Below are 57,671 nucleotides of genomic sequence, written 5' to 3'. Positions count from 1 at the left end.
ATTGCCCAGTAGCGTATATCATTTGTAAAAATAATCATGAGAAAAAAAAGCAAAGAAAGTGAAAAGATTGCCCCACCAAGGTGGGTAATTCTCGGTAATAAAGCGTCCAACACTTTGCATCTCCACAGTTGGTTTACGACAAAAAATACTCGGTTGTCATTGATGGATAACCAGTTCACAATTCGATTCATAGAAAACACTCCATCTAGTAAGATTCAATACGAGACTCTGAAACTATTATCATTATAGTATCATTCTTTTAAGCTTATGTTGATAGAATGTTGATTTTTTTAAGGAGAATTAATAATCATTTAACATAATATTTGTAAATATTGACTACATTTTTTAGTAAAGTTGAAGTAACAACTTTATTAAAAAAGGGGAGTATCCAACTATGCGTATTGCTATTTTTACTGATACTTACGCACCCGAAATTAATGGTGTAGCCAAAACATTATTGAGTTTAACATCGTATTTGGAGAAGAATCAGGTTGATTTTAGAGTGTTCGCACCGGATGGTAAAACCTCTGTGCCATCAGTTCCTCAAATTGAACGATTTATGAGTTTGCCTTTTCTGTTATACCCTGAATGTCGAATTGCTCTTCCTAATCTCCTTCATATAAAACAATCATTAGACGAGTTTAACCCTACTCTCATCCACATTGCCACCCCACTTAATTTAGGTCTGTACGGTCTTCATTATGGGAAAAAACATCATATTCCTATGGTTGCGTCTTATCATACCCACTTTGATGATTATTTACATTATTATCATATCCCTTTTTTGCAAAAATGGTTTTGGATGTATATGAGCTGGTTTCATCGGCCGTTTCACAAAGTATACGTCCCGTCCGAGAGCACGAAAGCTAAATTACTTGCGATGTCGATACATGATCAAATTGAGCTTTGGGGAAGGGGAGTTAACCATATCCTTTTTAACCCAAACAAAAGAGAGAATGAAATAAGGGAAAAATACAAGATAAAACAAAAAAAGATTATATTATATGTTGGAAGAATCGCCCCTGAAAAAGATATTGATATCGTCATGAACACCTTTGAAGCATTGCCTAAACGATGTAGAGAAGATGCACACTTGCTTATTGTTGGAGATGGTCCACTATTAAAAACAATGTCGAATCATAGAAGTGAACACATAACCTTTACAGGCTTCCTAGAAGGAGAAGTATTAGCAAACGCGTATGCTTCAAGTGACCTCTTTTTATTTCCTTCATCTACTGAGACTTTTGGCAATGTTGTATTAGAAGCCATGTCATCCGGACTACCGATTATTGGAGCGAATGTAGGAGGAGTGAAGCACCTCATCACACATGGAGAAAATGGTTTTTTATGTACTGCTAGAGATGTCTGCTCCTTTGCTGAGCATACAATGCAGATGTTAGAAAATGACCAATTACGTACAAATTTTGGTGTGCGCGCACGTCAATTTGCCCTTACACAGTCTTGGGAAGAAATATTTGCCCGGCTCATTTTGAGTTATGAAGATGTAATTACTATGACGAAACAACAATTTTCAGCATGAAAGAAGAAGGTCTGCCACAACTGCAACTTATGTAAGTTGGTACCAGTGAGGCAGACCTTTTTTGTGTATTTGAATTTACTTTGGACCAGCTTGTTTTATACGGTCGCTAATGTCATTAAATTTTATGAAATTTTGTTTGAAATTAGTAGCAAGTTGTTGTGCTTTTGTATCATATGCTTTCTTGTCTTCCCATGTATTGCGTGGTTGCAGAACTTTGTCGGGCACCCCTGCGCAATGAAGTGGAATATGCAATCCAAAGACAGGGTCAGTAGTCGTTTCTACCGCTCGTAATTCTCCTGATAAAGCAGCTTGAACCATCGCTCGCGTATATTTAAGATTCATTCGTTCGCCTACTCCATAGGAACCGCCAGACCATCCGGTGTTAACAAGATATACGTCAACATTATGCTGGTCAATATTCTCTCCTAACATCTCTGCATAACGAGCTGCTGGAAGTGGTAAAAATGGTGCACCAAAACATGTTGAGAAGGTTGCCTCTGGAGATGTGATGCCACGCTCGGTACCAGCTAATTTACTCGTGTATCCAGACAAAAAGTGGTACATTGCCTGTTCTTTTGTTAGTTTGCTAATAGGCGGTAGAACTCCAAATGCATCAGCTGTAAGAAAGATGATTGTGTTGGGGTGACCTGCTATACTTGGTATTAACGCATTTGGAATGGCCTCAAGTGGATAGGCAGCTCGAGTATTTTCAGTTAGACAAGTATCATGATAATCTGCTTGACTTGTTTGTTTATCTAAAATGACATTTTCAAGAACGGTACCAAACCTAATCGCATTCCAGATTTGAGGCTCTTTCTCCTCCGTGAGATTAATGCATTTTGCATAACAACCACCTTCGATATTAAACACCCCGTTGTTTGACCAACCATGCTCATCATCACCAATTAATGACCGTTGTGGATCTGCTGAGAGCGTTGTCTTTCCTGTTCCTGATAAACCGAAAAATAAGGCTACATCACCTTCATTGCTCGTGTTGGCTGAGCAGTGCATTGAGAGGACATCTTGTTCAGGAAGTAAGTAGTTCATAATGGAGAAAATCGACTTTTTCATCTCACCTGCATATTCTGTTCCCCCTATTAATACAACACGCTCTTCAAAAGACACAATCACAAATGCCTCTGACCTGGTCCCGTCAATTGTCGGATTTGCTTTAAATGAAGGTGCTGAAATAATCGTAAAGGCTTTGTTTTCATTATCACTTCTTACTTCTGTAGGTCTAATAAATAATTGTCGAGCAAACACTTGGTGCCAAGCAAATTCGTTGATTACTTTTAAAGGCAAACGGTATAATTCGTCTGCCCCCGCATATCCATCTGAGACAAATAGTTCCTCTTTACGACCTAAATGATTGATAACTTTATGGTACAAAGAGGTGAAGACCTCTTTCTCAATAGGTTGGTTCACGCTTCCCCAGTCAATTTTGTCTGCCACAGAAGATTCCTTGACAATGAATTTGTCCTTAGGAGAACGCCCTGTATATGCGCCAGTTTCAACACTAAGTGCACCGGTTGAAGTTAAAGTCCCTTCACCGCGTATTAAAGACTTTTCGATTAGGGAAGAGATTGATAGATTAAGATAAACATTTTCTTGCTTCATTAAATTGGCTAATTCTGATTGTAGGCTTATCGTTTTCATTGTCGCAAAATCCTTTCCTTATTAAATGAATTAATTACCACTTTTAATAAAACTTGTTTATTAGTATAACACATTAAGTTTAATAGTCTATACTATTAAAATTTTTTTTAAAATGTGATACTTTTTGATCCTTAATTAAGCTTCTTGAGAGAAACCAATAGGTGCCTATACTGTCATTGGTCCTTTATTTAAGTGGCTTTGTACGTTAAGTGGAAGAATGATGTGTGTATGTACAAATGACGTTCCTATTTCTCAAGTCTGTGCATACGATGTAGGTAAAGAAAGTAAAGGAGGCGTTTGTGTTGGACCAAGTATCGATGCTTGATCTAGCTACCGTTTCTGCAGTGGTTGCAGCTCTTGTAACTGTGATCGGAAATGCTTTTGGAGTTGAGAAGCGGTATCGAGCTCTTTTAGCGATAGGTATAGCCGGTATCCTTTGGTTTATCCCGAGAGAGTGGGGGGAACAAGTCTTAATGGCTTTGATAATCGGATTAACCGCTAGTGGTGTGTATAGTCAAGTTAAACCAAGAGACAATGAAAATGAACTGATGAGGATGCAAATAAAAGAAGACGTAAAACAGGAGCTAGAACGAGAGCAAGAGCGCATGCGTCGTGAGGAATTAAAACGTAAGCTTCAAGAAGATCCTAATCGAAGAAACGATGATACCCCCTATTAGATGCGAAAGGGGGACCATGAGCATACTTTCTAAAGCAATCGCACACACTAAAATGGTAAAGGAACAATGCTATTTGTCAGGGTGCTCAAAAGTATGTTACGTATATGGTGATCCTAAGAGAGTTCCTCTTTATTATGGAACAATTTAGAAGGAACAGTTGACAGTATACGACATGTGCGATATGATATGCGTCGAACGGATACTCTTATCCTGAGTAGGCGGAGGGACAGGCCCGAAGAAGCCCAGCAACCAACACTCGTAGCCATGAGTGAAAAGGTGCTAACCTGCAAGGCATTTGCCTTGAACGATAAGAGGCTAAAGGTAAACATTCAACCCTTTTCCTCTTTGGAAAAGGGTTTTTATCGTTTATACGTCTTTACAGGTAGGTATTTCCCATTCGGTGGGGCATGAGTGCCGTCTCAAAGAAAGACACATGCTAGTAAAGTAGCAGTGTTTAAAGGAGGAAATGATTAGTATGACAGAATTAAAAAGTAGACGTTTATTTACGTCAGAATCTGTAACGGAAGGGCATCCTGACAAAATTTGTGATCAAATTTCTGATGCGATTCTTGATGCGATTTTAGCAAATGATCCAAATGCGCGTGTTGCGTGCGAAACGTCAGTTACAACAGGACTTGTATTAGTAGCAGGAGAAATTACAACAAGTACGTATGTTGATATTCCAAAAATTGTTCGGGAAACAATCAAAGGAATTGGTTATACTCGTGCGAAATATGGTTTTGACTATGAAACGTGTGCTGTGCTCACTTCAATTGATGAACAGTCAGCAGATATTGCACAAGGGGTTGACAAAGCTCTTGAAGCACGTGAAGGCCAAATGACAGATGAAGAAATCGAAGCAATTGGTGCTGGTGACCAAGGTCTTATGTTTGGGTACGCTAACAATGAAACAAAAGAGCTTATGCCTCTACCTATTTCGTTAAGTCACAAAATTGCTCGTCGTTTAACAGAAGTACGAAAAGATGAAATTCTTCCTTACCTTCGCCCTGATGGAAAAACACAGGTTACGGTTGAGTATGATGAAGATGGCAAACCTGCACGTATTGATACAATTGTTATTTCTACTCAGCATCATCCAGAAGTATCGCTTGAGCAAATTCAACGTAACTTAAAAGAATATGTAATTAATCCAGTCGTTCCACAACAATTGATTGACGAGGATACGAAATATTTTATTAATCCAACTGGTCGTTTCGTAATTGGTGGACCTCAAGGGGATGCTGGTTTAACTGGACGTAAAATCATCGTGGATACATACGGTGGTTACGCACGTCACGGTGGCGGTGCGTTCTCTGGTAAGGATGCGACGAAAGTTGATCGCTCTGGTGCATACGCTGCACGATATGTTGCGAAAAACATTGTTGCTGCCGGTCTTGCTGATAAATGTGAAGTGCAGCTCGCTTATGCTATTGGCGTTGCTCGTCCGGTATCCATCTCAATTGATACGTTTGGAACAGGGAAAGTTTCAGAAGAGTCACTTGTTACGCTAGTTCGTGACAACTTTGACCTTCGTCCAGCAGGGATTATAAAAATGCTTGACCTTCGTCGTCCGATCTACAAGCAAACAGCAGCTTACGGTCACTTCGGTCGTACAGATGTGGAATTACCATGGGAGCAAACAAATAAGGCTGCTGCTTTAAAAGAGCAAGCTGGACTATAGGAACATAGAAGAGACAGTCTCATTTTGAGACTGTCTGTTTTTTTTGTAGAGAGTTTAGCTTGGCGGGAAGAAAGAAGGGGAGAGTTCGACTAAGAAGAATGAGCTTTGGGTTTATCTAAACTTGATTTTTACAATAAATGTAATTTCGTGCCGGGAACTAATCGGATAATTGCAGCTGTATACTTGATCCTTTACAAAAGGACATGCAAATAAAGCAAGTCCTTTTGTATGGAGTGTCCCTCTTCTGGTCAAAATGTAAGTAAGAGGGGGTGAGTAAGTTGGCACAAGATGTATTATGTGAAGTAAACAACTGTGTATATTGGGCTCAGGGCAATCAGTGTGATGCAGACAGAATTTATGTAGTAAGTCATACAGGCAAAGAAGCGGAAAAACAAGAAGAGACTGACTGTAAGACATTTGAACCTCAACATTAATTAGTTATAGAAAAGAGCGACGCACTCGCTCTTTTCTATTTCTATTATTGATAATAATAATCAATGTTATTCAAAATAGGCTAAAAATATTCTATTTGCTATTGTTCTCTTTCAATACTTGCTTATAATGTTGTCCTTTTTCAACATATTCACGTCGAATACGCGCCATGTCATCAAGATCTACTTGAGTTAAGTCGCGGATAACTTTAGCGGGCCTACCAAAAGCCATAGAGTGAGCAGGAATCTTTTTTCCCGGGGGGACAAGGCTGCCTGCTCCTATAAAAGCGCCTTCCCCAATCTCAGCTCCATCTAGAACGATTGATCCCATACCAATTAAGGCTTTTTTACGAATTGTACAACTATGTAACATGACTTGGTGACCGACCGTTACATCATCTTCAATAATTAGTGGGTATTTCGGGCTTTGATGAAGCATAGATTGATCTTGAATGTTAACGCGATCACCAATAATTGTAGGAGAAACATCTCCTCGAATAACTGTTTGAAACCAAATACTCGATTTTTCTCCAATTGTAACATCTCCAGAAATAGTCACACCATCCGCAATGAAGGCGCTAGGAGCAATGGAAGGAAATTTATCTTGATATTGATAAATCATGAAGTCACATCCTTTTCGTTTAGTAATAAAATCGCTATACTTATTTTAACGTATATTTGCAGGTCATGTCCTTTTTTCAAATTGATTTGCTAAGGAGGAACGCATTATGTGGAAATGGGAAGTGGCTGATCCAAGAGGTGTCGTTGTTGTTGTTCATGGTGCAGGAGAACACCATGGAAGATATCAATGGCTAGCGCAAAAATGGAATAGTCATGGTTTAGATGTTGTAATGGGGGATCTCCCCGGTCAAGGGAAAACAAGAGGGAAACGCGGGCATATCCAATCATTTAACCAATATTTAGATTCGGTGGAGGAGTGGATTGAGGAAGCTCGAATAAAAGGGTTGCCGGTCTTCTTACTAGGACATAGTATGGGTGGACTTGTTGTCATCCGTACGCTCATGGAGCGAAATAATGCGATGATCGAGGGAGTGATCTTATCTTCACCTTGCTTAGGCTTAAGCGAGCCACCAGCAAAAACAAAAGAGCTTGCTACGAAAATAATGCATCGAATCACACCTGCATTGAGTCAGAATTCAGGAATTCGCTCTGAATTGGTAACACGTAATGAAGACATACGTGAACAATATTTAAAAGATGAGTTACGTGTCAGTAAAGTTTCAGCAAGGTGGTATCAAGAGTTATCGAAAGCAATGCGTCTGGCTCACAGGTATCCGGAAAAATTTCCGAACATACCTCTCTTTGTTTTGCAATCTGGTGAGGACTATGTAGTAAATAAATATGATGTTAGGGATTGGTTCAATCAGTTAACTTTAACAGAGAAATATTATAAAGAGTGGGATGGGCTTTACCATGAAGTGTTTAACGAACCAGAAAGAGAAGATGTTTTCCGTCATGCTGTGGGATTTGTAAATTTATTGATCCCATAGTAACTGTCGATTTGTTGTCATTGTAAGTCACCTATGATTGTGCTAAGGTTCTTATTATGAAATTGACGAGGAGGAAAGCTGTTGAACGCTCCGACAAAACCAATCCCATTGCTGATGAATATTTACAAAGAAGTGATTCCGACGGTCCACAAATATTTCGATCCGTGGAAGCAGAAAGCGGCAACAATTCCCGACTCCGAGCTCAGAGCCCAAGCACTTGATTCCCTTGAAAAAAAAGAGTTTCATTGTGAAGGGGGAGGAGTTTACGGACTTGTGGCAAAAGACCGCTTTGATGACTTGATTCAGTTTATTATTGCTTATCAAATAGCTTGTGACTACCTTGATAATCTATGTGATCGAAGTCCATCTTTAGATCCTAATGATTTCCGTTTGCTTCATCAAGCTCTCCTAGATGCACTAACGCCAGGTGCAGAGTTAAAGAATTACTATCAATATAGGGCTGAACAAGAGGATGGTGGGTATCTACATGCCTTGGTAAAAACGTGCCAAGATATTCTTGTAACGTTTCCAGCTTTCGATAAGGTAAGAGCTGGAATGTTGGAACTAAGTGGATACTACGGTGACTTACAAGTACATAAACATGTGAAAAAAGAAGACCGGATCCCAAGACTTGAAAGTTGGTTTGAACTGCACCGTCATAAAGTGCCTGACATGACTTGGTATGAGTTTTCAGCTTGTGCAGGGTCGACTCTCGGTATTTATACACTAGCAACCTATGCAACGAAATCCGATCTAACCGAAGAAACGGCCAATATTTTAAAAGAAGGGTACTATCCATGGATTCAAGGTCTCCATATTCTGTTAGATTACTTTATTGATCAAGAAGAAGATATTGCAGATGATGAATTAAATTTCTTGTTTTATTATGAAAATGAAGAGGAAATGATCGAACGTTTTCGTTTATTTGTTGAGAAATCTGAAGAATTGATCTCTAGGTTACCAGATCCGAAATTTCATAAAATGATTATTCGAGGAATTATTGCGATTTATATATCTGATGAAAAAGTACAAAAAGACAAAGAGATGAAAAAGAAGTCCAAGAAGATGATTAAGATGGGTGGTTTACCAACACTTTTATTTTATCTAAATAGTTGGATGTATCGACGTGAACGTTAAATACCAAAAACGGGTAGTGTTTTTGGTAGAAGCGGAACTGCTGCTGTTTCGAACGACAAGTAGTGGGCAACCGTCGTTTGACGCACAGCTTCTGGAGCCGTTTCCACCCTTTTAGTAGCTATCATACTTCATTGAACGCTACTTGAATTTCATTTATTCTATTCCCTCTTAGAAAATTAAAGGTCTGCCCCTAAAGGCAGACCTTTTTCACTATGTTTTATGTAGTCGTTGTTTGGTAACCATCGACGAGCAAATCTAATTTCCCAGTATCAGGACAAATTACAAGACCATGAACAGGAACGTGCTTTGGAAGAAGTGGGTGGTGTTTAATCATCCTAACGCTGTGTTGAACATTGTCTTCAACTTTGTCAAAGCCAGTTAAAAATGATTTAATGTCAACTCCTGAAAATTCAAGAGTTTCAATAGTCTTCATATCAACGCCGTTTGCTTCAGCTTTTTTTAAGACTGATGAAGCCTCTAGCCCAGTCATCCCACAGCCATGGTGCCCAACAACCATTACCTCATCAGCTTGTAATTCATAAATCCCCACTAAAATACTACGCATAATGCTTCCGAATGGATGAGAGATGACCGCTCCTGCATTTTTTATGATCTTAGCATCTCCATTTTTTACATTTAATGCTGCAGGCAGCAATTCTAATAATCGTGTATCCATACATGTTAAGATGACTACTCTTTTATTAGGAAATTTAGTTGTTTGAAACCTCTCATAGTGTTTTGACGTAACAAATTGTTCGTTATGGTCCAATATTGAACTAAGTAATGACATGAGTCATAATCTCTCCTCTTTAAATTCTTTATTTTATCTCTAAAAGGGTTTGTTCTCTCCTTACTCGAACGATATAACATGTGAGGCGTTGATGCTAACGATTTGCCAATTGCTATTCTCCCTTTTGTTGTTTCGTTTATTTTATCTTTTTTCTAGCACAACTACAAATGGGGGATGATTTGCTTGATTTATAAATTCATATTTCAGGACATGAGCATGGCGTTGATCAATTTGTTCGACAAAGGAAAGGACACTGTTCTTTTCGACTTTGCCTTCTTCGTGGCCATGGTAGATAACAAGGACAATTGTTCCGCCTTTTGGCATCATATCAAGCAATGCACTAACGGCTGCTAGAGTAGAGGTTGATTTGGTGACAATGGATTTGTCACCACCTGGCAAATATCCTAGGTTGAAAATGGCTGCTTTTAAATTGCTTATCTTATCTAGTGGGATAAAAGAACGCACTTCCTCATGACCCGAATGAATGAGAGTAACCCTTTTTTGTAGCTTTTGCTCGTTTATTAGTTTTGTCGTTGATGAGATAGCTTGCTCTTGAATATCAAAGCCATATACATGCCCAGCGTCCCCGACAAGAGTAGCTAGATAAACCGTATCATGACCGTTGCCAACGGTACAATCAACAGCAATATCCCCAGGACTTAATGCGTTTTCTAATATGAAACGTGCAAAAGGTAAGACTCCAAATACTTTCACCTTAATGACACCCTTTCTGCTGATAATACTTTCCTTGCCAACTATCACGCTTTATAAGTTCTGCTTCGATACCATTTAAAACACTCCACTTATTTATACTCCACATAGGTCCAATCATAATATCAGCAGGGCCATCCCCGGTAAGTCGGTGGATCACGATATCAGGTGGTAGGATTTCTAATTGATCGACTACAAGGCCTATATAATCATCAAGGCTCATAAATTCAAGCAATCCTTTTTCGTATTGTTTCACCATTGGAGTTTTTTTTAGAAGATGAAGTAGATGAATTTTGATACCTTGAACATTTAGTTTCGATACTTCATGGGCAGTTTCCATCATCATTTGATGATTCTCTAGTGGGAGTCCATTTATGATATGAGCACATACTCGAATCTTGTGTTTTCTTAATTTTTCAACACCTTCTTTATAACATTGATAATCGTGAGCACGATTAATCAACAGCGCTGTCCGTTCATGTACCGTTTGCAGACCAAGCTCAATCCATAAAAATGTACGCTTATTTAATTCAGCTAAATATTCAACGACATCATCAGGTAAACAATCAGGTCTAGTTGCAATAGAAAGTCCAACAACTCCATCCTGTTCTAAAATCGTTTCATAGTATTGACGTAATGTTTCAACGGATGCGTACGTGTTTGTATATGCCTGAAAATAGCCAATGTACTTTCCACTTTTCCACTTTTTGAGCATTCGTTGTTTAATTGTATGAAATTGCGTGATTAGATCATCTTTTCGATCACCAGCAAAGTCACCAGAGCCGCGCTCGCTACAAAAGGTACAACCGCCATGGGCAACATTTCCGTCACGGTTTGGACAGTCGAAACCAGCATCAAGAGGGATTTTAAACACTTTTTCACCAAATTGATCACGCAAATATTGATTCCATGAATAATACCGTTTATCTCCAAACGTTTGATTTTTCATATGGATCACCTTTCTTTTTGTACAAGGAAACGATTGTCATGAGCAACAGAAAACCATCTGTTGCTCTATATTGTAGCATGTTCGAATGTTTCGCCAAAGTATGAGTGTGAGAACTTTTGAATAAAAGGATTTCATCAAAAGCAGATCACCTAATTGGGAGTTTAGTTGGTGGACGACTTTTTGAAAAAAACGGTGCTTCTAAAACGTTGGTTTTTGGACTTGTTACCACAACAGCTTGTGCTGGGAAAAGCCTAGAAATTGAAATGCAAAGTTTGGCTCAACCGTTGCTTGACACAAGCCGTGTGAATTCATACAATACTAATAAGTTCATATGCAGACGTAGAAAAGGAATAGTAGTCATAATTGGGAACAAAAAGAGAGCTGACGGGTGGTGGAAGTCAGTCGAACAATTGGGATGAACTCGCCTTTTTAGTTTTGAAAGTGAAGGAAAGTAGCTTTCAACGGGTCACGACCGTTATTAGTGAAGAGCGAATGAAGATTGTAGAATATTCATTAATGTGGGTGGTACCGCGGGAAGTATAATAACTCTCGTCCCTAACAGTGTGTTAGGGGTGGGGGTTTTTTTGATATTAAGCGAAGCACCAATGGTCTCACTTATTAACCGGACCATTCGCCATTTGAACCAAGATACATGAAATTTAGGAGGAAGAAAAGATGTCGTTTTCACATGAAAAGATAGAAAAAAAGTGGCAACAGTACTGGGAAAAAAACAAAACATTTAAAACTACAGAAGAAGAAGAGAAGCCGAAATTTTATGCATTGGATATGTTTCCATATCCATCAGGAGCAGGTCTGCATGTTGGCCATCCAGAAGGGTATACAGCAACAGACATTTTATCTCGTATGAAGAGAATGCAAGGATACAATGTCCTTCACCCAATGGGGTGGGATGCATTTGGTTTACCGGCAGAACAATATGCACTGGATACGGGGAATGATCCAGCTATTTTTACAGAGCACAACATTAATACGTTCCGTCGTCAAATTAAGTCTCTTGGTTTCTCATATGACTGGGATCGCGAAATCAATACAACTGACCCAGAGTATTATAAATGGACGCAATGGATTTTCACCAAATTGTATGAAAAGGGCTTAGCTTACGTTGATGAAGTTGCTGTTAACTGGTGCCCTGCGCTGGGGACTGTATTAGCGAATGAGGAAGTCATTGATGGCAAAAGTGAGCGTGGCGATCATCCGGTTGAACGCCGTCCTATGAAGCAATGGATGTTGAAGATTACTGCTTATGCGGATCGATTGCTTGAAGACTTAGAAGAACTTGATTGGCCAGAAAGTATTAAAGACATGCAAAGGAATTGGATCGGCCGCTCAGAAGGTGCAGAAGTAACGTTTAAGGTCGATGGTCATGAAGGAGAAGAAGTCAAAGTCTTTACAACTCGTCCAGATACGCTGTTTGGCGCAACCTATATGGTCTTAGCACCTGAGCATAAGCTAGTCGATGTTATTGCAACCGCTGAGCAACAAGTTCAAGTAGATGAATACAAAACAAAAGTGGCGGCAAAAAGTGATTTGGAGCGTACAGAATTGTCAAAGGAAAAGACAGGAGTGTTTACAGGAGCATTTGCAGTTAATCCTGTAAATGGAGAACGCATTCCAATTTGGATCGCTGACTATGTTCTTGTAAGTTATGGTACAGGTGCAATTATGGCAGTACCAGCTCATGATGAGCGTGACTATGAGTTTGCGAAGACATTTGATTTAACGATTCGTGAAGTTGTTGCTGGTGGTAATGTTGAAGAGGAGGCGTACACAGGCGACGGAGAACATGTAAATTCTGAATTCTTAAATGGATTAGATAAAGAAACGGGAATCCGTAATATGATCGACTGGCTTGAAGCTAATCATTTTGGGAAAAAGCAAGTAACGTACCGACTTCGTGATTGGTTATTTAGCCGTCAGCGTTATTGGGGCGAACCAATTCCAGTTATTCACTGGGAAGACGGAACGATGACAACTATTCCGGAAAGTGAGCTACCACTTGTATTACCAAAAATGAAAGAAATCAGACCATCTGGAACAGGAGAGTCACCACTAGCAAATGAGAAAAATTGGCTGGAAGTAGTCGACCCTAAAACAGGAAAAAAAGGTCGTCGCGAAACGAATACGATGCCGCAATGGGCTGGAAGTTGCTGGTATTACCTTCGTTACATTGATCCGAAGAACTCTGAAGCACTAGCTGATCCAGACAAATTAAAAAGATGGCTACCTGTCGATATTTACATTGGAGGAGCAGAACATGCGGTACTTCACCTATTATACGCCCGTTTCTGGCACAAAGTACTTTATGATATCGGGGTCGTTACAACAAAGGAACCATTCCAAAAATTATTCAATCAAGGAATGATTCTAGGGGAAAACAACGAGAAAATGAGTAAATCAAAAGGAAATGTTGTAAATCCTGATGATGTTGTTACAAGTCATGGTGCAGATACATTACGCCTGTATGAAATGTTTATGGGACCATTAGATGGTTCGATTGCATGGTCAACAAATGGATTAGATGGAGCTCGTCGTTTCTTAGATCGTGTATGGCGCCTATTCGTTGATGAGGCTACAGGAGAGTTGAGTACAAACATTCAAGATGTAGTGGCTCAAGAAAGTTTTGTACGAGTCTATCACCAATCAGTGAAAAAAATTACAGAAGATATGGCAGAATTACGTTTTAATGTCGCGATTTCACAAATGATGGTGTTTATTAACGAGGGCTACAAGCAAGAGGTGTTACCTCGTGATTTGGTGGAGGGGTTTGTTAAAATGCTTGCTCCAATTGCACCACATGTTGCGGAAGAGTTATGGGAAAAGCTTGGTCACGAAGGCACGATTAGTTATGAAGACTGGCCAACATTCGACGAATCGATGCTTGTTGAGAATGAAGTAGAAGTAGTTGTTCAAATTAATGGTAAGGTAAAAGCAAAATTAGTTATACCAGCCGATGCAACCAAGGAACAAATGGAAGAAATTGCAAAAGAGGATGAGAAAGTTCAAACTGCAATTGGTGAGAAGACAGTACGTAAGATCATTGCTGTACCTGGTAAATTAGTGAATATCGTAGTTGGATAAGTCCTGATGTAATAAGATTAGCAAAAAAATATTTATTAGAAAATCAGCTCTCAAAGGAGCTGATTTTTTTTTGGGGTTTTAAAGGGAGAGTTCAGCGGAAGATAGTTGAATTAGCATAGAAAAAGCTATAATGAGCACGATATTATTGGGTATATAAGTACCTGACCACGACGATCGGAGGCTTTTCATTATGGATGATCAAGACAAACAATTGCAATTGCCACTAGGACATCAAGACATGGAAGATTTAGAACTACAAGAGACAAAACAATACCTCCAACAAGCGCAGCAGGATTTACAAACGGAGAATGAACAATTACAGCAAGCCGAGCAGCAACTCCAACAAGCGCAGCAACAAATGCAACAGCAAAATCCATTACAACAGGCACAACAGAACTTGCAAATGGAGAATCAACAATTTCAAGAGGCACAGCAGAAGCTTCAACAAGCGCAGCAGCAAGTGCAGCAGCAAAAGTTAAACTTGCAACAGTTACATCAACAAGTTGAACAAGGCCAACAGCAGTTACAGACACTTCAAGGGCAGGTTGAACAAGAAAAGCAGCATATTCAACAAGAAAAACAACAAGTTCAACAGGCGCAGCAACAGGTTTTTGATGCAATGTCAGAGCAAAATAACTTTCAATAAAAAGCATAGGAAAGAGCCAACATTTCATTATGTTAGCTCTTTTTTTAAGTCACAAGAATGGTAAAGCTAAGAAGCCACTGAAGAAGTCCATCAAGGAAGCGGCAATGGCTCCGCACGTTGCGCGCCTGCGGATTGGGAAATCCACTCATAGCGGGCTTTAAGATGTGAGACACTTCTCACACCCATGGCAACGGCTACGCTCATTGCTTGAGGCCACTGAAAAAGGTAAAAAGCAACCTTTTTCAGTGGCCTCAAAAACTACACTTCTTTTAGTTCAGAAATCTCTACTTCCGATCTTTCCTCTAAAGGCCCTCGTAAATGAACGGTAGCTGTTTTTCCATCTTCATTTAATTGATCGATCCAAACAGAAATACCATTATAGGTTACATTAATGTCGGCAGAAGAAGAAAGTATTTGTTTTACACGTGTCACATCCATCTTAGTCACCCCTACTTTTATCTTTTCGTTATAGATTGTGTGATAAAAGGGAGGTTTATTCAAACATATCACCTGGATTTTTGGATATTATTTGTGAACAACTTGTTCTGCAGCGGACTTTCCTGCTGTGTACCCTGTAGAAAAAGCTACTGTAATGTTATAGCCTCCTGTATAGCCATGAATATCGAGGACTTCTCCACAAAAATACAAGCCTTTTTTCTTTCTTGAATGCATCGTTTTAGGTTCAATTTCTTTTATCGAAATGCCCCCCCCAGTGACAAATGCTTTCTCGATTGAAAGAGTTCCGTTCACTTCGATTTCGAAATGCTTACATATTGTAACAATTGCCCGCAAGGTATCATGAGATACAGTAGAAGCTTGCGCTTGTGTATCAACGGATAGTTTGTCATAAATAAATAGCAAAATACGTTCAGTTGCAAACCCTTTTAGGAGGTTCTTTATTGATTTTTTTGGCTCGGCTTTGACCTTTGCAAGTAGCTGTTGGAATAAGGCTTCGTCTGATACTCTTGGAAAGAGATCAATTTCCATTTTGATTGTACTGGTTTTGAATTTCATCATTGCTTTCACAACATACTGACTACAGCGAAGAGCAGCTGGACCTGAAATTCCAAAATGTGTGAAAATCATATCGCCATCATGTTTTTTAATTTTCTTTCCTTTTGGATTAAAAACCGTTAGCTCGATATCTCGTAATGATAAGCCTTGCAAAGTTTTGTTACGAATAAATGTCTCATTAGAAGTAATAGGTACTTCGGTTGGGTAAAGTTCTGTAATCGTGTGTCCTGCTTTCTCTGCCCATGGATAACCATCGCCAGTACTACCGGTGTGAGGAACTGATTTCCCCCCAGTTGCAACAATGACCGTGTGGGTAGGGAGCCTCCCACCGTTTTGTAAGACGACTTCACTTACTGCTTCTTCTGTATAATTAATCGTTTTAACAGCCGTATTGGTTTGAATCTGAACTCCAAGCTCACGAACCCGATTTAGTAAGGTCTCAACAACGGTGGTGGCCTTATCGTTTACAGGAAACATTCGACCGCGGTCTTCTTCCTTAAGACTGATCCCTAACCCTTCGAAAAATTGAATAATATTTTCATTATTAAAGACAGAAAAGGGGCTATGCATAAAACGTCCATTTCCAGGAATATGAGCAATTAACTCTTGGATCTCCATTCGATTCGTTACATTGCAACGTCCACCACCTGATATCGCCAGTTTTCGTCCAAGTTTGTTTCCTTTATCAACGAGAAGAACACTTGCACCATGTTCGGCAGCGGCAATGGAAGCCATTAGTCCAGAAGGTCCTCCCCCGATAATTATTACATCATATATCTTCATACTTTCACCTCTATTTTTCTAACAGAGGAAGTTCAAAAGGGAATTCCCATTTGAACTTCCTCGAGGCAATGAATGGTGCAGCTGCATCAATTTAGACCTACTCTTAAGTGGTTTTCTTAGAGTACGCGAGCAACAAGCGCGGTCATTGCCTCCTCTTTTTTATAAGCTTTAACATACAGTACCATTTTTCGATAAAAAAAGGAATTCGCTGATAGTTCGAGCAACTAGGACTAGACTATGGTAAAATGCAAAAGTAGTTCAGATTACAGCCTCAAAAACGTAAGGTAATTGTTGAAATAATTGAAAGATTAACATGAAAGTAGGAATGGGTGTGGCGGATTCGAAATTAATGCGCGGGACGATGGTGCTGACCGCGGCTACTTTTGCTTCAAAAATATTAGGCCTTATATATATATTTCCGTTTACCGCAATTGTTGGTCAAACAGGGATAGCACTCTATTCATATGGTTATTTGCCATATACGGTTTTGCTGAGTTTAGCTACCTTAGGAGTACCGCTTGCTGTGTCTAAATTTGTATCAAAGTACAATGCATTGGGAGATTATCGAACAGGGCATAGGTTGTTTCAATCAGGGTTGTTATTTATGTCTATTTCTGGACTTATTGCTTTTCTTGTTTTATTTTTTGCTGCCCCATATATAGTTCCTTGGATTATTGAGAATCCAACCGAGAATGGAAATTCATTCGAAGACATTGTATTTACAATCAGAATGGTAAGTGTAGCGTTAGTTGTCGTTCCGATTATGTCCATCATTCGCGGCTACTTTCAAGGGTTCCAATCAATGGGTCCAACAGCTGTTTCGCAGGTGATTGAACAGATTGTACGCATTGTCTTCATTCTTGTAATTACGTTTTGTATTGTGAACGTGATGGAAGGCAGTCTGGGAGTAGCAGTCGGATTTGCGACATTCGGTGCATTTGTTGGAGCGATTGGTGGACTAAGCGTTCTATTGATTTATTGGTTCAAGAGAAAGAAGTATATTCATGAACAAGTCGAACAAAGCACAGTCGATCATCAACTCCCTCTAAAAAAGATGTACAAAGAGTTAATTGCCTATGCTTTGCCATTATCATTTGTTGGACTTGCTATTCCGCTTTATCAATTGATCGATTTATTTACATTTAATCGAGCGTTAATCGGTTCCTTCATGAATCAAGCAGAGTCAGAAGTAGCGTTTGCTGTTTTCTCTAACACTGCGCATAAAATTATTTTGATTCCGATGGCGCTTGCAACGGCATTGTCCATAACTCTTGTACCGACGATTACAAAATCTTTTACAACAAATGATACAGCATTACTACAAAAGCAAATTACGCAAACATATCAAGTGATCTTATTTTTAACGATTCCTGCAGCTGTTGGAATGTCAGTTCTTGCATATCCTGCATTTGGTGCGCTTTATGGCGTGAAAGATTTAGAGGTTGGTGGCTATATTTTAAGGTATTATGCACCTATTACTTTGTTTTTCTCACTTTTTGCTGTCACGGGGGCAATATTACAAGGAATGAACAAGCAAAAGTATGCAGTCATAGCACTTGCCGTTGGGCTTGTCATTAAGGTGCTGACGAATGCATGGCTCCTTGGTGTTCTTGGACCTTTAGGGGGGATACTAGCAACTTATCTTGGTTACACAGCATCAATTTTGATTACCGTATGGGCCATTGGTAAGTTTGCTGAGTTTCATTATTGGTTAATTGCCAAGCGTACGTTATTAATTAGTATGTTTACCCTTGTCATGGCTGCTGGAGTCATGATTGTGAATGTCGGAATGCAAAATCTTTTTCCTATCACATCGCAACTACGAGCTTTTCCTCCTTTGTTTGTTGGTGTAATTGTTGGGGCAGTGATTTATTTGTACTTAGGCTATCGTTCTAATTTAGCAGGACAAGTGCTTGGGAATAGGTTCCGATTTTTGAACAAAAAGAGACAAAGACAACAAGGGTAACGCAGGTAAACCTAGACATGCCTCGTAGAACCTATGTGATTTTTTCTAAATGATTAGAAAGTCTCGTACATTTAACTTTTTTAGTGAGGGTTATAGGTGAAGTGAAGACCATTACTTAATTTTTTTTCTTTTGGCTACCTAATCATGGGAGGTAAGTAGGACTCTCTCTGGTGAAAATCTGGAAAAAATGAAGTTTTTCTAAATTTCGACAAGGGTTGGCAATGAATGCCTCTTTTGCTTGCATATGTCGTTTGATATAATAAAGAGACTGTTCAAAACGTTTGAATCGAATTACGTAAACGTCAGTGGATGGGGAACTGATTCTTTCACTTTTGAACGATAAAATAAGTTATGAATGAATCTTATGTAGAGCGGGGGGCGCGATGAGGTATTCATTCCGAAAAGATAACGACTGGTTATTAATCATCACGACGTTCCTGTTGGCAGGATTTGGATTAGTGATGGTGTTTAGTGCAAGTTACGCATTGGGAATTGGACAGGCTACCCCTAACCCGTATGCTTTTATACAACGACAGCTTTTATGGTTTGGACTAGCTGTTTTCGCTTTTATTATAGTTATGCATTTTCCTTATCGATTTTATAGAAAAATGTCACCATTTATTATATTATTATCGGTATTTTCCCTTTTTTTAGTTTTATTACCTGTCATTGGGCATGACATTAACGGGGCACAACGGTGGATACGTGTTGGTCCAATCAATTTCCAACCTTCAGAATTAGTGAAGATTGGAATGATTATTTATCTTGCTCAGGTGTATTCACAAAAACAAGCTTATATCGATCAGTTTGTAAAAGGGGTTATGCCTCCATTAGTCGTAGTTGGTTTTGTCTTTGGATTAATCATGATGCAACCAGATCTAGGAACAGCAACGTCTATTCTAATCGTGACGTTTTTTCTTGTCTTTTTCTCTGGGGCAAAGTGGAGACACCTTATTGGGCTTGGAATAGTTGGAGTTACTCTCTTTATAGTTTTTGCTTTATCTGCACCTTATCGAGTTAAGCGACTAACCTCGTTTCAAGATCCATTTGCTGATCCAACAGACACAGGCCATCAAGTTATTCAGTCATATATTGCACTGGCGCATGGAGGTCTTAGCGGAACTGGATTAGGGCAAAGTGTTCAAAAGCTCTTTTATTTGCCAGAAGCTCATACAGATTTTATTTTGGCAGTTGTGTCTGAAGAATTAGGTCTTTTTGGAGTCTTATTTGTTTTAGGTGCACATAGTATTATTTTAGTTCGTGGTGTCATGATTGGATCTCGTTGCAAAAGTCCTTTTGGGAGTTTACTTGCATTTGGGATTGTGTTTCAAATTGCAGTTCAAATTATTTTTAATATAGGGGCAGTTACTGGTATGTTACCAATAACTGGAATAACGTTACCTCTAGTAAGCAATGGTGGATCGTCACTATTTTTTACTCTCGTATCATTGGCGATTTTAGCGAACATTTCGCGCAATAATATTCGTCAAAAAAGACTGAAAGAACACAAGGAAGAAACGCAGCTTTCGGCATCATAGACGCTTGAAGCTGCTTCTTATAGATGGAGGCGACAATGGAAGAACGGAAAACAGGCTTTCAACAGATTGATTATACGCTACTCTTTCTGTTGTTTGTGCTCATGTGTTTTAGCTTGTTAGCGATTTATAGTGGGTCTGGTCAATACTTTAGTGAAGATCCAACCTATTATGTAAAGCGTCAAATTATTTGGTTTGTGGTCGGTATCTTGGTAATGGTTGGGGTAATGGCTATCGATTATGATTTATTTAAAAACTTTTCCATACCTCTTTACGGAATAGGAGTCACGTTACTGTTACTTGTTGCCTATTCACCTTTGGGTGTATTTCGGAACGGATCACAACGTTGGCTTGATTTAGGTCCTGCGGAAATTCAGCCTTCTGAATTCATGAAGATTTTTCTTATTTTAGCATTAGCTCATATGCTGTATAGGGTCACGATGAACCGAACAACAAAAGATATACAATCTGACCTAATTATTGTGGCAAAGGTCATTGCAATTGGGTTACCACCTTTTTTCCTAATTTTACGACAGCCTGATTTAGGAACTGCACTTGTCATTGCGAGTATTATGGCTACTATGCTTTTAATGTCTGGTGTTGCATGGCGAATTCTTGTTTTTCTAGGGTTAGGTGCCATTGGTGGTATCATTTCGCTTGTCTGGCTGCATAATCATAATTTTGAATTGTTTACAAAATTCATTGCATCTCACCAGCTTGACCGAATATATGGATGGTTGGATCCTTATGAACACCAAGGATCCTTTGGTTATCAGTTAGTAAATGCTATGAGAGGAATTGGTTCTGGTCAATTACAAGGAAGTGGATTTATGCAAGGAATCCAAACACAAAGTGATCGGATTCCTGAAATCCATACGGACTTTATTTTTACTGTAATTGGGGAAGAGTTTGGATTTATTGGTGCTACCGTACTTCTTGTAACTTATTTTTTATTGTTTTACCGTATGATCATTATTGCATTAACTTGTAACAATTTGTTTGGAACTTATTTAATAGCTGGTGTCATTGGGTTACTAGTGTTCCAAGTGTTTCAAAATATAGCGATGACAATTGGCTTAATGCCAATAACAGGCTTAGCATTGCCGTTTATCAGCTATGGAGGAAGTGCCCTTTTGACGAATATGTTAGCTATGGGCATTATACTCAATGTAAATATACGAACGAAGCACTATATGTTTGAAACTGAGGAGTCAAGTTTGTAAGAGTTGTTAATCAAGTGATTACCAGCTCTTTCTTTTTATTTTTCAAAGGAGGCAAAATCGTATGAAATTAGTTGTTGGATCAGGGCGTCTTGCTAGTATGGTACTTGCTTTATTAAAAGAAAAGAAAGAAACGTATTTGTATGGACGAAATGAACAAACTGTTGGTACATTGCTACAGACATTTCCTGATGTCCAAATGGGAGAGAAGACCTCTTTTTCTAAAATTAAACATGTCTTCTTGTGTTTACCTAAAACTGGGTATGAACAATTTCTAAACGAAAGTGCTGACTTTTTTCCAAACGACGTGACAATTTATCACATGGCAACAGCGGTAACTGAATCTGACGTACAGAAATGGTGCCATGGAAAAAGAGTTGTCCCGTTAAAATTAGCTGGCCATGCTGCAGTCGTAAGGAATCAGTTAAAAGGGCTATTTGTGATTCCACCACACTATCAAGAAGAGCTTTTAACAATTAGTAAGTGGTTTCCTTCAATGGAGATCGTTATTGCGTCAGAGGATGAAGTATTGCTTGCGAATCAGCTAGGAACAGAGGAAGCAATACGAATGATTATCCTTTTAAATAAACGGATGAGAAAGCATAATCTACCGGAGTCAATAATTAAACAAACGTTTAATCAAACAGTACATGGTGTCATTGATGCTTATCAACGCAATGATTTAGGAGGATTTGCTAAAAAGATTGCAGATCACTTGCAACAGGAAGGTGAGATTAATTCGAATGAGAATGGATAAGTTGCTCGCGAACATGGGCTTTGGAACGAGAAAAGATGTAAAAAAGCTGATGAAATCAGGGAGTGTCCATGTGAATGGAGAAATTGTCAAAGAAGGAAAAGTTCATGTTGACCCGAATCAAGACTCGGTTACCGTTTTTGGAGAAATTGTAAAATACAAACCTTTTATTTACTTAATGCTTAATAAGCCTCAAGGGGTTATATCTGCGACAGAGGATTCTCAGCACGAAACTGTTATTGATTTGCTATTATTCGAACACGCCATGTACGAACCTTTTCCTGTCGGTCGCTTAGATAAAGATACAGAAGGACTTCTTTTAATAACAAATGACGGACAATTTTTGCATTCGCTCATGTCTCCGAAAAAACATGTAACAAAAACATATGTTGCTACGGTGCAAGGAGAGGTGACAAGCAAAGATATTGAACTATTTAAAAAAGGCGTCACTCTTGATGATGGCTATGTAACAAAGCCAGCTGATTTATTAATAGTTCAGCAAGGTGAAGTGTCGGAAATCGAATTGACCATTACTGAAGGAAAATACCATCAAGTGAAACGGATGTTTGAAGCGGTTGATAAGAAAGTGATCACGCTTAAGAGAACAAAAGTTGGGAACCTCGAACTTGATTCTGATTTAGAATTAGGTTCATACAGAGAATTATCAGAAGAAGAAGTAGAGTTACTCCTCACTAAATAAGAAAAGGAATGCGACAACAAAAGGGTCTTGCTTCTAGGTTAACTAGAAGCAAGACCCTTTTTGGATCCCCTTTTCTTATACATCATTATGAAACTCGAGTTCTCTTTTTAGTAGCGCTCCACTTGCCACGTGTAGGGCTTTCAACAAGTTTGTTGTACTCTAGTACGTTTAGGTCACGTTGAATGGTCCGTTGGGTTATACCAAATTCTTCAACTAATTCATTCGTTGTGACGGTCCCCCTTTGTTTAATGTAAAGGTAGATAGACTTGATACGAGTCAGCATACGATCAGTTGAAGTTTTCAAAAAACCACTCCTTATTCATAATCATGACTAGTTCTTAAGTAGAGTCTATGTAATGGCATGGTAGATCATGCATGACATTACGGTTGAAGAGGTAACCTTGTTTGTTGCGCTTTCACACGAAGTGTTGCTTTTTAAAAGTGAGAAAGGTAATGTTGTAGTAATTAAAGTGAAACTTGAGTGTTTCCTTGTTGTATACATTTTACAATAATTCAAACAACTATGCAAAAACGTTGTACGAATATTTCTCGTACAAACCTGAAAGGTGATGAGAATGTCAAACATTAATTGGACGGAAGAAGTAGTAAAAAGAAAGGCAGAGCTAATAGAGGAAACACAGAATTTTTTGCGTATTAATAGTATTTTAGATGAATCAAGTAGTGCCGATACACAGCCATTTGGAACTGGAATTCAAGAGGCTATGAACTTCTTATTACAAAAAGGTGAACAATATAATTTTTTTGTGAAGGATTTAAATGGTTACGCAGGCATTATTGAATATGGCGAGGGTGAAGAGAGTGTAGGGATCTTATGTCACATTGACGTAGTTCCAGTAGCTGATGGTTGGACATCAGAGCCTTTTACAGCCGAAATTCGAGATGGTCGTATTTATGCACGTGGTGCAATTGACAATAAAGGTCCTACGATGGCAGTCTTTTATGCTTTGGCTATTGTTAAAGAGCTAGATCTTCCTTTATCCAAACGGGTGCGCATTATTATTGGAACGGATGAGGAAAGCAACTGGCGTTGTGTCGACCATTATTTTAAGCATGAAGAGATGCCAACAGTTGGTTTTGCACCGGATGCCGATTTTCCAATTATTAATGCGGAAAAAGGTATCACTGATGTAACGTTCAATTGGGGACAAAAGGAGACTTCTAATTCAACACAAGTTTCATTATATCTTAGTCGGTTTCAGGCGGGAGAACGGTTTAATATGGTACCAGATAAAGCACGGGCAATGATTAGCGGTGAACGCGAGCAGCTAGAAAAAGTAGAAGAACGGTTCAGAAAGTTTCTTTTAAACAACGAACATAATGGCTCTGCTCAAGTTGAAGATCAGTTATTAATTCTTTCTTATGAAGGAGTGGCTGCCCATGGTTCTACTCCTGAAAACGGCTTAAATGCAGGAGTATATTTAGCTCAATTTTTGTCAGGTACGTCTTTTCAAAAAGAAGCAAATGATTATCTCGAATTTATTATTCAATATAGTGATTTTAACGGGGAAGCACTCGGTATTGCAGCCTATGATGAGGTTTCTGGAGCTCTGTCACTGAACGGTGGTCTATTTTATTTTGATGAAAGTGGAGAAGCAAAAGTAGGCTTTAATATTCGCTATCCTGTTACAACTTCTGGAGAACAATGTATAGAAAAACTAAAGCAAGTAGCGTTAACAAACAACGCTGTTTTTACAGTGCATGATCATATGGAGCCGAACTATGTTAATGAAACGCATCCATTAATTCAAACACTACAAGCTGTTTACAAACGCCAAGTTGGCGAAGAACCAAAGTTATTGGCCATTGGTGGGGGCACCTATGCACGATCTCTTGATACAGGTGTTGCATTTGGTCCAATGTTTCCTGGACGTGAGGATGTTGCTCATAAGAAGGATGAATACATCGTTATTGATGACCTTTTGCGTATGACAGCAATATACGCTGAAGCGATTTATGAATTGGCAAAGGGGTAAACTTGGAAATGGGAAAAGAAAAGAGGCTGACTCAGGTGAGTAGCCTCTTTGGCATATTTTCGTACATGTTATTTATTTATCAAACTGAAATAAATCAGTCGATAGATAGCGTTCGCCTGTGTCGCATGCAATCGCAACCACAACATCATCTGAAGTAAGACGTTTTGCGACTTCCATTGCGGCAAAACAAGCAGCTCCAGAAGAAGGTCCAACAAGAATAGCTTCGTGCCTTGCTAATTTTCTTGTCACCCGGTAAGCATCTTCATCTTCAATTTTAAAAATTTCATTGTAAACCTCTTCGTTTAAGATTGGTGGAATAAAGCCAGGGCTTGTCCCAACTAATTTATGTGGTCCGGGTTGTCCTCCAGATAATACAGGAGATCCTGCAGGCTCTACGACATGAATAGTACTATTAGGATACAGTTTCTTAAGTTCTTCACCTGTGCCTGTGATCGTTCCGCCAGTGCCCGAAGCAGCTACAAAAGCAGATAACGGCTTCCCGATTTCATCAAGTGCTTCTTTAATTTCAAGAGCTGTTGTAAAACGGTGGGCATCGGGATTTGCAGCATTCTCAAATTGCATAGGCATATAACTATTCGGAATATCAGCTACTAGTTGATGAGCTTTTTCGATTGCACCAGGCATTTTATCGTCCCCAGGGGTTAAGACTACCTCTGCTCCGTAGGCTTTTAACAAATTGATACGTTCTTGTGACATCGTATCAGGCATAACAAGAATCGCTTTATAACCTCTTGCAGCAGCATTCATAGCAATGCCAATACCGGTATTGCCACTAGTTGGTTCGATAATTGTTGCACCAGGTTTAAGGTGTCCGTCTTTTTCAGCTTCAATCATCATGTTATAAGCAGCACGGTCTTTTACACTCCCACTTGGATTTTGCATTTCCATTTTCAAATAAACGGTTGCCCCATTTGGATCAGCGATTCGGTTTAAACGTACAAGGGGCGTTCGTCCAATTAAATCAGCAATGTTATTTACAACTGTCATAGGTACACTTCCTCTTTTATAATGTACATTCATTTTATCATAGAAAAAAAGTGATTTCCTACTAGAGAGTGTTCAAAAAAAGGGGAGTTTATCCGTTTTGATCAACACCTGAACTATGAGGTAGACGCAATGCTCGATTTTATTTAAGAAAAAATGATTTGAGTAAAACGAGGTATTCTGGTTTACTATAGAAACATGCAAGATTGATTTGAAGTGGAAGGGATGGGGATGTAGTGCAATCTCATTATTTTCTAGCGGTACCTTTGCCCAAGTTGCTCAAACAAAAACTAAATGAAACATATCGTAAGAAAAATGAATTTCCATTTAAACGTTGGGTACATAAAGATGATCTTCATTTAACACTCGTCTTTCTTGGAGCTTGTACACAGGAACAGTTAGAACAAATCAAAATGAGATTGGAGTCCTTGCTTTTTAAGTGGTCTTCTTTCTCACTAGAATTATCAACTTTAGGTACGTTTGGTCCAAAAGAAAGACCAAGAATCTTTTGGATAGGAATAAAGAATCAACCTCTATTAGATTCACTACGACAAGAGATTTTTGAACAGTGCGAAGAGATTGGTTTTTCACTTGATAAAAGGGGTTTCTCGCCACATATTACATTAGCTAGAAAGTGGGTAGGACAAACTACGTATTCCAATAATTTCGAAAAAAGTATAGAAGAAATTCAGCGATGGAATGTCAATGAAGTTATACTTTATAAGAGTGTAATGACGGAGGAACCAAAGTACAAAGTAGAAATGTCATTTCAATTAGGTAGGGAATCAATATGAAAAAAATTATGATTTTGTTTTTTCATATTGCACTTTTGTCATTGTTTTATTCTGTTGGAGTATTCATTCAGCACCTATTAGAATTAGCAATACCTGGCAGCATTATTGGGATGCTGCTTTTGTTTCTTGCTCTTTCAACAAAGATAATACCAGTTCGATACATTGAAGAAGGTTCTACTTTTATTTTGCGACATATGCCATTATTGTTTTTACCCGTTACGGTTGGAATATTGCAATTTCTAAATGTGTTTAGTGGCAGAGGTATTCTCTTAATCTTTATAACTCTCATAAGCACAGTTATCGTGATGGTTGTTACAGGTTTTCTTGGACAGAAACTCGTAAATAGAAAGGAGATTAATAAGAAATGACTGTTATAATTGGCATTGCTTTTTTTCTTCTAACAGTAATTACATATTTAGCTGCGAGAACATTATATCAACGTTTTCCGTTTCCATTTACTCTTCCTTTACTCATAGCAACCATTATTATCATAATAATATTACTTGTTTTTCAAATTCCTTATGATACGTATTACAGTGGTGGGAAGTGGTTAGAGTACCTGTTAGGGCCAGCTGTCGTAGCGCTCGCTTATCCTTTGTACCGTCAACTTAATCTGTTAAAAAGAAACTTTGTAGCAATTATCGTAAGTGTTGGTACAGGAGCTGTCGTCGGAATTCTAAGTGGAATCCTGCTTGCGAAATGGGGAGGACTGGAACAAGAACTAATTTCCTCACTCGTTCCTAAATCAGTAACAACCCCTGTAGCAATGGATATTGCCAATACGATTGGCGGGATTCCTCCTTTAGCGGCCGTTCTTGTTATGGTAGCAGGAGTTGGAGGGGTGGTACTGGCTCCTTATGTATTTAGATGTTGTAAAATCGAAGAAGAGCTTGCAAAAGGCATTGGAACGGGAAGTGCTGCCCATGCGATTGGTACAGCTAAAGCATTAGAGAACAGTGAAAAAGAAGGGGCTGCAAGTTCAATTGCTATGACACTTAGTGCTATAATAGTCTCGGTAGTAGGACCAATTATTGTTTTGTTTTTTTTGAACATCTAAAATAGATGTTCACGCGCTCTCGATGAGAAACCTACTAATAGAGGGCTTAAACCGGCTCATTTGATTAAACTTGAAGACTTAAACCGACAAAAACACAGTCTTTGAAGCAAGCTCAGACAGATTTTGGACGGAATTTATAAATAAAACTAGAATAAAAAGAATAAGTCCTCTCATGTCCTTGTCTCGGATGACAGGAGTAGTAAATCCTATTTTAAAGGAAGCGAATATGGACTTTCCAATTCGAAATGTTGTTCTTTGTCCTACAGGCATTATTGATAATAAAATAAAAGGAGCAAGGGTTGAACTAATTGATCGAAGGAACTTTGCTACTTGGCATGATCGAGTAAAAAATCACTCTTCCCCTATTAAGAGCCAACAGATGAGGGTCATTTCTTTATTATTTGAGTATTGTAATACAACCTCTACTAAACGAAATCAATTAGTTAGAGAAGATTAATTTTTTTAAGTTTGAATTCATCTAATAAAATCATTATAATAGCCAGTGCGCCAAAAATAAGACACGCATGAAATAAGAGAAGGAAGGAGAGGTAGATTGACCACAGAAAATAGACCATTTTATGAAGAGTATAAGCCCGAACAGTTTAGTTGGAGAGTTCGGAAAGTCTACAATTGGCGGGGCGGATTTGAATTTTTGATTGAATTGCATCAATTAGATGGATGCGAGAGTTTTGGAGAAACAATGCGAGAAGCAAAAGTTGGACTAAAAGAGTCGTTACACCTTTGGATCCGCACTCACGGACAACAGCAATTACCTGATATTCGTGACGGTGCCCATCTTATCTATCTTGATCCTCCAATGCAAATGGAAGAATTTGAATACATAAATCGAGAATTAAAGAAGTTAAAAGGATAGAGTGAAAGTTAGCATAGACAAATCAAAAAATAATAGGGATAGCACCCAAATAAAAAAAGCCTGCTATGAAGGTAAAATCTACCCTGTATAGCAGACTTTTTTAAGTGCAGGTCTGTAGTCAATGCGTAGAGCTTTGAACTTTCCTAAAAGACAACTGTTTTATTTCCATGGACAATAATTTGATCATTAATATGCCATGTTACAGCACGAGCTAAGGCAATACGTTCAACGTTTCGACCAGCTACTTTTAACTGTTCTGTTGTATACCTATGGTTTACGCGTAGAATGTCCTGTTCAATAATCGGCCCCTCATCTAAATCATTTGTTACATAATGAGCTGTTGCTCCTATTAACTTTACACCGCGTTCAAAAGCTTTTGCATAGGGGTTGGCTCCAATAAATGCGGGTAAGAATGAGTGATGAATATTAATGATTCGTTTTGGAAATGTTCCAACAAAGTCAGGTGAGAGTATTTGCATATATCTTGCTAGGACAATAAAGTCGATATTGTGTTCATGGAGTAATTCAACGGCTTTTTGCTCTGCTTCCTTTTTTGTAGACTTCGTAACAGGTATATGAATAAATGTAAGACCGTAAGCTTCTACCTGTTCTTTTAAATTCGGATGATTACTAATGACTAGGGGAATCTCTACGTCGATTTCTTTTGCTCTCCATTTCCAAAGTAATTCAAATAAGCAATGATCTTCTTTTGAAACGAAAATTGCCATTTTTTTTCTGCGAGAAGCTAGTTCCATTCTCCAATCCATATTAAATGATTTAGCGACGTCTGTAAAAGCTGTACGAATGAGTGAAAACTCATATCCATCTTCAAATAAGTCAAATTCGATTCTCATAAAAAACATTCCGCCAGATGGGTCCGTAGAGTATTGATCAGACTGAACAATATTCGCTTTGTATTGATGTAAGAATGTTGATACCGCAGATACTATGCCAGGTTGATCAAGACAAGAAATTAACAATCGTGCTCGTGTGTTAGTGTTGTGATTCATGTAAGTTCCTCCAAATTCAATCAATGCTTCTCCTATAAAAAATCATAAGCTGATACGTTGTGTAGACGAATGGTTTCGTGATCATGCTCATAATGTTATACAATGATACTACAAATTGTTTTGAAAAAGAAAGCAGCAACTAGCGATTAAAGTGACACATCCTCGATGTCGATGTTACAACTCATAAGTTATGACAGCATGTTATTGATAATATTTGTTTACAACAATTACTATACCAAAGGTAAAAGGAAAGGGGCTGTCATCATTGAAGCAAAAGAAGGGCTCATTTGTCAATTGTCGATTACAGTCAGCTGAACTTGTAAACGTTGACACGTTACGTGTTGCTATAGAAAGTTCTCATGATTTTGATGATAACAACTGGTTTATTTCAAATCGTACCGGTAAATATCCACTAGTGTTTACTTTTACAAATGGGCAGGTCGTTGAATTACGTTTAACCGAACCGTACTTATTTAATGAAGAGAATTACGTTGTACATGACGATGAAGTTTGTTACATCCAAGTAACAGAGGTTGTCAGAACTGAGGCCTTTGATCAACTCTTTTACTATTCAGGCAATGATTTAGGGGTTGTATATTCGCCTGAACTTACATCCTTTGCTATTTGGGCTCCAACTGCCACAAAAGTTAATGTGTTAATTTTTTCGAAATGGTATGAGGAAAAAGGAGAGATTCACGCTTGTTTTAGAGATGAAAAAGGAGTTTGGAGAACAGAATTATTCGGTGATAAGGAAGGGAACTGGTACCTTTTTGAAGTGTATGTGAATCAAGAATGGCGTAAGGTTGTTGATCCATATGCGAAGTTTTTAGGGGTGAATGGACAAAAAGCAATGGTAGGAGACCGTAAAAAAACAGATGTAGCTGATTGGCCTATATTAACCCCTCTGCAATCGAAAAATGATGTTATTATTTATGAGCTGCATATTAGAGATTTTACAATTGGTCGTAATAATGGAATTATGCACAAAGGTCAGTATATAGGTTTAACAGAAGAAGGAACATGCGATTTAGACCAACGAGTGACAGGAATAGATTATTTAGAAAGGTTAGGTATTACCCATGTAGAATTATTGCCAGTACAAGAATATGGAAGCGTCGATGAAAGTGATAGAGCCAACGCAGAAAAGTACAATTGGGGATACGATACGACTCATTTCTTTGTTCCCGAAGGTAGCTATGCAAGTGATCCTTACAACGGGTATTCACGAATTCGTGAGTTAAAATCATTAATAGCAAGTCTTCATCAAAAACAGTTAAGAGTGATTATGGATGTTGTGTTTAACCATATTTATATCCGTGAGAAGTCACCGTTAGAATTAATAGTGCCAGGCTATTATTTTCGCTACACAGCAGACAAGGTAGTTAGTAATGGAACTGGTGTCGGGAATGATTTTGCTTCAGAGCGGAAAATGGCTAGAAAAATGATTGTTGATGCCATTACTTACTGGTTAGAGGAATTTAAAATTGATGGTTTCCGATTTGATTTAATGGGAATTTTAGACCTTGAAACAATGAAGCAAGTGACGGAAGCAGTTGCGAAAGTGAAAAAAGATGTTTTTTTGTTAGGAGAGGGATGGGATCTTCCAACATCGTATCCTCAAGAACAGCGTGCCATAACTGATAATGCTCGGTCTTTATCTGATATTTCCTTTTTTCAGGACAAATTTCGTGATGGAATGAAAGGTAGCACATTCGAATCTAGTTCGCCTGGTTTTATCAGTGGTGATATCTTTTCAATAGATGAAATTGTGAGTGGAGTAAAAGGAAGTATGGAGTTATTTACAAAACCTCGTCAAGCAATTAACTATGTGGAGGCTCATGATAATCACACTCTTTGGGACAAATTAAAGCAAATTCATCCAAGGGAAGATCGTCAAAAACTTCAAAAGAGACATAAACTTGCTACATCAATTGTTTTGCTTTCACAAGGAATACCTTTTTTACATGCTGGGCAAGAATGGTTTCGAACAAAGCATGGAATTGAAAATAGCTATAACCAGCCTGATTGGGTTAATCAATTTTGCTGGGAACAACGCTCTTACTTTGAGGACACAGTGTCCTATACAAGAGGTTTAATTAAGTTGCGTAGAGCGCACCCAGCGTTTAGGATGGATTCCTATAAGACAATTAAAGAACATTTCCATTTGTTATTAGTTGAATCAAACTGTATCGCTTACCACTTACGAAACTTACAGGGAATTGATCGTTGGCAAGATATCATCGTCATTCATAATGCAAGCTTGGATTATAAACGCGTGGTCCTACCAAAAATCAATAACTGGTACGTAGTCGTTGACGATCGAGTAGCATCTCTGATACCATTAAGCAAAATAGGTGAAGACTGTGCGTTAGTTTCACCGATTTCTACATTTGTCTGTGTGAATTATGTTTGACTGATGAGGATAAGATAAGAATTACTTTTATATTCTCGGGAAAGTAAACGAAGGCTACCTCAGGAATATGAGTTTTTGGTTGGAGAAAGTTGAAAATAGATTCCTGTCCACTTGAATAATCTGATGGTAGCCATGTTTTTCTAAAAACATATGTAATTGTCTTTAAATAAGGTATACTATTACTATTCTTTGTAAAAGAGATGGATAGTTATGAAATTGAGGGTGAATTTGGTGGAACAATTTTTAGGAGACGGCTGGAAGGTTCAACCAGCTGGAGGTGCAACAGGTGAAGCATACATAGCCCAGCAAGGTGAACAAATAGTTTTTTTGAAGCGGAATTCTTCTCCTTTTCTTGCTGTCCTTTCAGCAGAAGGAATTGTTCCAAAGTTACTCTGGACTAGGCGCTTAGAGAATGGTGATGTAGTAACAGCTCAAAAATGCATTCAAGGAAGAGAATTAAAGGCTTCTGAAATGAAAGAGAGTCGTGTAGCTTGTTTACTTGCTAAAATACATAGATCAAGTGAATTGCTTGATATGTTTAAGCGGATCGGAAACGAGCCATTAACTCCTTATGTAATTGTTGAAAATTTACGTAGGCAATTACAAACTTATCAAATAGAAGATGAAGCGATTGAAGATGGAATGGCATATTTACTTGAACAATTAGAAACTGTTCTGCACGAGCACTTTGTGGTCTGCCATTGTGATATCAATCATAATAACTGGATGCTTGATGAAGATGAACACCTCTATTTAATAGACTGGGATGGTGCAACTGTATCAGATCCCGCACTAGATCTTGGTTTACTTCTTTATTCCTATATTCCTGAACTTGAATGGGAAGCTTGGCTTGCGCAATATGGGCAAGTTCTTGATACGTCTTTACGTGAACGTATGCATTGGTATGTTGTTTCCCAATCTATATCAGTATTGCTTTGGCATTATGGTCGGAATCAGTTCGAACAGGTTGAACAATTAAAAGACTATATAACAAGCCTTCTTCAGGAGTAAGACTCACCAGTAAAGCATTCAAAGGTGAGTCTTTTGGTTTTTTTTATTGCTTAAACGATTCAACCAAAGAAATACATGTATCATCATGAAGAATTAGTTATATGAGAAATAGTCAGAAAAACATTTCCTCAAAAAAAGACGATATTTCCTGAGGAATAATATGAAATGCTGTCGAATTATTCGAGAGATAGAGCGTTAAGCCATTGTTCGACATCGTTTTGTTGAAATGGTTCGTGATTAAGTTGATGTTTCTCCTGCATTAAACCAAGAGTTTGTTGAATAACTGGTTGCAAAGTTGGATCATCTGAAAGCGTGGATAAGAGTCGTTCAATTTGCGCGGCTTCGTCCGTTGTCATGTAGTTTTCAGCGGCTTGATTCTGCAATAGATCTTTTAGTAATTGCAATTTGTCATGGTTTGAAATAGGCATAGGGTGAGCACTCCTTAAATGTATATTCCTAATGCCTATTTTGTACGAGAACAGGTAAAGCTATTCTACATAGAAGTGAATAACGGATAAGCGAGAAAATTTTTAGTTGAGGTGATTGATTTGCGTTTGCGTAATAAGCCACGGGCAAAAGAAGAATTAAGTCAAAATCCAGATATTATTATTCAAGACCCTAAGCAATGCAAGGGGAAATGGAATGAAATATTTGGTAATGATAATCCTATTTATGTTGAAGTAGGAACTGGGAAGGGTCAATTTTTAATGGGGATGAGTATGCTTCATCCAGACGTTAATTTTATCGGAATTGAAAAGTACGAAAGCGTCTTGATCACAGCAATGAATCGGGCGAAAGAGTCCAGTCAAACAAATGTGAAATTCCTTAATGAAGATGTTGCAAATATTTTGGAGTTTTTTGCTCTAGGTGAAATTCATCGTTTTTTTATCAACTTCACTGATCCATGGCCAAAAAACCGACATGAGAAACGCCGTCTTACGTATAAAGGTTTTCTTACTTTATATGAGCAGTTATTAATAAAAGGTGGAGAAATCCACTTGAAAACAGATAATCAGGGGTTGTTCGAATATTCGCTAGAAAGTTTTTCTGGCTATGGAATGAGTTTACAGAATGTCAGTTTAGATTTGCATTCTAGCAATATGGAAGGTAATGTAATGACTGAATATGAACAGAAATTTTCTCGTAAGGGGATGCGGATTTATCGCTGTGAAGCAAGGTTCAAGTCGTAATACAAAAAGGATGACTGTTCATAGTTGTCCTTTTTCTCATGTCAACAGGATTCAGTCGGCGGAGTATAGAATAGTGTAATTAGTAAATTCGAAAATAGAAGGAGGGTTATCGTGGAACGTTTAGAACGCAAAGGTCTTACAATTACATGGTTAAACGGTGGAGTCACTCATATGGATGGTGGGGCGATGTTTGGGGTAGTTCCAAAGCCGTTATGGAGTAAAAAGTATCCTCATAATGAAAGAAATCAAATCGAACTTAGGACAGATCCCATGCTTATTGAAAAGGATGGCTATCGTATTTTGGTGGAAACAGGAATTGGGAATGGACGTCTTGATGATAAGCAAAAACGCAACTATGGTGTGTTAGAAGAATCCTCCATTGAAAAAGATTTAGCTACATTAAACTTAACAACAGATGATATTGATATTGTGATCATGACTCATTTTCATTTTGATCACGCGGCAGGGCTTGTCAAAGAAGTGCAGGAGAAAGATATGCCTGTGTTTGAGAATGCAATTATCTACGCATCAGATGTAGAATGGGCGGAGGTGCGCGAACCAAATATTCGTTCAAAGAATACATATTGGGAAAAGAATTGGAAGGCTATACAACATCAAGTAAAAACGTTTAAGAAGGAAAAGGAAGTGATTCCCGGGCTACACCTTATCCACACAGGAGGGCATAGTCAAGGTCATTCTATTATCGTGTTACATCATGAGGGAGAAACATTTGTTCATTTAGCTGATATTATGCCGACACATGCACATACGAATCCATTGTGGGTGCTTGCATATGATGATTATCCTATAACATCGATCAACGAAAAACAAAAGTGGCAAGAGTACGCAAAGCAAAAAGATGCGATTTATTTGTTTTATCATGACTATAAATATCGGGCGATTAAATGGAACAATCAAGGTAGTATTGTTGACTTTGTTGAACGTGCTCCATCAAAGTACAATAAGTAAAGCATATGAAAGTTACAGTCTCTGCGCGCCAGTGTTGAGTATTGACTCATTACTGGCGCGCAGAAATGTAGAGGCTATGCATTTAAGATTAACTTAAGATTAACTTAAGATTAACTTAAGATGCTAGTAGATCAAGTAATGTACCTGACTTGGTGTCGACAAAGAATTCATATTGCTTTGTACCTTCTTCAGTAGTTGTCGATAGACCACCACGGTAAACCGTATAGGAGATATTGTTACGCTCGATTGTTTCTGGAATCATATGAATCCATGAACCAGATATGGCGTACTTCCTAGAAACTACTTTCTTTACTTCTTTTAGTGCTTTTTCAGGAGAAATCTTATCACACTTTAAGGTTGGACCGAGGAGATACCCAGCCGCTAATCCAATTCCTAACCCGGCAACAAAACGTTTTATCATTATTTACCATCCTTTCGCGCCATAGAAATATTCTCACTTCTGTAGTATATCCAATAATTAATAACGGTTTCAATCTTTAGTTCATTAACAAATGAAATAAAGGCTGCGGTGGAAAACATTTAAGGTTTGGGCTAAAATAAATATGATACATAACTATTCGGGAGTCGAAAGGAGTTTAGAATGTGAATAACGATACTTTACAACTTTTTAAAACATTAACTGAGCTTCAAGGAGCTCCAGGGTTTGAACATAATGTCCGCAAGTTTGTTCGTTCAGAGCTTGAGAAGTATACCGATGAGATTGTTCAAGACCGATTAGGAAGTGTTTTTGGTGTTAAACGAGGAGTAGAAAATGGTCCAAAAGTTATGGTAGCTGGTCATATGGATGAAGTTGGGTTCATGGTAACATCAATAACGAAAAATGGGCTTATTCGCTTTCAAACGTTAGGCGGTTGGTGGAGCCAAGTTCTTCTTGCGCAACGTGTGCAAATTATGACGGTTAATGGTCCTGTAATTGGTGTGATTGGATCAACACCACCACATTTACTAGAAGAAACGCAGCGAAGGAAGCCAATGGATATTAAGCAAATGTATATTGATATTGGTGCAGACGATAAAGAAGATGCAGACAAGATTGGTATTAAACCAGGCCAACAAATTGTTCCTATCTGTCCATTCACGCCAATGGCTAATAGTAAGAAAATTTTAGCAAAGGCTTGGGATAATCGATACGGAGTCGGTCTTTCCATTGAACTATTGAAAGAGTTGCACGATGAAGATATTCCAAACATCTTGTATACAGGTGCAACTGTTCAAGAAGAAGTTGGACTTCGTGGAGCTCAAACTGCAGCGAATATGATTAATCCAGATATCTTTTTTGCACTTGATGCGAGCCCGGCGAATGATGCAACGGGTGGGAAGGATGCGTTTGGACAACTTGGAAAAGGTGCATTACTTCGTATCTATGACCGCTCGATGATCACCCACCGCGGAATGAAGGAATTTATACTAGACACAGCTGACTCGAACGATATTCCTTACCAATATTTTATTTCTCAAGGTGGTACTGATGCAGGCCGAGTACATATGTCAGGAGACGGTGTTCCATCAGCAGTAGTAGGAATTTGCTCGCGCTATATTCACACAGCGGCTTCAATTGTGCATATTGATGATTACGCAGCGGCGAAAGAATTAATTGTAAAATTAGTAAAATCAACAAACCACAGTACTATTCAATCAATCTTGAAGCAATGAGCTTAATCGTTGCGAAGTATTAAAGTTGCCATTGATTTTTTTCATTGTTTATTGGCTAGGAAATTAAATACGTCATTAAAACGTGAGGTTGACATCATTGGAGCTTATCCTTGTAGTCAACCTTGTTTTGTTCAAAAGGAGGTAAATATAATGTTAGTAGCAATTGGGACAAAAAATCCAGCGAAAGTGCATGCGGTCCAAGATACGTTAATCCGTGAAAGGCATACTATAGAAAGTGTCAAAGTGGATTCAGGCGTTTCACCACAGCCATTTTCAGATGAAGAAACATTGGAAGGTGCCAGAACGCGTGCTAATTCAGCGTTAATTACGACTGGGGCCACCCTATCATTTGGACTAGAAGGTGGAGTGCAAGAAACAAAGTCTGGATTACTTCTTTGTAACTGGGGAGTACTAGTTCACGCTGGTGGAGGAGAATGGATTGCTAGCGGTGCAAAATTCCCATTGCCCTTACAAGTGGCACAAAGGTTGAGAGAAGGAGAAGAACTTGGTGACGTTATGACAGATATAACAGGAGATGTACATACACGAAAGAAAGAAGGAGCGATTGGATTTTTTACGGCTGACTGGGTTAGTAGAAAAGAACTGTTTTCTCACATAGTAAAATTGCTATACGGACAATATTTGTCAACGAAGAACCATATTCAGCATTAAACAGATAACAATAGTGTTTATCGTATCAATTCCCTTAAAATGTAAAAAGATTGACACAATTCATCGCAATTTTATTTACAACTTCTTATTAAAATAAAAGTGGGAGTAAAATAAGATGTGAGAAGGAGTGATGAGAATGTCAGGTGCTGCTATTTCAGCTGTGCTTGTTTTCACGGGGGGGATTTATTTACTAAGCATTAGCATGGCAATTGGGCTATTTAAGTTAGCAGAACATACGGAATAATTGTTAAGAAAGAGGATGATTCAATGGGGAAAACCTTTGAATCATCCTCTTTCTTTAGTAAGAGCAAAGTAGTAAGTAATTTGTTATTCAAAAATATATGCTAATGCTTTTAATGCTTGTTCAGGGGTTTCAACGACTAGTTGTGCTTTGTTTGCGAGTTCCTTTAATGCATGATGGAGTTTTTCATCACGAATAAGAATAACTGGTTTGTTTAATGTAATGGCAGTAGCTGCATCCATTGCACTATTCCATTGCTTGTATTGATCACCAAAATAAGCAATGACAACATCTGATTTGGATAACAAGATTTGTGTTCGTAAATTATTGATTGAAGATGCAGTTTCATCTCTTAATACAGTCGTTGGTTGTTTTCCAAGTATTTTTTCTCCAATTAGATCTGAGCGGTCATGGTCTTCCATTGGACCAGTGAAAGTAAGTGGAAGATTCCATTTTATTGCTTGGGTTCGTAGCTCTTCACGCCAAGGATTATGTATTTCTCCTGCTAAATAAACGGTTAATTCCATCAAACGTCACTCCTTTACTTTTCTCTATTGTAACAGGAACTGATGAATGTTGTCTTGTCAGCCGCTAACCTTGAGGGTATTATTAGGTAGAATTGTGTATGATAAGGAAAAAAGGAGTGTACCGTTTGACTATGAAAGTTTGGCAAGTAGGAACAGCGCTCTATTTATTGTTGCTTGTGACCGGTTGTACAGTAACCAACGAAGAGGCTTTAGAACTAGGTTATCAAGCATTTAAAACGGGTGTTGAAAAAGAACAGCAAGATTCGAATACAGAATTAACTATGCTAGAACTTTATTTGCCTCGTGGTTTTGAAGTATTAGAAGAACTAGATTACAATGTACAAATACAAAGTCGAGACCAATTATTTCTTTTGTTTCATTCACCGACGGAACTCCCTACGAGTAACATCCATTTACAACGTGATATGGAGTATGCTGGTGGCGCATTGCTATATGAATTAATTGAATCTAATAAGCAGTTAGCATATTTAATCGTATCAGAGGAGGAAGACGGTCGATTATTTGTAATCACGACAATTGGTGGGGCAAAACTGTCTACTCTTACAACTTATAAAGACCTAGAGGACAATATAGGGGCTATGACAGAAATTGTTCATTCCTATCGTCCTAAATAGAGCGTAGGGAAGTGGTATAGGTGAAAGGATTTTTTGAAAAAAAGGGTATTAATCTTTCGTGGCGCACTTATTTTATTACGGCATTAAGCCATATGGCATTGGGGTTATTTGCTTCACTAATAATCGGCTTAATTATTAGAACGGTTGGTGAACAAGTCGTTCATTTAGGTGTTGAGAGCTTAGGAGCTTGGTTTGAAGAGATCGGTAGTTTGGCCATGAGTTTGATGGGTCCTGCCATTGGAGTAGCAGTAGCCTATGGTTTAAAGGCTCCAAAACTTGTCGTCTTTTCTGCTATTATTAGCGGGGCAGCTGGAGCTAGTCTGGGTGGACCAGCTGGTGCTTTTGTTGCTGCTGTCATCTCTACCGAAATAGGCAAGCTTGTGTCAGGTGAAACAAAACTCGATATAATTCTTACCCCCTTAGTGACGATCTTGACAGGATTTTTCTCAGCCTCTTTAATTGGCCCATGGATCCAAGCAGGTATGCAACAATTTGGTGCACTTATTATGTGGGGGACGGAGCAACAACCGTTTATAATGGGTATTATCGTTGCTACGTTAATGGGAGTAGCCCTAACTGCTCCAATTTCAAGTGCTGCACTAGCAATAATGCTTGAGCTTGAAGGGGTTGCAGCTGGTGCTGCAACGGTTGGTTGTGCGGCACAAATGGTTGGTTTTGCTGTTAGCAGTTACCGTGAAAATGGATGGTCTGGTCTCGTTTCTTTAGGTATTGGGACTTCGATGTTACAGGTTCCAAATATTGTGAAGAACCCATACATTCTTATCCCGCCAACTCTAGCCGGTGCGCTACTTGCTCCAATTGCGACTGTTGGTTTTGGAATGACAAATAATCCAGCAGGTGCAGGGATGGGGACAAGTGGGCTAGTTGGCCCGATTATGACATTTACACATATGGGGTTTTCAAGTAGTGTATTAATTGCAGTTGTTTTGTTGTATTTTGTAGCTCCTGCGATTATTAGTTTAGCCATCTCAGAATGGATGAGGAAACGAGGAACCATTCGATTTGGTGATATGAAGATTGAGCAAGGATAATTTTATTTTTAGGGAGAGTGTTCAAATGGAAAAAATTCAAAGTATTGAACAATTTAAGGAACTAGCAAGCAAAGAGTCTGCGGTCTTTATGTTTTCAGCGGATTGGTGCCCGGATTGTAAAATAATTGAACCAGTTTTACCAAGAATTGAAGCTGATTTTCCTAGTTTTTCTTTTTATTATCTTGACCGTGATCAGTTTATTGATTTATGTGCAGAGCTTGACATTTTTGGTATTCCAAGCTTTCTTGCCTATGTGAATGGACAAGAAGTTGAGCGTTTCGTTAGCAAGGATCGCAAGTCTCAAGAGGAAATTGAAGCTTTTTTAAGTAAGGCAGAAGCTCATATTTAACCTGAAGGATGGTCACTCAATTTAGTTGGGTGGCTTTTTCTATCTAGAACGAACCGAAAATGTCTTCCTCTTGACGTTGCGATCTCTTCTCTTTAACAGTTACATAATTATTACTTTTCTAATGCGCTGTTCTTTTTAAAAGAACAGCGGGAGGATAGTCGACTTAAAAAGCATTGTAGTGAGCTCAGTTTTTCTAATTTGGTTCGTGTTTTTGTTTCTGCTAGAATAGATAGTTGAAGGAGAGGATCATTTTATGGAAATGAGACAGTTTCGCAAAGAGATTGAACAAAGACTTACAAGGGATGGTTGGACCATTATCTATGATCATAAGGAATCTACTTTACGTATAGAAGACAATGAAATAAAAAAGGGGGTTACTCTGTCACTTAAACCACTTCTTGCAAAATGGGAACGAAAAGAGTTTGGATCCATTGATGAGGTTGTTCGGTATGTCGAAGTAGGACTAGAAGCAATGAAAAATCAGCCAAATCTTACAGGGAATGAAAAACGAATTTACCCTGTGATACGTGCTACGTCTTTTCCAACAGAAACAAAAGAAGGCAATGCTTTATTATTCGATGAGCACACTGCTGAAACGCGTGTTTATTATGTAATTGACTTAGGTGAGTCGTATACATTGATTCAAGAAACGATGTTAGAAGGTACGGCATTTACAGAGGAAAAAATTCGCGAAATAGCACTGTTTAATGTACGATCGTTACCGCAACCATTAAAAGAGGATACAGTTGCAGGAAATAGGTTCTTTTTCTTACGGGCAAAAGATGGGTTTGATGCAAGTCGAATTTTAGACCAATCTTTGTTAGAAAAGATGGAAAAGCAAGCAACGGGGCAATTAGCTGTTGCCGTTCCTCACCAAGATGTTCTGATATTTGCTGATATCGTTAATGAACGAGGGTATGATGTTTTAGCACAACTTGCTCTCCAATTCTTTGGAGAGGGACGTGTTCCTGTGACAGCACTTCCATTTTTATATGACAATGGTGAATTAGAACCGACTTTTATTTTGGCCCAAAGAAAACCTAAATAACTTCTGTAATAGGTTGTTCTAATTTGAAAAAGGGACAATGGTCCCTTTTTCAAACAACCTTTTTAAGACCCGCCATACAAAGTTTCATTATGGTACAATAAAAAGAGTAAAAGAGAGTGATAAAAGGAGACTGTAACAATGAATGTGTTATACAATAATGAAAGAGTTGGTGAGACGTTACTCTTAAAAATAAAGGACATTGACTTTAAACGACGGGACGAAAAGATAAGCGATCTTGCTCATATATTTGATAATGAAACTAGTACTCGATGACTCTTATGAGGTTTGTGCAACGTTCAAATAAACATGAAGAAAGAGGTTGACTTAAAACCAACATTTCTATCCCATTTATAGACAAGCAATCATATTTAGTGATTGTGATATATGTGAGGTATAGGAAAGGGGTTGACTCATAGACAAGCTTCTGAGTCGGTCTACTGGTTTTTAAGTCAACCTCTTTCCCTCATTACGTTTGGAAAGAAAATGAGAGAAAGAGAGTGGTATAAATGGGGACACTGAATCGCTGGATGAAGAGACTTCAACAATTTTTTGGTGGAGAGTATAGCGAGGAAACACAAGTAGTACAAAATCGAAAGATAGAAACACCTAGATACGAATCAATTTCAACAAAAAAACAGGAAAGTCAATCTCGAGTTGTTTATCATTATCCGAAAAATGGAAAATTTCGATTTCCAGTGATTGAAGATGCACCTAAGCGGCATAAAGACAATCAAAAGTTTCAAGCTCAAGGGAAAAAAGTAGTTATTAAGTCTGATAGCAAGAAAAAAGACATCAGTAGTAAGAAAGTCAACCATGAGACGCCTGTTTCTAAGCCGAGATTTTCAAACTCCGATTTTAAATTAACGGCTATCCCTTCCCCTGTTTATGGATTTAGAGAGAGAGAAACAGCCAAAAGCAAATTGGGTGACAATTTATCGATTCTCCCTTTTGAAAAGAGAGAGGAAGAGAGACCAAAAAGTAGTAAACCTCCAATCCAGAAAAATGGATTAGAAGTCTTTGAGGAACAAACCAGTGGTACCAAACGGTTATCTAAGAAAAGCGATCTCCTTTTCGGAGAACAGACTGGCCTAATCTCTAAACCCGAAGATCCAATAAATACACTTGAAGTCCAACCGATTCATTCGATTGAAGGAGAGGCTAGCTATAAAGAGGTAAAATCGTTCAATGTACCTGCTATACTAGAAGAAGCTTTGACTTTAGACAAACAAGATTTGCAAGAAATAGGTAATGAAACAGAAGAAGAGAAAGTACGTGAACACGCGGAACCAACAGAAGAAGAGGAAGTACTTGAATACACAGAAGAAATAGTAGAAGAGGAAATACATGAACATGCGGAAGCAATAGAAGAAGAGAAAGTACGTGAACACGCGGAAGAAACAGGAGAAGAGGAAGTACTTGAATACACAGAAGAAACAGTAGAAGAGGAAATACATGAACATGCGGAAGCAACAGGAGAAGAGGAAGTACTTGAATACACAGAAGAATCAGAAGAAGAGGAAGTATACGAGCTAGCGGAAGAAACATTGAAAAACGAAGAACTTGAGAGTAGGAAGGAGAGAGGAAAAGAAAAAGGACCTAATGCCTCTAAACACTCTCAATCTATTGAACATAATAAAGAGTCGGCAATATCGATTCAACCTACTACAGAACAAAAGAAAACGAGTAAACCTGCTGTTCCTTTTAATGTAATGATGCTTCCTCAAGACAAAGCTCAGAAAAAGCAACTTCAATCAGCACCGATACAAAAAAGCTCAACTTATTCGTTTCCGAATATTCAGTTATTGAATTATCCTGCATTACAAGAAAAGGATGAAACGGATTGGTTGGATGAACAAGGTGCTATTTTAGAAGAAACATTACAAAGTTTCCATGTTGATGCGAAAGTCGTTCATGTCACAAAGGGACCTTCTGTCACTCGATTTGAAGTTCAACCAGGACGAGGGGTGAAGGTGACGAAAATAACGGGTCTATCCGATGATATGAAACTCGCATTAGCTGCAAAAGACATACGTATTGAAGCTCCTATACCTGGGAAAAACACCATTGGTATAGAAGTGCCTAATAGAGAATCTACTCCTGTTTTTTTACGTGAAATTTTGCGTCGTGGTACATTTGTTCGTTCAACGTCACCTTTAACGGTTGCACTTGGCCTCGATATTTCCGGACAACCAATTGTAACTGATTTACAGAAAATGCCTCATGGACTCGTAGCTGGAGCAACAGGATCTGGTAAAAGTGTTTGCATCAATTCTGTTTTGATTAGTCTTCTGTTTAAAGCAAGTCCTGATGTTGTAAAGTTAATGTTGATTGATCCTAAGATGGTAGAGTTAGCCCCTTATAATGGACTTCCGCATCTAGTTACACCTGTAATAACAGATGCGAAACAAGCAACAGCTGCACTTAAATGGGTCGTTCTTGAAATGGAAAGAAGATATGAGTTGTTTAGTCAAAAAGGGTGTCGCGATGTTGGTCGATACAATGAAATTTATTCAGAGTCATCAGAAAAACCTGAACTTCCATACATTTTAGTTGTGATCGATGAGTTAGCTGACTTAATGATGGTTTCACCACAAGAAGTAGAGGATTCAATCTGTCGAATTGCTCAAAAAGCAAGAGCTTGTGGAATTCATTTACTATTAGCTACGCAGCGTCCCTCAGTAGATGTTATTACAGGATTAATTAAAGCAAATATTCCAACGAGAATTGCATTTTCTGTGTCATCACAAACCGATTCTAGAACGATTTTAGATATGGGTGGAGCGGAGAGATTGTTAGGTAAGGGTGATATGTTATTCCATGAAAATGGCACTCCAAAGCCTGTACGTGTTCAAGGTACATTTGTATCTGATGAGGAGATTGAAGATGTTGTTGCCTATGTGAAAAAGCAAAGAGAACCTGAATATTTATTACAAACAGACCAGCTAAAATCAGTTGCTCATGAAGAAGTTGATGATGAACATTTTGAAGAAGCTTGTTATTATGTAATTGACCAAGGCTCAGCATCAGCTTCAAGTTTGCAAAGAAAGTTTAGAGTAGGCTATAACCGAGCAGCTAGATTAATTGATATGATGGAAGATCGTGGAATTGTCTCTCAAGCGATGGGAAGTAAGCCACGGCACGTACTTGTTGATGAAATTTCTATTGAAGAAATTCTCTATCATAAAGAAGGGTAATTTTCATCATTCATAATTTACCTTGTTTTCAAGTGAAAGGTTCTATATGATAAAAAGATAAAAACTTTGCCTATTCTACTATTGAAGGGTTCGACACAAGGAGTTTAGATGGATGAAGGAAATTACACGGAAATTAAATGGAGAAATTAAACGTTTAACGAACGAAACATTTAAATTTGATGAACGTGTTGAAGAGGGATGGTTCTCTGCCGTTTATTTTCTGAAAACAAAAGAGATCGTTGAGAAGTATCGACCAAACAATATAGTAACAATGCAATTTTTCCAAAAAGAACATGCAGTTTTATGTGGTACGGATGAGGTTATTGCGTTAATTCGCACGTTTGCTCGAGACTCAAGCAATCTCGAAATAAGATCGTTAGAAGACGGCGATAAAATTAAACCGTTTGAAACGGTCTTAACCATAACAGGAAAATATGAGGATTTTGGTTATTTAGAAGGGTTAATTGATGGCGTTTTTGCTAGACGTACATCTGTTGCTACGAATGTGTATAATGTGGCAAAAGCAGCAAGATGGTCTGGTGTTCAAAAGCCTATTATTTTTATGGGTGACCGTGATGATCATTTCACCCAACAATCAGGTGACGGATATGCGGCATTTATTGGCGGTTCAAAAGCACAAGCGACCCATGCGATGAACGAGTGGTGGGGCAAAAAAGGAATGGGGACAATGCCACACGCGCTCATTCAACTATTTCAAGGTGATGTTGTAGCTGCAACACGTGCTTATAAGGAAACGTACCCTGAAGACGATCTTATGGCCCTAGTTGATTATAACAATGATGTTATTACTGACTCTTTGAAAGTAGCTCGTGAATTTGGATCTGACTTAATGGGTGTTCGTGTAGATACATCTAGGACAATGGTTGATCAGTTTTTTTGTCGGAAACCAGAGATCATGGGTTCGTTTGATCCAAGGGGAGCAAATCCATCCTTACTCTTTGCGCTACGTGAAGCGTTGGATCAAGAAGGATTTAATCATGTTAAAATTATAGCAACAGGTGGTTTTAACGATAAACGTATAAGAGAATATGAAGAAGCAGGTGTCCCTGTAGATATCTATGGGGTTGGGGGAAGTTTATTGAAATTAAACATTGGGTTTACTGGAGATAACGTCCTGTTAAATGGCAACCATGAAGCGAAAGCTGGGCGACGCTTTCGTGATAACCCTAGGTTGCAAATAGTAGATTAACATGAAGACCTACTGGCTTCAGTAGGTCTTTTCTCAATGTTATGTCATATACTATTGGGTGAGACAGAAGAACGGCTTAATTGGTGAAAGCGTCGTTTTCTGATATAATGGGTCAATGCCTCTTTAGGGCAGTTTTTTATGAAACGGAAGTTGGAAACGCTGAGGAATTACTTGATATCGCTTTGAACGATTATGTGATTCACGTATAAATATACATGCGGTCTTTCACTTTTTAACGTAATGATATTGACTCATTGGACGCAAGAAAACCATGTGAATTTTGGAGGTCCAACTATGACAAATTTCCATTTTATCGGAATAAAAGGGTCAGGAATGAGTGCTCTGGCTCAAGTATTACATGATATGAAAAAACAGGTTCAAGGATCTGATGTGGAGAAACAATTTTTCACACAGCGACCGCTTGAACAAAAGGGCATTACTTTATTACCATTTGAAAGAAACAATATTAAAAGTGATCAGCAAGTCATTGTATCAGCTGCCTATGGGGATGATCATGAAGAAGTCCAACGAGCGCATGAATTAGGGCTCGATGTAAAGAAATATCCAACATTTCTAGGGGAGTTTATTCAAAAATTTACGAGTGTAGCTGTAACAGGTTCACACGGAAAAACGTCAACAACTGGTTTGTTATCTCATGTGCTAGGTTCTGCTTTTCCTACATCGTATTTAATTGGTGACGGTACTGGAAAAGGAGAAGAGGATTCAACGTATTTTGTGTTTGAAGCATGTGAATATCGTCGTCATTTCTTAAACTACAAGCCTGATTATTGTATTATGACAAATGTAGATTTTGATCATCCTGATTACTTCAAAGATGTTCAAGATGTTTTCTCAGCTTTTCAAGAAATGGCCATGCAAGTAAAGAAGGCAATTGTTGCTTGTGGTGATGATGAGCATTTGCAAGAAATTCATGCCAATGTTCCAGTCGTTTATTATGGTTTTGCTGAGGATAATGACTTTCAAGCGAGAAATGTTGAAACAACTAATGAGGGTACTCAATTTGATGTATTTGTACGTAATAGTTTATACGGTTCCTTTACCATTCCTGGATATGGAAGACACAATGTCTTAAATGCTCTTGCAGTTATTGCACTTTGTCATTATGAAAACGTGTCTGCTGAAGTGGTTGCGGAGCATTTAAAAACGTTTAAAGGGGTCAAACGCCGCTTTACGGAAAAAACGATTGAAAAGCAAGTGTTAATTGATGATTATGCCCATCATCCTACAGAGATTGCTGCGACAATTGAAGCGACAAAGCAAAAATATCCAGATTTAAATGTTGTTGCGATATTTCAACCTCATACATTTACAAGAACGAAAACATTCTTAAAAGAATTTGCAGAGTCACTTAAAAAAGCAGATTATGTTTATTTGTGTGATATTTTTGGGTCCGCTAGAGAGAATGCAGGGTCATTAACAATTGCTGATCTTCAAGACTTAATTCCAAAAGCAAAAGTTATTACAGAGGAAGCCATTGCTGTTTTGAAAAATCATGAAGATAGTGTCCTATTATTTATGGGAGCTGGAGACATTCAAAAGTTTCAACAAGCATATGAACAAACATTGTAGAACAACAAAAAAAGACAACCATGGTTGTCTTTTTTTGTTGTTCTACTCGTTTATTTCAAAGGGGCTGGTCAAAAGACATATAAATAGCGGCAATGGCTCCGCAAGCTGCGCGCCTTTTATGAGCAACCCGCTCATAAAAGGCTTAAAATAAGGCAGCAGCTCCGCTCGTTTATTTTAAATTCTCAGGATTTAATGACTCTAGTTCTGGAGGAATGAAGCGACCATCTTTTCGAATTAGGACCTCATCAAAATAAATTTCGCCCCCACCATACTCAGGACGTTGAATCATGACAATATCCCAGTGAATGCTTGAATCGTTTCCATTTGATGCTTCCTCATAGCATTGGCCTGGTGTAAAGTGAAAGCTTCCATCAATTTTCTCATCAAAGAGGATGTCCTTCATCGGGTGTTGAATATATGGATTAACTCCAATGGCAAATTCTCCAATATATCTAGCACCAACATCTGTATCTAGGATTTTATTAATTCTCTCGTTATCGTTTGCGGTTGCTTTGACAATTTTTCCATTTTCAAATGTAAAAGATATATTATCGAATGTGAAGCCTTGATATGGAGACGGGGTGTTATATGTAATCGTTCCATTAATAGATTCACGAACAGGAGCCGTATACACTTCACCGTCTGGGATGTTTCGTTTCCCTGCACATTTGACTGAAGGGATATCCTTGATAGAGAAGGTTAAGTCAGTTCCGGGTCCTTTTAACTGGATTTTGTCCGTCCGGTCTAACAACGCGACAAGTGAATCCATAGCTTGATCCATTTTTCGGTAGTCTAAATTACATACGTTAAAGTAAAAGTCTTCGAATGCTTCAGTACTCGTATTAGCGAGTTGAGCCATAGATGAGCTCGGATAACGTAAGACAACCCATTTTGTTTTCGGTACACGAATTTCTCGGTGTACCTTTGTTCCAACTGTTTTTCCATGTAGAGCTATTTTGTCACTTGGCACATCAGCTAGTTCTGAAATATTATCGCCAGCACGTAAACCGATATATGCATCCATTTCACTCATGACTTGAGTTTCAAAAGAAGCCATCATTGAAAGTTGATTTTCTTGGGCGCCCATTAGTAAAGAACGATCCACTTGATGATCTTTTAATAATACAAAAGGATACCCTCCTGCGTTGTACGCTTCCTGGACAAGTGCTGTAACAAGCTCTCGTTGCAGTCCGAAATTTTCTATTAGAACTTTTTCTCCTTGTTTTAATTCAACCGAATATGTTATTAAATTTTTTGCAAGTGTTTGAATTCTTGGATCTCTCATTTACTATTCCTCCTTCAACGTTCACAATCTTATTGTATACGATAAGAATAAAACTTAACAGTATGTGAGAAAAGAAGCAGGATATGAAGATGTTTTCTCGAATTAGTTTATATACATGGTTTAAGAAATCGTTATAATGGGTATTCAGATTGTATACTGGTTGATTAAAGGGGGTGAAGACCAGAAATGGAAAGTTTGTTGTACATAAGTGCATTAGTAGCTGCAGTTGCTTTTGCAGTGTTAGTTATATATTTAGTACGCACATTAAAGTCTGCTAATCGTACACTAGAGCATGTAGCCAATACAATGGCAGGTCTTGAGCAACAAGTACATGGAATTACAAAAGAGACAGAAGAACTCTTACACCGTACGAATCGCTTAGCTGATGATCTTCAAGAGAAATCGGAATCATTAAATACCGTATTTTCATCAGTTAAAGAATTAGGTGATTCTGTTGGGCAAGTCAATAAATCATTAAGACATGTGTCCAATACGGTCTCAACTCAAGTTGTTAAGCAGTCAGATCAAATTGCAAAGGCCGTACAATGGGGCAATGTTGCAATTGATTTATATTCAAAATTTAAACAGAAAAAAGATCAAAGTTCAAACGAATCGAAGGAGGAGAAAGGCTATGAGCGATAAGAATAGTATGAACACAAAGGATTTTATCATTGGATCATTAATTGGGGGAATTGTTGGGGCTTCTGCAGCACTGTTTTTAGCTCCTAAGTCAGGTAAAGAACTTCGTAGTGATCTTAATGAACAAGCACAAGTGGCACGTGATAAGACAAATCAATTTACGTCAACGGCTTATGATAAAGGAAATGAATGGGCAACTTACGCAAAAGAGAAATCAACATCTATTGCGAAGGTCGTTTCAGATCAATCGGCACAAGTTGTTGATAAAGTTAAAGAGGCAACTTCAAACTTAAAAGCCGAAGCTGAAGATACTCAAGAATCAGCAGAAGAGATCGTAGAAGATTTAGCTGGTGAGGCTCAAGAGTCTGGAGAAGAAATTGTAGAAACCGTTAAACAAGAAGTGGATGATATTCAAGCGAAAGTTGAATTGGAAAAAGCTAAAAGTCATTAAAGTTAATCTTCACTTTTCTATTATATTTTAAAGAGTCTGTCCCCTCTAGGTCGTGGGACAGACTCTTTATGTTTCCCTTATGCGTAAATATTATCACACCTTCATAGTTGTATTTTACTAGGAAAAAATTAATAAGTAAGATAATTCCACAAATACTTTAACGCTTAAAAGCTTAAAAGCTTAAAAGCTTAAAAGCTTAAAAGCGATAAAGAAAAAAGTAGTGACATTCTCAGAATTTTCATTTATAATGAATCTTAACTAAAAAGAAGCAAGTAAAAAGGGAGTGGAGAATAGTGAGTAATGATAAATTAGATGTGTTGAGATCAGAATTAGACGAGGTGAACCTTAAGCTTCTTGAAGTAATCAATGAGCGCGCTCGTCTTGTGCAAGAAATTGGAAAAGTGAAAAGCACGCAAGGGGTAAATAGATTCGATCCAGTTAGAGAGCGTAGTATGCTTGATCATATTGCTGAACATAACAAAGGACCGTTCGAAACATCAACATTGCAACATTTATTTAAACAAATCTTCAAAGCTAGCCTTGAGCTTCAAGAAGAAGACAATAGCAAAGCATTACTTGTATCCCGTAAAAAGCATCCAGATAATACGGTGGTTGATCTTAAAGGTGTCATGATGGGTGATGGTACTCAACGCCTTGTAATGGGACCATGTGCGGTTGAGAGCTATGAGCAAGTATTTACAGTTGCAAAAGCGTTAAAAGAACGTGGGATTAGATTATTGCGCGGGGGAGCATTTAAACCACGTACATCTCCTTATGATTTCCAAGGTTTAGGTGTTGAAGGGTTACAAATTTTAAAGAAGGTTGCTGATGAATTAGATATGGTTGTCATCAGTGAAATTGTTAACCCTTCTGATCTAGATCTTGCGCTCGAATATCTAGATGTTATTCAAATTGGGGCTCGTAACATGCATAACTTTGAACTTCTAAAAGCTGCTGGTGCACTCGATAAACCAGTTTTATTAAAGCGAGGTTTATCTGCAACCATTGCAGAGTTTATACATGCAGCTGAGTATGTTGTATCAAAAGGGAACAACAACCTCATGTTATGTGAACGTGGAATTCGAACATACGAAACAGCTACTAGAAACACATTAGATATTTCAGCTGTTCCAATTTTAAAACAAGAAACTCACTTACCAGTGTTAGTTGATGTGACTCACTCAACGGGACGTCGTGATTTATTGCTTCCTACTGCAAAAGCAGCTCTAGCAATTGGTGCCGATGCGGTAATGGCTGAAGTACATCCAGATCCAGCGGTAGCTTTATCTGATTCAGCTCAGCAAATGGATATTCCGCAATTTAACAAATTCATTGATGATCTACAAGCTTCAGGTTTATATAAAGGCTAATTAATAATCAAGTTTCATGAGGATCTGTCCCCGCATTTTAGGGGATAGATCCTTTCTTTTTTCCGATAATTTGTTGATTTCAGCAATTATCCAGTAAAATACTATGAAAAAATTCAAAAGGTTGTCGATATAAGTAGTGTAGAACATTGCGGACCTCTTCATAGTATCGTATGATAACAATACAATATGAAAACGATTAGAATCATTTTCAATAATAGAGGAGGATCCTAGTGAATACAACAATTTATGATGTAGCAAGAGAAGCAGGAGTGTCAATGGCGACCGTATCTCGTGTCGTTAATGGAAACCCTAATGTTAAGCCAGCAACAAGAAAGAAAGTACTAGAAGCCATTGAAAGGTTGGGTTATCGTCCGAATGCTGTTGCTAGAGGACTAGCCAGCAAAAAAACAACGACAGTAGGTGTCATTATCCCTGATATATCGAGTATTTTCTTTGCTGAGTTAGCTCGTGGGATTGAAGACATTGCAACAATGTATAAGTACAATATTATCCTGTGTAACTCTGATCAGAATCAAGACAAAGAGATTCACCTTTTAAATACGCTTCTTGAAAAGCAGGTCGACGGAATTGTTTTTATGGGAGGGCATATTACAGAGGAACATGTAGAGCAGTTTAAACGTTCTCCGGTACCTGTTGTATTAGCAGCTACACTTGATGCAAATAGTGAAATTCCTTCAGTGAATATTGACTATAGACAAGCTGTTCATGACGCTATTACGACATTAATCGAGAAGGGCCACAATCGTATTGGAATGCTGTCAGGGACATTAGATGATCCGGTTAATGGCTATCAAAAGTTCTTAGGGTATAGGGAGGCAATAGAAGGTGCAGGTCTTACGTTTGATGAGCAACTAGTTGTCATAGGTGATTACACTTATGACTCAGGTATTGAGGCAATGTCGTCATTTTTAGAATTAGAAGAAAAACCGACAGCTATCTTTGCGTCAACGGATGAAATGGCACTTGGGATTATTCATGGAGCACAAGATCAAGGGTATTCAATTCCGAATGATTTTGAAGTGTTAGGATTTGATAATACACGACTTGCAACAATGGTACGACCTACACTGTCGACTGTTGTTCAACCAATGTATGATATTGGTGCGGTATCCATGCGCTTACTAACGAAACTGATGAATAAAGAAGAAGTGAGTGACCATATCGTTGTGCTCCCACACCGTATAGAGTTTAGACAATCAACGAAATAATAGAGGGAAGCTTAAAATATCGGTACAGTTCACGAGGTTGTCTCATGAAGGGACCCTAAGGTCTTGAGTCAACCTTGTCTGATCTGTTACCTGAGAATAACCCTCTTTAGGGAGAGGATTATGAAAAAATTTGATATTATGACACCTGTCGGGATCATTTTAGGTGTTGTTGTCCTATTACTGGCCGTTTTTTCCAATTCAGGACCTTCTGGATTTATTTTCTTTATTCAGATCGCCTCGATTCTTATCGTAATAGGTGGACTTATTTCGGCTATCATTATTACGTTCTCTTTGGCGGAGTTGAAGATGATTCCTAAAGTGTTAGGTGAAGCATTTCGTACAGAGAAACATGATTTATAACAGTTAATTGATACATTTGTTGAGCTTTCTGGAAAAGCAAGACGTGAAGGGTTACTAGCACTTGAAGTTGGGTTAGATGAAGTGGAAGATCCGTTTATTAAAAAAGGTGTATTGCTTGCTGTAGATGGAATTGAGCCCCTGATGAAATACACGTTGATGAACGAAATGATTCTCTAAATGAAAGTGATTATGAGGAAAATGGCTTAGAAGTTGATATGGACAAGTTACTAAACGAAGTAACGGAATTTCTAGTAGATAATGAGTTAACAGAGCACATTTCTGCTACTCGTGATGAGCGTGGAGTCGTTCTTGTTTTGCAAGAAAGAACGTTGTTTGAATCAGCAGAGGCGGAATTACTTCCTGATGCAAAACCATTCTTAAGTAAAGTTGGTACTTTGCTCGTAGCAATTCCAAATTTCGTTAAAGTGGAAGGGCATACGGATAGCCGTCCGATTTCAACTTTTCGTTACCCATCAAACTGGGAGCTATCTGGTGCGCGTGCAAGTAGCGTAATACGCTTTTTAATTGGCACTCATCATCTTGAACCAAATAGATATATTGCGACTGGTTACGGAGACACTCGTCCCGTTGTTCCCAATACAACAACTGAAAATTTACAAATCAATCGAAGAGTAGTCATTGTTATTTCAGATCCTACTCATGACGACGGAGATACGTTTTAAAGTGACTGCAACATTTTTGTCTCAAGTAAGGAGATAGGCTAATGTGAGAGCTAGTGAAGCTTTTGCTTGAAGGCTATTTTGATTTTTGCTGGAGGTAGATTGTAGCGTAATGTCGCTTTTTTTTATTTTAAGTGGGAGGTTACAACATGAAGTATGGAATTATCGGAGCAATGAACGAAGAAATTGAACGTATGAAAACGGAAATGACAGTGAAAAAGACACATCGATATGCGTCAGTTACATTTTATGAAGGAACAATGCATGGAAAGGGGATGATCCTTTGTAAATGTGGAGTAGGGAAGGTGAATGCGGCAATGACCAGTCAATTACTAATCGATAAGTTTGCGACGACTCATATTTTATTTACTGGAGTGGCTGGAGCGGTAGATGAAACATTGAATGTTGGCGATCTCGTTATTTCAACAAGTGCGATGCAACATGATATTGATGTGACGGCATTAGGATTTAAGAAAGGCCAAATTCCTTATTTTGAAGGATCTTCCGATTTTCAGGCAGACAAAAGTCTTATTGAAATCGCAACTGCGGTAGCTAAGGAATCAACAAATCGCCATATATTACAAGGGAGAATTGTTAGTGGTGATCAATTTATATCGAACCAAGACTACGTTGAAACACTACGTGAAGACTTTGATGCAGCTTGTGTTGAAATGGAAGGGGCTGCTGTTGCTCAAGTTGCTTCGATGAATGAAGTACCTTTTGTCATTATTCGTTCGATGTCAGATAAAGCAAATGGTGAGGCATCAATGAGTTTCAATGAATTTACCGAGCTTGCTAGTGAACAATCACATTTACTTGTGTCGAACATTTTAAAGCATACAAACTAAATGTGTAATGGAGAATGTCTCAGGTGATTAGACCAATTGAGACATCCTCAAATTTGATTACCTATTCATTTCATTTCGAATATGATATAGCGCTTTTTCTAATGTTTTCTTGTTTTTTTCGGTGATCTCAGGCTTTCTTGGGATGTTTGGCACTATTTTTCCATCATCCCACATTGTTGGTAATTCGCCTTGGGCTTGTTCTTTCCATTTTGCCAGCCAGTCATTTGGAAGGAACTGCTCCAAATAACTAGTTTGGTTGGTCATTGTTAGCCAGATATATGCCCAAGCACGAGGAACAACACGCCAAATATCATAGCCACCCCCACCAACTGCAATCCAACGACCATTGCAATATTGATGAGCAAGTTTGTGAGCTAATTCCGGAATCCTTTTATATGTCTTAAAGGTTGAACAAAGATGAGTAAGCGGGTCAAAATGATGAGCATCGGCACCGTTCTGAGTAAGAATGACATCTGGTTTAAAAAATTCAATAACCTCTCGAAAAGAAGTTTCATACACCTCTAAAAATGAATCATCTTCTGTGAACGCATCAACAGGTACATTGATTGAAAACCCGTATCCTTTTCCAGCTCCTTTTTCATGTACTTGGCCAGTTCCTGGAAAGAGATAGCGCCCTGTTTCGTGAATACTTAATGTACAGACATCTGGGTCGTCATAGAAAGCCCATTGTACGCCATCACCATGATGTGCGTCTGTGTCTACGTATAAAACACGAGCTCCGTATTTTTGCTTCATGTATTCAATCGCGATAGAACTGTCGTTGTAAATACAAAAACCTGAAGCTTTTCCTTTAAAACCGTGATGAAGCCCTCCTCCAAGGTGCAGGGCATGGTTAGCGCGTCCCTGCATGACTTCATCGACTGCTGTTAATGTTCCACCTACTAACAAAGCTGCTGCTTCATGCATTTGATTGAAAATAGGAGTATCGTCCGTGCCTAAACCGTAATTAGCGGCAATTGCTTCATTTAACTTGCCTTGTCCTGCTAATTGAACAGCCTTAATATATGCTTCGTCATGTATTAAGGCAATCTCTTCATCTGTAGCTATTCGAGGAGGAAGAATGAACTCTTCGCTTAGTACATCAACACTTTTTAATAAATCGTACGTAAGTTGTAATCGTAAATGATTAAAAGGGTGTTTATCATTAAATCGGTAGGATAATTGTTCATTAGAAAAGATAAAAACCGCATCTTTTTTCATCATAACATTCCAGGCTCACTTGGCCATATAACATCATATCCCTTTTCCTCAATTACTTTCACAACTTTACGAGGGTCAATTGTCTGCACCCGGAACACAAGTACTTTAAAAGCAGGGTCTAAATGGGGATATACAAGTACACTTGTAATATTTACTTTTAAATCTTTAAAAATAGCAGCGATGTCTGATAGTTTCCCAGTAATGTTTTCGACTTTTACTTCAATGTGCGAACTAGGTTGGTGGGCTCCCATCAATTCAACCAATGTGTGTAGCATGTCAGTTTCAGTAACAATACCTACTAATTTATCACCATCCAAGATTGGTAAACAACCAATGTGGTGTTCGTAAAAAAGCGTGGACACTTCTTCAACAAAATCAAGTGGGTGTGCTGTAATGACATGTTTCTTCATAATAGAAGAAATCGGTTTCAAGAAATCCTCCAAATGATCTGTAAAGTGAAAAATAGAAGGACTAGCATCTCTAATATCACTATCAGAAACAATCCCAACTAATTCTTTTTGTTCATTTACAATAGGAATGTGCCGAATTTGATGAAGTTCTAACAGCTGCATCGCCTCTTTAATGGTAGACGATTCAATAACGGTAATGACATCACGTTTCATAATTTGTTCAATAATCATTGTAAACACCACCTTTAGTACATAAATCTATTTTGAAAGCGAAGTTGATCAAATTGTTGGATTGAATCCGTGTTAACCCTTTTTCCGATGCGAGCCATTAAACAGTTTGCAGGATGGGAGCAAATTTCGGGATCATCTGTAGCAAACCATTCTAATCCACCAGCATTCATCATCTTTTCCATTATTTTTCTATAGCCCCAAACGTCTAACCCGCTTCCTTTTAAATCCCAGTGCCAATAATATTCTGTTGTAATGATAATATAATCTTCCATAGCATTATCTTTCATAGAAAATCTGAGTAAGTTTTTTCCAATCTGTGCACCGCGGTATTGAAGTGCAATCTCAATGGCCCCTAGTTCAATAAGGTCAACCATTTTTCCTTCTGACCAACGTTCCATTGGGTCGGGGTAAAGAAAAGTAACGTATCCGACAATCATGTTTCCATCACGCACAACATTGATTCTACCCTCGGGTAAATCGGCTATTCCTAGTAAAGCTTCTTTTTGTTGTTTTGGGGGACGAAAGGCAACAAGGCCTGTATGAAAGTCATACGAATGCAACGATTCTGAAGAAATAGGCCCTTCTAAGATTAGAGTGCGTCCTTTAAAAGGAACTTCTATAGAATAATATGTCTTTTCATGAATCATAATTATGTAACCACCTTTTTCAGTAGCCGCTTCAGCCGATTTCCGTTTCATTATACATGATGAAAGACCGATGTAGCCTTTTCGTCAATGATTTGTCAAAAATAAGACCAGATTCTATATTTTTAACAAAAATTCAATAAATTACCTTATAGGTAAAATTTGAAATTGATATAATATTCTGTATGTATTATACTATAAAGTGTAAATACATAAAAGAGAGGAAGATGTATTATGAATATGCAAGCGCTTCCATCTGTAAAAGGAAACCATAATTTAGTGAGCTATGAAGAGACTGCTCAGTCTTTTGATTGGAAGACAACGGAAGCACAGTTTTCGTGGAGTGAAACAGGGAAAGTTAATCTTGCTTATGAAGCAATTGACCGGCATGCAAAAGGAGAGAAAGCAGAAAAAGTAGCACTCTATTATAGTGATGCAAAACGCGAAGAACAATATACATTTAGTGATATGAAAAGTTATTCTAATAAAGCTGGGAATGTTCTTCGAGATGCGGGGGTAGAAAAAGGCGATCGAGTATTCATCTTTATGCCACGCTCTCCTGAACTTTATTTTTCGGTTCTTGGTGCCATTAAAGTGGGTGCGATTGTCGGTCCATTATTTGAAGCATTTATGGAAGGCGCTGTACGGGATCGTTTAGAAGACAGCGAAGCAAAAGTACTTATCACAACCCCAGCCCTTTTAGAGCGTGTGCCAGTTGATGACCTACCTAATTTAGAGACAGTATTCATTGTCGATGAGTCATATGAAGAGAATGGTTCATATTTGAATTTACTAACTCGTTTAAATAGTGCAAGTGAAGAGTTTGAAATCGAGTGGGTTGATCGTGAGGATGGTTTAATTCTTCACTATACTTCTGGTTCGACAGGGAAACCGAAAGGAGTTTTGCATGTTCATAATGCAATGATTCAACATTATCAAACTGCCAAATGGGTATTAGATTTAAAGGACGATGATGTCTATTGGTGCACAGCAG

The 57,671-nt window shown here is 38.3% G+C and carries 60 protein-coding genes, 1 riboswitch and 1 other annotated feature (2 of these 62 cut by a window edge); of the genes, 41 read left to right on the top strand and 19 right to left on the bottom strand.

The window, feature by feature from the left end; translation table 11 throughout:
* A protein-coding gene (locus tag SLH51_RS06660; protein ID WP_335960102.1) for a phosphatase PAP2 family protein crosses the window boundary here: on the bottom strand, positions 1-191 show its 5' portion. The gene continues 340 nt to the left of window position 1, outside the view; only the first 191 of its 531 coding nucleotides appear in the window; the start codon lies at positions 189-191; the stop codon falls past the left edge of the window.
* Between the two features lie 203 nt (positions 192-394).
* Between SLH51_RS06660 and SLH51_RS06655 the strand changes: the two genes are divergently transcribed.
* Entirely contained in the window at positions 395-1,540 is a 1,146-nt protein-coding gene (locus SLH51_RS06655) for a glycosyltransferase family 4 protein (protein WP_335960100.1), read from the top strand.
* 75 nt (positions 1,541-1,615) lie between these two features.
* On the opposite strand, the gene pckA is transcribed toward SLH51_RS06655, so the two are convergent.
* Positions 1,616-3,196, bottom strand: coding sequence for a phosphoenolpyruvate carboxykinase (ATP) (gene pckA / locus SLH51_RS06650; protein ID WP_335960099.1), 1,581 nt, complete (start codon positions 3,194-3,196; stop codon positions 1,616-1,618).
* 302 nt (positions 3,197-3,498) lie between these two features.
* Here pckA and SLH51_RS06645 point away from each other — a divergent pair, with 302 nt between their 5' ends.
* The 3 genes from SLH51_RS06645 (at position 3,499) to SLH51_RS06635 (ending at position 5,988) form a co-directional block, all read left to right on the top strand.
* On the top strand, positions 3,499-3,873 hold the full coding sequence (locus SLH51_RS06645) for a hypothetical protein (RefSeq protein WP_335960098.1): 375 nt from the start codon (positions 3,499-3,501) through the stop codon (positions 3,871-3,873).
* Positions 3,874-4,075: 202 nt separating this feature from the next.
* Positions 4,076-4,187: riboswitch (SAM riboswitch) on the top strand.
* Positions 4,188-4,348: 161 nt separating this feature from the next.
* Complete coding sequence (gene metK / locus SLH51_RS06640) at positions 4,349-5,554, top strand: methionine adenosyltransferase (RefSeq protein ID WP_335960097.1); 1,206 nt, start codon at positions 4,349-4,351, stop codon at positions 5,552-5,554.
* A 278-nt stretch (positions 5,555-5,832) separates the two neighbouring features.
* Entirely contained in the window at positions 5,833-5,988 is a 156-nt protein-coding gene (locus tag SLH51_RS06635; protein ID WP_335960096.1) for a DUF1540 domain-containing protein, read from the top strand.
* A gap of 91 nt (positions 5,989-6,079) precedes the next feature.
* Here SLH51_RS06635 and SLH51_RS06630 read toward each other — a convergent pair whose 3' ends face one another.
* On the bottom strand, positions 6,080-6,607 hold the full coding sequence (locus SLH51_RS06630) for a gamma carbonic anhydrase (RefSeq protein ID WP_335960095.1): 528 nt from the start codon (positions 6,605-6,607) through the stop codon (positions 6,080-6,082).
* A gap of 106 nt (positions 6,608-6,713) precedes the next feature.
* Here SLH51_RS06630 and SLH51_RS06625 point away from each other — a divergent pair, with 106 nt between their 5' ends.
* Complete coding sequence (locus tag SLH51_RS06625; RefSeq protein WP_335960093.1) at positions 6,714-7,496, top strand: alpha/beta hydrolase; 783 nt, start codon at positions 6,714-6,716, stop codon at positions 7,494-7,496.
* Between the two features lie 81 nt (positions 7,497-7,577).
* Positions 7,578-8,633 carry a tetraprenyl-beta-curcumene synthase family protein gene (locus SLH51_RS06620; RefSeq protein ID WP_335960092.1) on the top strand — a complete coding sequence of 352 codons (1,056 nt, stop codon included), beginning with the start codon at positions 7,578-7,580 and terminating at the stop codon, positions 8,631-8,633.
* On the opposite strand, the gene SLH51_RS06615 is transcribed toward SLH51_RS06620, so the two are convergent.
* The 4 genes from SLH51_RS06615 to mnmL form a co-directional block, all read right to left on the bottom strand.
* Entirely contained in the window at positions 8,630-8,758 is a 129-nt protein-coding gene (locus tag SLH51_RS06615) for a hypothetical protein (RefSeq protein ID WP_335960090.1), read from the bottom strand. The genes SLH51_RS06620 and SLH51_RS06615 overlap by 4 nt on opposite strands.
* Before the next feature lie 92 nt (positions 8,759-8,850).
* The gene (locus SLH51_RS06610) at positions 8,851-9,423 is read right to left on the bottom strand and encodes a beta-class carbonic anhydrase (protein WP_335960088.1); all 573 of its coding nucleotides are present in this window, start codon (positions 9,421-9,423) and stop codon (positions 8,851-8,853) included.
* Between the two features lie 141 nt (positions 9,424-9,564).
* Complete coding sequence (gene mnmM, locus SLH51_RS06605) at positions 9,565-10,137, bottom strand: tRNA 5-(aminomethyl)-2-thiouridylate-methyltransferase MnmM (protein ID WP_335960086.1); 573 nt, start codon at positions 10,135-10,137, stop codon at positions 9,565-9,567.
* A gap of 1 nt (position 10,138) precedes the next feature.
* A complete protein-coding gene (gene mnmL / locus SLH51_RS06600; RefSeq protein WP_335960085.1) occupies positions 10,139-11,083 on the bottom strand; it encodes a tRNA modification radical SAM protein MnmL/YtqA in 945 nt (314 codons plus the stop codon).
* Positions 11,084-11,414: 331 nt separating this feature from the next.
* Positions 11,415-11,643, top strand: a binding site (T-box leader).
* 115 nt (positions 11,644-11,758) lie between these two features.
* Here mnmL and leuS point away from each other — a divergent pair.
* The gene (gene leuS, locus SLH51_RS06595; protein WP_335960083.1) at positions 11,759-14,182 is read left to right on the top strand and encodes a leucine--tRNA ligase; all 2,424 of its coding nucleotides are present in this window, start codon (positions 11,759-11,761) and stop codon (positions 14,180-14,182) included.
* A 190-nt stretch (positions 14,183-14,372) separates the two neighbouring features.
* Positions 14,373-14,828, top strand: a complete 456-nt coding sequence (locus SLH51_RS06590) for a hypothetical protein (protein WP_335960082.1) — start codon at positions 14,373-14,375, stop codon at positions 14,826-14,828.
* A 258-nt stretch (positions 14,829-15,086) separates the two neighbouring features.
* Here the strand turns inward: SLH51_RS06590 and SLH51_RS06585 are convergent, their stop codons facing one another.
* Together SLH51_RS06585 and SLH51_RS06580 are read right to left on the bottom strand one after the other, a co-directional pair.
* Positions 15,087-15,266 carry an H-type small acid-soluble spore protein gene (locus tag SLH51_RS06585; protein ID WP_335960080.1) on the bottom strand — a complete coding sequence of 60 codons (180 nt, stop codon included), beginning with the start codon at positions 15,264-15,266 and terminating at the stop codon, positions 15,087-15,089.
* 87 nt (positions 15,267-15,353) lie between these two features.
* The gene (locus SLH51_RS06580) at positions 15,354-16,625 is read right to left on the bottom strand and encodes a BaiN/RdsA family NAD(P)/FAD-dependent oxidoreductase (protein WP_335960078.1); all 1,272 of its coding nucleotides are present in this window, start codon (positions 16,623-16,625) and stop codon (positions 15,354-15,356) included.
* A 313-nt stretch (positions 16,626-16,938) separates the two neighbouring features.
* Here SLH51_RS06580 and SLH51_RS06575 point away from each other — a divergent pair, with 313 nt between their 5' ends.
* The 5 genes from SLH51_RS06575 (at position 16,939) to SLH51_RS06555 (ending at position 22,800) form a co-directional block, all read left to right on the top strand.
* The gene (locus SLH51_RS06575; protein ID WP_335960076.1) at positions 16,939-18,591 is read left to right on the top strand and encodes a putative polysaccharide biosynthesis protein; all 1,653 of its coding nucleotides are present in this window, start codon (positions 16,939-16,941) and stop codon (positions 18,589-18,591) included.
* A 383-nt stretch (positions 18,592-18,974) separates the two neighbouring features.
* Complete coding sequence (ftsW, locus tag SLH51_RS06570) at positions 18,975-20,129, top strand: putative lipid II flippase FtsW (protein WP_335960074.1); 1,155 nt, start codon at positions 18,975-18,977, stop codon at positions 20,127-20,129.
* Positions 20,130-20,164: 35 nt separating this feature from the next.
* Entirely contained in the window at positions 20,165-21,349 is a 1,185-nt protein-coding gene (rodA, locus tag SLH51_RS06565; RefSeq protein WP_335960072.1) for a rod shape-determining protein RodA, read from the top strand.
* A 61-nt stretch (positions 21,350-21,410) separates the two neighbouring features.
* Complete coding sequence (locus SLH51_RS06560; RefSeq protein WP_335960070.1) at positions 21,411-22,103, top strand: hypothetical protein; 693 nt, start codon at positions 21,411-21,413, stop codon at positions 22,101-22,103.
* Positions 22,090-22,800: a pseudouridine synthase gene (locus SLH51_RS06555; protein WP_335960069.1), complete on the top strand. Its 711-nt coding sequence runs from the start codon at positions 22,090-22,092 to the stop codon at positions 22,798-22,800. Before SLH51_RS06560 ends, SLH51_RS06555 begins: the two co-directional genes overlap by 14 nt.
* 85 nt (positions 22,801-22,885) lie before the next feature.
* On the opposite strand, the gene SLH51_RS06550 is transcribed toward SLH51_RS06555, so the two are convergent.
* Positions 22,886-23,104: a DeoR family transcriptional regulator gene (locus SLH51_RS06550; protein WP_335960067.1), complete on the bottom strand. Its 219-nt coding sequence runs from the start codon at positions 23,102-23,104 to the stop codon at positions 22,886-22,888.
* A gap of 271 nt (positions 23,105-23,375) precedes the next feature.
* Between SLH51_RS06550 and pepV the strand changes: the two genes are divergently transcribed.
* On the top strand, positions 23,376-24,794 hold the full coding sequence (pepV, locus tag SLH51_RS06545; protein WP_335960066.1) for a dipeptidase PepV: 1,419 nt from the start codon (positions 23,376-23,378) through the stop codon (positions 24,792-24,794).
* Between the two features lie 72 nt (positions 24,795-24,866).
* On the opposite strand, the gene cysK is transcribed toward pepV, so the two are convergent.
* Positions 24,867-25,802: a cysteine synthase A gene (gene cysK / locus SLH51_RS06540; RefSeq protein WP_335960064.1), complete on the bottom strand. Its 936-nt coding sequence runs from the start codon at positions 25,800-25,802 to the stop codon at positions 24,867-24,869.
* Between the two features lie 233 nt (positions 25,803-26,035).
* On the opposite strand from cysK, the gene thpR reads away from it, so the two are divergent.
* The 5 genes from thpR (at position 26,036) to SLH51_RS06515 (ending at position 28,524) form a co-directional block, all read left to right on the top strand.
* Positions 26,036-26,593, top strand: a complete 558-nt coding sequence (gene thpR, locus SLH51_RS06535; RefSeq protein ID WP_335960062.1) for an RNA 2',3'-cyclic phosphodiesterase — start codon at positions 26,036-26,038, stop codon at positions 26,591-26,593.
* Positions 26,590-26,961 (top strand): CidA/LrgA family protein, encoded by a 372-nt coding sequence (locus SLH51_RS06530; protein WP_335960060.1) that lies wholly within the window; start codon positions 26,590-26,592, stop codon positions 26,959-26,961. Before thpR ends, SLH51_RS06530 begins: the two co-directional genes overlap by 4 nt.
* On the top strand, positions 26,958-27,650 hold the full coding sequence (locus SLH51_RS06525) for an LrgB family protein (RefSeq protein WP_335960059.1): 693 nt from the start codon (positions 26,958-26,960) through the stop codon (positions 27,648-27,650). The genes SLH51_RS06530 and SLH51_RS06525 overlap by 4 nt, the downstream gene beginning before the upstream one ends.
* 226 nt (positions 27,651-27,876) lie before the next feature.
* On the top strand, positions 27,877-28,107 hold the full coding sequence (locus SLH51_RS06520) for a hypothetical protein (protein ID WP_335960058.1): 231 nt from the start codon (positions 27,877-27,879) through the stop codon (positions 28,105-28,107).
* 96 nt (positions 28,108-28,203) lie between these two features.
* On the top strand, positions 28,204-28,524 hold the full coding sequence (locus tag SLH51_RS06515; protein WP_335960056.1) for a type II toxin-antitoxin system HicB family antitoxin: 321 nt from the start codon (positions 28,204-28,206) through the stop codon (positions 28,522-28,524).
* A 143-nt stretch (positions 28,525-28,667) separates the two neighbouring features.
* Here SLH51_RS06515 and purU read toward each other — a convergent pair whose 3' ends face one another.
* Positions 28,668-29,534, bottom strand: a complete 867-nt coding sequence (gene purU, locus SLH51_RS06510) for a formyltetrahydrofolate deformylase (protein ID WP_335960055.1) — start codon at positions 29,532-29,534, stop codon at positions 28,668-28,670.
* Between the two features lie 265 nt (positions 29,535-29,799).
* On the opposite strand from purU, the gene pulA reads away from it, so the two are divergent.
* Both pulA and SLH51_RS06500 read left to right on the top strand, forming a co-directional pair.
* Positions 29,800-31,947, top strand: a complete 2,148-nt coding sequence (gene pulA / locus SLH51_RS06505) for a type I pullulanase (RefSeq protein ID WP_335960053.1) — start codon at positions 29,800-29,802, stop codon at positions 31,945-31,947.
* A 231-nt stretch (positions 31,948-32,178) separates the two neighbouring features.
* The gene (locus tag SLH51_RS06500; protein ID WP_335960051.1) at positions 32,179-32,958 is read left to right on the top strand and encodes a phosphotransferase family protein; all 780 of its coding nucleotides are present in this window, start codon (positions 32,179-32,181) and stop codon (positions 32,956-32,958) included.
* 176 nt (positions 32,959-33,134) lie between these two features.
* Here the strand turns inward: SLH51_RS06500 and SLH51_RS06495 are convergent, their stop codons facing one another.
* Entirely contained in the window at positions 33,135-33,386 is a 252-nt protein-coding gene (locus tag SLH51_RS06495) for a YtzH-like family protein (protein WP_335960050.1), read from the bottom strand.
* A 120-nt stretch (positions 33,387-33,506) separates the two neighbouring features.
* Here SLH51_RS06495 and trmB point away from each other — a divergent pair, with 120 nt between their 5' ends.
* Together trmB and SLH51_RS06485 are read left to right on the top strand one after the other, a co-directional pair.
* On the top strand, positions 33,507-34,148 hold the full coding sequence (gene trmB / locus SLH51_RS06490) for a tRNA (guanosine(46)-N7)-methyltransferase TrmB (protein ID WP_335960049.1): 642 nt from the start codon (positions 33,507-33,509) through the stop codon (positions 34,146-34,148).
* 111 nt (positions 34,149-34,259) lie between these two features.
* On the top strand, positions 34,260-35,117 hold the full coding sequence (locus SLH51_RS06485; RefSeq protein ID WP_335960048.1) for a YtnP family quorum-quenching lactonase: 858 nt from the start codon (positions 34,260-34,262) through the stop codon (positions 35,115-35,117).
* A 115-nt stretch (positions 35,118-35,232) separates the two neighbouring features.
* Here the strand turns inward: SLH51_RS06485 and SLH51_RS06480 are convergent, their stop codons facing one another.
* Positions 35,233-35,538, bottom strand: coding sequence for a PepSY domain-containing protein (locus tag SLH51_RS06480; protein ID WP_335960046.1), 306 nt, complete (start codon positions 35,536-35,538; stop codon positions 35,233-35,235).
* A 182-nt stretch (positions 35,539-35,720) separates the two neighbouring features.
* Between SLH51_RS06480 and SLH51_RS06475 the strand changes: the two genes are divergently transcribed.
* Together SLH51_RS06475 and SLH51_RS06470 are read left to right on the top strand one after the other, a co-directional pair.
* Positions 35,721-36,791, top strand: coding sequence for a M42 family metallopeptidase (locus SLH51_RS06475; RefSeq protein WP_335960044.1), 1,071 nt, complete (start codon positions 35,721-35,723; stop codon positions 36,789-36,791).
* Positions 36,792-36,941: 150 nt separating this feature from the next.
* Positions 36,942-37,463 (top strand): DUF84 family protein, encoded by a 522-nt coding sequence (locus SLH51_RS06470; protein WP_335960042.1) that lies wholly within the window; start codon positions 36,942-36,944, stop codon positions 37,461-37,463.
* Between the two features lie 327 nt (positions 37,464-37,790).
* On the opposite strand, the gene SLH51_RS06465 is transcribed toward SLH51_RS06470, so the two are convergent.
* Positions 37,791-38,231, bottom strand: coding sequence for a YtoQ family protein (locus SLH51_RS06465; protein WP_335960040.1), 441 nt, complete (start codon positions 38,229-38,231; stop codon positions 37,791-37,793).
* 125 nt (positions 38,232-38,356) lie between these two features.
* Between SLH51_RS06465 and SLH51_RS06460 the strand changes: the two genes are divergently transcribed.
* The 8 genes from SLH51_RS06460 to murC all read left to right on the top strand — a co-directional run bounded on the left by SLH51_RS06460 (position 38,357) and on the right by murC (position 47,309).
* Positions 38,357-38,866: a hypothetical protein gene (locus SLH51_RS06460; RefSeq protein WP_335960038.1), complete on the top strand. Its 510-nt coding sequence runs from the start codon at positions 38,357-38,359 to the stop codon at positions 38,864-38,866.
* Positions 38,867-38,886: 20 nt separating this feature from the next.
* Positions 38,887-39,918, top strand: a complete 1,032-nt coding sequence (locus tag SLH51_RS06455) for a PTS sugar transporter subunit IIC (protein ID WP_335960036.1) — start codon at positions 38,887-38,889, stop codon at positions 39,916-39,918.
* A gap of 25 nt (positions 39,919-39,943) precedes the next feature.
* Positions 39,944-40,267 carry a thioredoxin family protein gene (locus tag SLH51_RS06450; protein ID WP_335960035.1) on the top strand — a complete coding sequence of 108 codons (324 nt, stop codon included), beginning with the start codon at positions 39,944-39,946 and terminating at the stop codon, positions 40,265-40,267.
* A 253-nt stretch (positions 40,268-40,520) separates the two neighbouring features.
* Entirely contained in the window at positions 40,521-41,315 is a 795-nt protein-coding gene (locus SLH51_RS06445) for a DUF1444 domain-containing protein (protein WP_335960033.1), read from the top strand.
* Between the two features lie 138 nt (positions 41,316-41,453).
* The gene (locus SLH51_RS06440; RefSeq protein WP_335960032.1) at positions 41,454-41,588 is read left to right on the top strand and encodes a hypothetical protein; all 135 of its coding nucleotides are present in this window, start codon (positions 41,454-41,456) and stop codon (positions 41,586-41,588) included.
* Positions 41,589-41,821: 233 nt separating this feature from the next.
* Complete coding sequence (locus tag SLH51_RS06435) at positions 41,822-44,509, top strand: DNA translocase FtsK (protein ID WP_335960031.1); 2,688 nt, start codon at positions 41,822-41,824, stop codon at positions 44,507-44,509.
* Positions 44,510-44,621: 112 nt separating this feature from the next.
* Positions 44,622-45,719, top strand: coding sequence for a nicotinate phosphoribosyltransferase (locus SLH51_RS06430; protein WP_335960030.1), 1,098 nt, complete (start codon positions 44,622-44,624; stop codon positions 45,717-45,719).
* Between the two features lie 294 nt (positions 45,720-46,013).
* Positions 46,014-47,309 carry a UDP-N-acetylmuramate--L-alanine ligase gene (gene murC, locus SLH51_RS06425; RefSeq protein WP_335960028.1) on the top strand — a complete coding sequence of 432 codons (1,296 nt, stop codon included), beginning with the start codon at positions 46,014-46,016 and terminating at the stop codon, positions 47,307-47,309.
* A 169-nt stretch (positions 47,310-47,478) separates the two neighbouring features.
* Here murC and SLH51_RS06420 read toward each other — a convergent pair whose 3' ends face one another.
* On the bottom strand, positions 47,479-48,594 hold the full coding sequence (locus tag SLH51_RS06420; RefSeq protein ID WP_335960027.1) for an aminopeptidase: 1,116 nt from the start codon (positions 48,592-48,594) through the stop codon (positions 47,479-47,481).
* Between the two features lie 186 nt (positions 48,595-48,780).
* Between SLH51_RS06420 and SLH51_RS06415 the strand changes: the two genes are divergently transcribed.
* From SLH51_RS06415 to SLH51_RS06385, 7 genes are all read left to right on the top strand, one after another.
* Positions 48,781-49,236, top strand: a complete 456-nt coding sequence (locus SLH51_RS06415; protein WP_335960025.1) for a DUF948 domain-containing protein — start codon at positions 48,781-48,783, stop codon at positions 49,234-49,236.
* Positions 49,226-49,684, top strand: coding sequence for a YtxH domain-containing protein (locus tag SLH51_RS06410; RefSeq protein WP_335960024.1), 459 nt, complete (start codon positions 49,226-49,228; stop codon positions 49,682-49,684). Before SLH51_RS06415 ends, SLH51_RS06410 begins: the two co-directional genes overlap by 11 nt.
* Before the next feature lie 293 nt (positions 49,685-49,977).
* On the top strand, positions 49,978-51,054 hold the full coding sequence (locus SLH51_RS06405) for a bifunctional 3-deoxy-7-phosphoheptulonate synthase/chorismate mutase (protein ID WP_335960022.1): 1,077 nt from the start codon (positions 49,978-49,980) through the stop codon (positions 51,052-51,054).
* Between the two features lie 230 nt (positions 51,055-51,284).
* Positions 51,285-52,283 (top strand): catabolite control protein A, encoded by a 999-nt coding sequence (gene ccpA, locus SLH51_RS06400; RefSeq protein ID WP_335960020.1) that lies wholly within the window; start codon positions 51,285-51,287, stop codon positions 52,281-52,283.
* Between the two features lie 120 nt (positions 52,284-52,403).
* Positions 52,404-52,643 carry a MotA/TolQ/ExbB proton channel family protein gene (locus SLH51_RS06395; protein WP_335960019.1) on the top strand — a complete coding sequence of 80 codons (240 nt, stop codon included), beginning with the start codon at positions 52,404-52,406 and terminating at the stop codon, positions 52,641-52,643.
* Between the two features lie 215 nt (positions 52,644-52,858).
* Entirely contained in the window at positions 52,859-53,326 is a 468-nt protein-coding gene (locus SLH51_RS06390) for an OmpA family protein (protein ID WP_335960017.1), read from the top strand.
* Between the two features lie 146 nt (positions 53,327-53,472).
* The gene (locus SLH51_RS06385) at positions 53,473-54,171 is read left to right on the top strand and encodes a 5'-methylthioadenosine/adenosylhomocysteine nucleosidase (protein ID WP_335960015.1); all 699 of its coding nucleotides are present in this window, start codon (positions 53,473-53,475) and stop codon (positions 54,169-54,171) included.
* A gap of 57 nt (positions 54,172-54,228) precedes the next feature.
* Here the strand turns inward: SLH51_RS06385 and SLH51_RS06380 are convergent, their stop codons facing one another.
* Genes SLH51_RS06380 through SLH51_RS06370 form a run of 3 tightly spaced genes read right to left on the bottom strand, consistent with a single transcriptional unit; the run spans position 54,229 to position 56,680 of the window.
* The gene (locus SLH51_RS06380) at positions 54,229-55,392 is read right to left on the bottom strand and encodes an acetoin utilization protein AcuC (protein WP_335960136.1); all 1,164 of its coding nucleotides are present in this window, start codon (positions 55,390-55,392) and stop codon (positions 54,229-54,231) included.
* On the bottom strand, positions 55,392-56,033 hold the full coding sequence (locus tag SLH51_RS06375; RefSeq protein WP_335960013.1) for an acetoin utilization AcuB family protein: 642 nt from the start codon (positions 56,031-56,033) through the stop codon (positions 55,392-55,394). Before SLH51_RS06375 ends, SLH51_RS06380 begins: the two co-directional genes overlap by 1 nt.
* A gap of 14 nt (positions 56,034-56,047) precedes the next feature.
* Positions 56,048-56,680 (bottom strand): N-acetyltransferase, encoded by a 633-nt coding sequence (locus tag SLH51_RS06370; RefSeq protein ID WP_335960012.1) that lies wholly within the window; start codon positions 56,678-56,680, stop codon positions 56,048-56,050.
* 231 nt (positions 56,681-56,911) lie between these two features.
* Here SLH51_RS06370 and acsA point away from each other — a divergent pair, with 231 nt between their 5' ends.
* Positions 56,912-57,671: the beginning of an acetate--CoA ligase gene (acsA, locus tag SLH51_RS06365; RefSeq protein WP_335960011.1), read on the top strand. 956 nt of this gene lie beyond the right edge of the window; only the first 760 of its 1,716 coding nucleotides appear in the window; it begins with the start codon at positions 56,912-56,914; its stop codon lies beyond the right edge, outside the window.

Source organism: Halalkalibacter kiskunsagensis (assembly GCF_037027555.1).
Classification (GTDB): domain Bacteria; phylum Bacillota; class Bacilli; order Bacillales; family Bacillaceae_D; genus Halalkalibacter; species Halalkalibacter kiskunsagensis.
This window is presented reverse-complemented; position numbering and strand designations above follow the sequence as displayed.

Bases quoted from the DNA above. Each gene is read 5' to 3' on its own strand.
- SLH51_RS06375 (WP_335960013.1), bottom strand. From the start codon at position 56,033: ATGATTATTGAACAAATTATGAAACGTGATGTCATTACCGTTATTGAA.
- SLH51_RS06630 (WP_335960095.1), bottom strand. From the start codon at position 6,607: ATGATTTATCAATATCAAGATAAATTTCCTTCCATTGCTCCTAGCGCC.
- metK (WP_335960097.1), top strand. From the start codon at position 4,349: ATGACAGAATTAAAAAGTAGACGTTTATTTACGTCAGAATCTGTAACG.
- ftsW (WP_335960074.1), top strand. From the start codon at position 18,975: ATGAGGTATTCATTCCGAAAAGATAACGACTGGTTATTAATCATCACG.
- SLH51_RS06525 (WP_335960059.1), top strand. From the start codon at position 26,958: ATGACTGTTATAATTGGCATTGCTTTTTTTCTTCTAACAGTAATTACA.
- SLH51_RS06495 (WP_335960050.1), bottom strand. From the start codon at position 33,386: ATGCCTATTTCAAACCATGACAAATTGCAATTACTAAAAGATCTATTG.
- SLH51_RS06615 (WP_335960090.1), bottom strand. From the start codon at position 8,758: ATGATAGCTACTAAAAGGGTGGAAACGGCTCCAGAAGCTGTGCGTCAA.
- SLH51_RS06435 (WP_335960031.1), top strand. From the start codon at position 41,822: ATGGGGACACTGAATCGCTGGATGAAGAGACTTCAACAATTTTTTGGT.
- SLH51_RS06625 (WP_335960093.1), top strand. From the start codon at position 6,714: ATGTGGAAATGGGAAGTGGCTGATCCAAGAGGTGTCGTTGTTGTTGTT.
- SLH51_RS06430 (WP_335960030.1), top strand. From the start codon at position 44,622: ATGAAGGAAATTACACGGAAATTAAATGGAGAAATTAAACGTTTAACG.
- rodA (WP_335960072.1), top strand. From the start codon at position 20,165: ATGGAAGAACGGAAAACAGGCTTTCAACAGATTGATTATACGCTACTC.
- SLH51_RS06385 (WP_335960015.1), top strand. From the start codon at position 53,473: ATGAAGTATGGAATTATCGGAGCAATGAACGAAGAAATTGAACGTATG.
- SLH51_RS06415 (WP_335960025.1), top strand. From the start codon at position 48,781: ATGGAAAGTTTGTTGTACATAAGTGCATTAGTAGCTGCAGTTGCTTTT.
- SLH51_RS06480 (WP_335960046.1), bottom strand. From the start codon at position 35,538: ATGATAAAACGTTTTGTTGCCGGGTTAGGAATTGGATTAGCGGCTGGG.
- cysK (WP_335960064.1), bottom strand. From the start codon at position 25,802: ATGACAGTTGTAAATAACATTGCTGATTTAATTGGACGAACGCCCCTT.
- SLH51_RS06590 (WP_335960082.1), top strand. From the start codon at position 14,373: ATGGATGATCAAGACAAACAATTGCAATTGCCACTAGGACATCAAGAC.
- mnmL (WP_335960085.1), bottom strand. From the start codon at position 11,083: ATGAAAAATCAAACGTTTGGAGATAAACGGTATTATTCATGGAATCAA.
- SLH51_RS06610 (WP_335960088.1), bottom strand. From the start codon at position 9,423: ATGTCATTACTTAGTTCAATATTGGACCATAACGAACAATTTGTTACG.
- SLH51_RS06520 (WP_335960058.1), top strand. From the start codon at position 27,877: ATGGACTTTCCAATTCGAAATGTTGTTCTTTGTCCTACAGGCATTATT.
- purU (WP_335960055.1), bottom strand. From the start codon at position 29,534: ATGAATCACAACACTAACACACGAGCACGATTGTTAATTTCTTGTCTT.
- SLH51_RS06370 (WP_335960012.1), bottom strand. From the start codon at position 56,680: ATGATTCATGAAAAGACATATTATTCTATAGAAGTTCCTTTTAAAGGA.
- pepV (WP_335960066.1), top strand. From the start codon at position 23,376: ATGTCAAACATTAATTGGACGGAAGAAGTAGTAAAAAGAAAGGCAGAG.
- SLH51_RS06450 (WP_335960035.1), top strand. From the start codon at position 39,944: ATGGAAAAAATTCAAAGTATTGAACAATTTAAGGAACTAGCAAGCAAA.
- SLH51_RS06555 (WP_335960069.1), top strand. From the start codon at position 22,090: ATGAGAATGGATAAGTTGCTCGCGAACATGGGCTTTGGAACGAGAAAA.
- SLH51_RS06560 (WP_335960070.1), top strand. From the start codon at position 21,411: ATGAAATTAGTTGTTGGATCAGGGCGTCTTGCTAGTATGGTACTTGCT.
- SLH51_RS06420 (WP_335960027.1), bottom strand. From the start codon at position 48,594: ATGAGAGATCCAAGAATTCAAACACTTGCAAAAAATTTAATAACATAT.
- SLH51_RS06585 (WP_335960080.1), bottom strand. From the start codon at position 15,266: ATGGATGTGACACGTGTAAAACAAATACTTTCTTCTTCTGCCGACATT.
- SLH51_RS06575 (WP_335960076.1), top strand. From the start codon at position 16,939: ATGAAAGTAGGAATGGGTGTGGCGGATTCGAAATTAATGCGCGGGACG.
- SLH51_RS06655 (WP_335960100.1), top strand. From the start codon at position 395: ATGCGTATTGCTATTTTTACTGATACTTACGCACCCGAAATTAATGGT.
- SLH51_RS06410 (WP_335960024.1), top strand. From the start codon at position 49,226: ATGAGCGATAAGAATAGTATGAACACAAAGGATTTTATCATTGGATCA.
- SLH51_RS06580 (WP_335960078.1), bottom strand. From the start codon at position 16,625: ATGAAGATATATGATGTAATAATTATCGGGGGAGGACCTTCTGGACTA.
- SLH51_RS06445 (WP_335960033.1), top strand. From the start codon at position 40,521: ATGGAAATGAGACAGTTTCGCAAAGAGATTGAACAAAGACTTACAAGG.
- SLH51_RS06390 (WP_335960017.1), top strand. From the start codon at position 52,859: ATGGACAAGTTACTAAACGAAGTAACGGAATTTCTAGTAGATAATGAG.
- SLH51_RS06465 (WP_335960040.1), bottom strand. From the start codon at position 38,231: ATGGAATTAACCGTTTATTTAGCAGGAGAAATACATAATCCTTGGCGT.
- SLH51_RS06440 (WP_335960032.1), top strand. From the start codon at position 41,454: ATGAATGTGTTATACAATAATGAAAGAGTTGGTGAGACGTTACTCTTA.
- murC (WP_335960028.1), top strand. From the start codon at position 46,014: ATGACAAATTTCCATTTTATCGGAATAAAAGGGTCAGGAATGAGTGCT.
- leuS (WP_335960083.1), top strand. From the start codon at position 11,759: ATGTCGTTTTCACATGAAAAGATAGAAAAAAAGTGGCAACAGTACTGG.
- SLH51_RS06530 (WP_335960060.1), top strand. From the start codon at position 26,590: ATGAAAAAAATTATGATTTTGTTTTTTCATATTGCACTTTTGTCATTG.
- SLH51_RS06380 (WP_335960136.1), bottom strand. From the start codon at position 55,392: ATGAAAAAAGATGCGGTTTTTATCTTTTCTAATGAACAATTATCCTAC.
- SLH51_RS06470 (WP_335960042.1), top strand. From the start codon at position 36,942: ATGTTAGTAGCAATTGGGACAAAAAATCCAGCGAAAGTGCATGCGGTC.
- SLH51_RS06395 (WP_335960019.1), top strand. From the start codon at position 52,404: ATGAAAAAATTTGATATTATGACACCTGTCGGGATCATTTTAGGTGTT.
- pckA (WP_335960099.1), bottom strand. From the start codon at position 3,196: ATGAAAACGATAAGCCTACAATCAGAATTAGCCAATTTAATGAAGCAA.